The 50,541-nt window shown below is 71.5% G+C and carries 52 protein-coding genes and 1 pseudogene (1 of these 53 cut by a window edge); 33 read left to right on the forward strand and 20 right to left on the reverse strand.

Features of this window, described 5'->3' with window-relative positions; translation table 11 throughout:
- From ACFY2A_RS21210 to ACFY2A_RS21255, 10 genes are all read left to right on the forward strand, one after another.
- A protein-coding gene (locus tag ACFY2A_RS21210) for a flavin reductase family protein (RefSeq protein WP_387173882.1) crosses the window boundary here: on the forward strand, positions 1-429 show its 3' portion. Its footprint begins 102 nt before the window's first position; 429 of the gene's 531 nt are visible here — the last part of the coding sequence; the start codon falls outside the window, past its left edge; it ends in the stop codon at positions 427-429.
- A gap of 40 nt (positions 430-469) precedes the next feature.
- The gene (locus tag ACFY2A_RS21215) at positions 470-1,444 is read left to right on the forward strand and encodes an NAD-dependent epimerase/dehydratase family protein (RefSeq protein ID WP_387173884.1); all 975 of its coding nucleotides are present in this window, start codon (positions 470-472) and stop codon (positions 1,442-1,444) included.
- A gap of 64 nt (positions 1,445-1,508) precedes the next feature.
- Positions 1,509-2,738, forward strand: coding sequence for an LCP family protein (locus tag ACFY2A_RS21220; RefSeq protein WP_387173885.1), 1,230 nt, complete (start codon positions 1,509-1,511; stop codon positions 2,736-2,738).
- Positions 2,739-2,909: 171 nt separating this feature from the next.
- A complete protein-coding gene (locus ACFY2A_RS21225; RefSeq protein ID WP_387173887.1) occupies positions 2,910-4,097 on the forward strand; it encodes an LCP family protein in 1,188 nt (395 codons plus the stop codon).
- Positions 4,098-4,296: 199 nt separating this feature from the next.
- On the forward strand, positions 4,297-5,235 hold the full coding sequence (locus ACFY2A_RS21230; RefSeq protein ID WP_387173889.1) for an LCP family protein: 939 nt from the start codon (positions 4,297-4,299) through the stop codon (positions 5,233-5,235).
- Between the two features lie 69 nt (positions 5,236-5,304).
- The gene (locus ACFY2A_RS21235; protein WP_387173891.1) at positions 5,305-5,640 is read left to right on the forward strand and encodes a rhodanese-like domain-containing protein; all 336 of its coding nucleotides are present in this window, start codon (positions 5,305-5,307) and stop codon (positions 5,638-5,640) included.
- 10 nt (positions 5,641-5,650) lie between these two features.
- Positions 5,651-6,442 (forward strand): glycerophosphodiester phosphodiesterase family protein, encoded by a 792-nt coding sequence (locus ACFY2A_RS21240; RefSeq protein WP_363924791.1) that lies wholly within the window; start codon positions 5,651-5,653, stop codon positions 6,440-6,442.
- Positions 6,443-6,501: 59 nt separating this feature from the next.
- Positions 6,502-7,959, forward strand: a complete 1,458-nt coding sequence (locus ACFY2A_RS21245; RefSeq protein ID WP_387173893.1) for an ATP-binding protein — start codon at positions 6,502-6,504, stop codon at positions 7,957-7,959.
- Between the two features lie 66 nt (positions 7,960-8,025).
- Positions 8,026-8,439 (forward strand): ATP-binding protein, encoded by a 414-nt coding sequence (locus ACFY2A_RS21250; protein ID WP_387173960.1) that lies wholly within the window; start codon positions 8,026-8,028, stop codon positions 8,437-8,439.
- A gap of 87 nt (positions 8,440-8,526) precedes the next feature.
- A complete protein-coding gene (locus ACFY2A_RS21255; RefSeq protein ID WP_363924788.1) occupies positions 8,527-9,408 on the forward strand; it encodes a DUF5926 family protein in 882 nt (293 codons plus the stop codon).
- A 51-nt stretch (positions 9,409-9,459) separates the two neighbouring features.
- Here the strand turns inward: ACFY2A_RS21255 and ACFY2A_RS21260 are convergent, their stop codons facing one another.
- A complete protein-coding gene (locus ACFY2A_RS21260) occupies positions 9,460-10,677 on the reverse strand; it encodes an arginine deiminase (RefSeq protein ID WP_363924787.1) in 1,218 nt (405 codons plus the stop codon).
- A 163-nt stretch (positions 10,678-10,840) separates the two neighbouring features.
- On the opposite strand from ACFY2A_RS21260, the gene ACFY2A_RS21265 reads away from it, so the two are divergent.
- From ACFY2A_RS21265 to pheA, 4 genes and pseudogenes are all read left to right on the forward strand, one after another.
- A complete protein-coding gene (locus tag ACFY2A_RS21265) occupies positions 10,841-11,581 on the forward strand; it encodes a hypothetical protein (RefSeq protein ID WP_387173896.1) in 741 nt (246 codons plus the stop codon).
- Between the two features lie 167 nt (positions 11,582-11,748).
- Positions 11,749-12,207 (forward strand): PAS domain-containing protein, encoded by a 459-nt coding sequence (locus tag ACFY2A_RS21270; RefSeq protein WP_387173898.1) that lies wholly within the window; start codon positions 11,749-11,751, stop codon positions 12,205-12,207.
- 164 nt (positions 12,208-12,371) lie between these two features.
- Positions 12,372-12,857, forward strand: a pseudogene (locus ACFY2A_RS21275) (hypothetical protein); the annotation flags it as partial.
- Positions 12,858-12,962: 105 nt separating this feature from the next.
- Positions 12,963-13,919: a prephenate dehydratase gene (gene pheA / locus ACFY2A_RS21280; RefSeq protein WP_363924783.1), complete on the forward strand. Its 957-nt coding sequence runs from the start codon at positions 12,963-12,965 to the stop codon at positions 13,917-13,919.
- Positions 13,920-13,984: 65 nt separating this feature from the next.
- Here pheA and ACFY2A_RS21285 read toward each other — a convergent pair whose 3' ends face one another.
- The 3 genes from ACFY2A_RS21285 to ACFY2A_RS21295 all read right to left on the reverse strand — a co-directional run bounded on the left by ACFY2A_RS21285 (position 13,985) and on the right by ACFY2A_RS21295 (position 15,665).
- Positions 13,985-14,701, reverse strand: coding sequence for an AIM24 family protein (locus ACFY2A_RS21285; protein WP_363924782.1), 717 nt, complete (start codon positions 14,699-14,701; stop codon positions 13,985-13,987).
- 67 nt (positions 14,702-14,768) lie between these two features.
- A complete protein-coding gene (locus ACFY2A_RS21290; RefSeq protein ID WP_281566818.1) occupies positions 14,769-15,113 on the reverse strand; it encodes a metallopeptidase family protein in 345 nt (114 codons plus the stop codon).
- A 120-nt stretch (positions 15,114-15,233) separates the two neighbouring features.
- A complete protein-coding gene (locus ACFY2A_RS21295) occupies positions 15,234-15,665 on the reverse strand; it encodes an OsmC family protein (RefSeq protein ID WP_363920934.1) in 432 nt (143 codons plus the stop codon).
- Between the two features lie 169 nt (positions 15,666-15,834).
- Here ACFY2A_RS21295 and ACFY2A_RS21300 point away from each other — a divergent pair, with 169 nt between their 5' ends.
- The 3 genes from ACFY2A_RS21300 (at position 15,835) to ACFY2A_RS21310 (ending at position 18,357) form a co-directional block, all read left to right on the forward strand.
- Complete coding sequence (locus ACFY2A_RS21300) at positions 15,835-16,548, forward strand: hypothetical protein (protein WP_387173901.1); 714 nt, start codon at positions 15,835-15,837, stop codon at positions 16,546-16,548.
- Between the two features lie 175 nt (positions 16,549-16,723).
- Positions 16,724-17,545, forward strand: coding sequence for an HAD family hydrolase (locus ACFY2A_RS21305; RefSeq protein WP_387173903.1), 822 nt, complete (start codon positions 16,724-16,726; stop codon positions 17,543-17,545).
- Complete coding sequence (locus ACFY2A_RS21310; protein ID WP_387173905.1) at positions 17,545-18,357, forward strand: HAD family hydrolase; 813 nt, start codon at positions 17,545-17,547, stop codon at positions 18,355-18,357. The genes ACFY2A_RS21305 and ACFY2A_RS21310 overlap by 1 nt, the downstream gene beginning before the upstream one ends.
- 50 nt (positions 18,358-18,407) lie before the next feature.
- On the opposite strand, the gene ACFY2A_RS21315 is transcribed toward ACFY2A_RS21310, so the two are convergent.
- The gene (locus ACFY2A_RS21315) at positions 18,408-19,010 is read right to left on the reverse strand and encodes a bacterial proteasome activator family protein (protein WP_387173907.1); all 603 of its coding nucleotides are present in this window, start codon (positions 19,008-19,010) and stop codon (positions 18,408-18,410) included.
- 100 nt (positions 19,011-19,110) lie between these two features.
- Between ACFY2A_RS21315 and ACFY2A_RS21320 the strand changes: the two genes are divergently transcribed.
- Both ACFY2A_RS21320 and ACFY2A_RS21325 read left to right on the forward strand, forming a co-directional pair.
- Positions 19,111-19,908: a prolyl oligopeptidase family serine peptidase gene (locus tag ACFY2A_RS21320; protein ID WP_363920944.1), complete on the forward strand. Its 798-nt coding sequence runs from the start codon at positions 19,111-19,113 to the stop codon at positions 19,906-19,908.
- Positions 19,909-19,985: 77 nt separating this feature from the next.
- Entirely contained in the window at positions 19,986-21,185 is a 1,200-nt protein-coding gene (locus tag ACFY2A_RS21325; RefSeq protein ID WP_363920946.1) for an ABC transporter substrate-binding protein, read from the forward strand.
- Between the two features lie 64 nt (positions 21,186-21,249).
- Here ACFY2A_RS21325 and ddaH read toward each other — a convergent pair whose 3' ends face one another.
- Positions 21,250-22,083: a dimethylargininase gene (gene ddaH, locus ACFY2A_RS21330; protein WP_387173909.1), complete on the reverse strand. Its 834-nt coding sequence runs from the start codon at positions 22,081-22,083 to the stop codon at positions 21,250-21,252.
- 59 nt (positions 22,084-22,142) lie between these two features.
- Here ddaH and ACFY2A_RS21335 point away from each other — a divergent pair, with 59 nt between their 5' ends.
- From ACFY2A_RS21335 to ACFY2A_RS21345, 3 genes are all read left to right on the forward strand, one after another.
- Positions 22,143-22,601 (forward strand): Lrp/AsnC family transcriptional regulator, encoded by a 459-nt coding sequence (locus ACFY2A_RS21335; protein WP_164448819.1) that lies wholly within the window; start codon positions 22,143-22,145, stop codon positions 22,599-22,601.
- Positions 22,602-22,659: 58 nt separating this feature from the next.
- Entirely contained in the window at positions 22,660-24,576 is a 1,917-nt protein-coding gene (locus tag ACFY2A_RS21340) for a beta-propeller domain-containing protein (RefSeq protein WP_387173911.1), read from the forward strand.
- Between the two features lie 115 nt (positions 24,577-24,691).
- Positions 24,692-25,648 carry a zinc-binding dehydrogenase gene (locus ACFY2A_RS21345; RefSeq protein ID WP_387173913.1) on the forward strand — a complete coding sequence of 319 codons (957 nt, stop codon included), beginning with the start codon at positions 24,692-24,694 and terminating at the stop codon, positions 25,646-25,648.
- Between the two features lie 6 nt (positions 25,649-25,654).
- On the opposite strand, the gene ACFY2A_RS21350 is transcribed toward ACFY2A_RS21345, so the two are convergent.
- The 3 genes from ACFY2A_RS21350 to ACFY2A_RS21360 all read right to left on the reverse strand — a co-directional run bounded on the left by ACFY2A_RS21350 (position 25,655) and on the right by ACFY2A_RS21360 (position 27,806).
- Positions 25,655-26,734 carry a hypothetical protein gene (locus ACFY2A_RS21350; RefSeq protein WP_387173915.1) on the reverse strand — a complete coding sequence of 360 codons (1,080 nt, stop codon included), beginning with the start codon at positions 26,732-26,734 and terminating at the stop codon, positions 25,655-25,657.
- Positions 26,735-26,820: 86 nt separating this feature from the next.
- The gene (locus ACFY2A_RS21355; protein WP_363920957.1) at positions 26,821-27,105 is read right to left on the reverse strand and encodes a DUF6457 domain-containing protein; all 285 of its coding nucleotides are present in this window, start codon (positions 27,103-27,105) and stop codon (positions 26,821-26,823) included.
- The gene (locus ACFY2A_RS21360; RefSeq protein WP_387173917.1) at positions 27,102-27,806 is read right to left on the reverse strand and encodes an NTP transferase domain-containing protein; all 705 of its coding nucleotides are present in this window, start codon (positions 27,804-27,806) and stop codon (positions 27,102-27,104) included. The genes ACFY2A_RS21355 and ACFY2A_RS21360 overlap by 4 nt, the downstream gene beginning before the upstream one ends.
- 184 nt (positions 27,807-27,990) lie before the next feature.
- Here ACFY2A_RS21360 and fdhD point away from each other — a divergent pair, with 184 nt between their 5' ends.
- Entirely contained in the window at positions 27,991-28,845 is an 855-nt protein-coding gene (gene fdhD / locus ACFY2A_RS21365; protein ID WP_387173919.1) for a formate dehydrogenase accessory sulfurtransferase FdhD, read from the forward strand.
- A 17-nt stretch (positions 28,846-28,862) separates the two neighbouring features.
- Here the strand turns inward: fdhD and ACFY2A_RS21370 are convergent, their stop codons facing one another.
- Complete coding sequence (locus tag ACFY2A_RS21370) at positions 28,863-29,573, reverse strand: GAP family protein (protein ID WP_387173921.1); 711 nt, start codon at positions 29,571-29,573, stop codon at positions 28,863-28,865.
- A gap of 77 nt (positions 29,574-29,650) precedes the next feature.
- Positions 29,651-30,688, reverse strand: coding sequence for a DUF4192 domain-containing protein (locus ACFY2A_RS21375; protein ID WP_387173922.1), 1,038 nt, complete (start codon positions 30,686-30,688; stop codon positions 29,651-29,653).
- A 194-nt stretch (positions 30,689-30,882) separates the two neighbouring features.
- On the opposite strand from ACFY2A_RS21375, the gene ACFY2A_RS21380 reads away from it, so the two are divergent.
- From ACFY2A_RS21380 to ACFY2A_RS21410, 7 genes are all read left to right on the forward strand, one after another.
- A complete protein-coding gene (locus ACFY2A_RS21380; RefSeq protein ID WP_387173924.1) occupies positions 30,883-31,797 on the forward strand; it encodes a fructosamine kinase family protein in 915 nt (304 codons plus the stop codon).
- Positions 31,794-32,801, forward strand: coding sequence for a GTP 3',8-cyclase MoaA (gene moaA, locus ACFY2A_RS21385; RefSeq protein WP_363920969.1), 1,008 nt, complete (start codon positions 31,794-31,796; stop codon positions 32,799-32,801). The genes ACFY2A_RS21380 and moaA overlap by 4 nt, the downstream gene beginning before the upstream one ends.
- Positions 32,798-33,052 carry a MoaD/ThiS family protein gene (locus tag ACFY2A_RS21390; RefSeq protein ID WP_363921519.1) on the forward strand — a complete coding sequence of 85 codons (255 nt, stop codon included), beginning with the start codon at positions 32,798-32,800 and terminating at the stop codon, positions 33,050-33,052. Before moaA ends, ACFY2A_RS21390 begins: the two co-directional genes overlap by 4 nt.
- Before the next feature lie 13 nt (positions 33,053-33,065).
- Positions 33,066-34,367: a metallophosphoesterase gene (locus tag ACFY2A_RS21395; RefSeq protein ID WP_387173927.1), complete on the forward strand. Its 1,302-nt coding sequence runs from the start codon at positions 33,066-33,068 to the stop codon at positions 34,365-34,367.
- Positions 34,368-34,429: 62 nt separating this feature from the next.
- Positions 34,430-37,630: a UvrD-helicase domain-containing protein gene (locus ACFY2A_RS21400; protein ID WP_387173929.1), complete on the forward strand. Its 3,201-nt coding sequence runs from the start codon at positions 34,430-34,432 to the stop codon at positions 37,628-37,630.
- 600 nt (positions 37,631-38,230) lie between these two features.
- Positions 38,231-38,710, forward strand: a complete 480-nt coding sequence (locus ACFY2A_RS21405; protein WP_387173963.1) for a hypothetical protein — start codon at positions 38,231-38,233, stop codon at positions 38,708-38,710.
- Positions 38,711-38,844: 134 nt separating this feature from the next.
- Entirely contained in the window at positions 38,845-40,086 is a 1,242-nt protein-coding gene (locus ACFY2A_RS21410; protein ID WP_387173931.1) for an AAA family ATPase, read from the forward strand.
- Positions 40,087-40,388: 302 nt separating this feature from the next.
- On the opposite strand, the gene ACFY2A_RS21415 is transcribed toward ACFY2A_RS21410, so the two are convergent.
- Complete coding sequence (locus tag ACFY2A_RS21415; RefSeq protein WP_363921523.1) at positions 40,389-40,583, reverse strand: DUF397 domain-containing protein; 195 nt, start codon at positions 40,581-40,583, stop codon at positions 40,389-40,391.
- A complete protein-coding gene (locus tag ACFY2A_RS21420) occupies positions 40,580-41,347 on the reverse strand; it encodes a Scr1 family TA system antitoxin-like transcriptional regulator (protein ID WP_387173933.1) in 768 nt (255 codons plus the stop codon). Before ACFY2A_RS21420 ends, ACFY2A_RS21415 begins: the two co-directional genes overlap by 4 nt.
- Positions 41,348-41,592: 245 nt before the next feature.
- On the opposite strand from ACFY2A_RS21420, the gene ACFY2A_RS21425 reads away from it, so the two are divergent.
- Complete coding sequence (locus ACFY2A_RS21425) at positions 41,593-41,883, forward strand: hypothetical protein (RefSeq protein WP_387173935.1); 291 nt, start codon at positions 41,593-41,595, stop codon at positions 41,881-41,883.
- A gap of 57 nt (positions 41,884-41,940) precedes the next feature.
- Here the strand turns inward: ACFY2A_RS21425 and ACFY2A_RS21430 are convergent, their stop codons facing one another.
- The 3 genes from ACFY2A_RS21430 to ACFY2A_RS21440 form a co-directional block, all read right to left on the reverse strand.
- Entirely contained in the window at positions 41,941-43,395 is a 1,455-nt protein-coding gene (locus ACFY2A_RS21430; protein ID WP_387173937.1) for a polysaccharide pyruvyl transferase family protein, read from the reverse strand.
- Between the two features lie 151 nt (positions 43,396-43,546).
- Positions 43,547-45,001, reverse strand: a complete 1,455-nt coding sequence (locus ACFY2A_RS21435) for a polysaccharide pyruvyl transferase family protein (protein WP_387173939.1) — start codon at positions 44,999-45,001, stop codon at positions 43,547-43,549.
- Between the two features lie 108 nt (positions 45,002-45,109).
- Positions 45,110-45,655 (reverse strand): N-acetyltransferase, encoded by a 546-nt coding sequence (locus tag ACFY2A_RS21440; protein ID WP_363920985.1) that lies wholly within the window; start codon positions 45,653-45,655, stop codon positions 45,110-45,112.
- A gap of 137 nt (positions 45,656-45,792) precedes the next feature.
- Here ACFY2A_RS21440 and ACFY2A_RS21445 point away from each other — a divergent pair, with 137 nt between their 5' ends.
- Together ACFY2A_RS21445 and ACFY2A_RS21450 are read left to right on the forward strand one after the other, a co-directional pair.
- On the forward strand, positions 45,793-46,338 hold the full coding sequence (locus ACFY2A_RS21445) for a DoxX family protein (RefSeq protein ID WP_363920986.1): 546 nt from the start codon (positions 45,793-45,795) through the stop codon (positions 46,336-46,338).
- A gap of 233 nt (positions 46,339-46,571) precedes the next feature.
- Entirely contained in the window at positions 46,572-48,014 is a 1,443-nt protein-coding gene (locus ACFY2A_RS21450; protein WP_387173942.1) for a glycosyltransferase 87 family protein, read from the forward strand.
- Positions 48,015-48,022: 8 nt separating this feature from the next.
- On the opposite strand, the gene ACFY2A_RS21455 is transcribed toward ACFY2A_RS21450, so the two are convergent.
- The 4 genes from ACFY2A_RS21455 to ACFY2A_RS21470 all read right to left on the reverse strand — a co-directional run.
- On the reverse strand, positions 48,023-48,442 hold the full coding sequence (locus ACFY2A_RS21455) for a molybdenum cofactor biosynthesis protein MoaE (RefSeq protein ID WP_363920990.1): 420 nt from the start codon (positions 48,440-48,442) through the stop codon (positions 48,023-48,025).
- Positions 48,436-49,692 (reverse strand): molybdopterin molybdotransferase MoeA, encoded by a 1,257-nt coding sequence (locus ACFY2A_RS21460; protein WP_387173945.1) that lies wholly within the window; start codon positions 49,690-49,692, stop codon positions 48,436-48,438. The genes ACFY2A_RS21455 and ACFY2A_RS21460 overlap by 7 nt, the downstream gene beginning before the upstream one ends.
- A gap of 9 nt (positions 49,693-49,701) precedes the next feature.
- On the reverse strand, positions 49,702-50,184 hold the full coding sequence (locus ACFY2A_RS21465) for a molybdenum cofactor biosynthesis protein B (RefSeq protein WP_387173947.1): 483 nt from the start codon (positions 50,182-50,184) through the stop codon (positions 49,702-49,704).
- The coding region (locus ACFY2A_RS21470) for a cyclic pyranopterin monophosphate synthase MoaC (RefSeq protein WP_387173949.1) at positions 50,181-50,541 on the reverse strand (361 nt) is incomplete at its 5' end. The genes ACFY2A_RS21465 and ACFY2A_RS21470, both read right to left, overlap by 4 nt.

A 50,541-nucleotide genomic window follows, 5' to 3' on the forward strand; every position in this document is an offset into this window, starting at 1 on the left:
CTCGCCGCGCCGGTGACCCTCTGGACGGCGCCCGGGCCGGCCGGGCTGACGGTGTCGTCGACCCTGGTCGCCGAGGGCGAGCCGGGCCGACTGCTCGGACTGGTGGACGCCGAGTCGGAGCTGTGGGCGGCGGTCGAGGAGACGGGCCGCTTCGCCGTGACGCCGCTCGGTCCACCACACCGGCAGCTCGCCGACCGGTTCGCCGGTCTGTTCCCGTCGCCGGGCGGCCTCTTCGCCACCGGCGCCTGGGTCGACACGCCGTACGGGCCGGTGCCGGGCGACGCGGGTGGCTGGGCCGGTTGCCGCCTCGACGGTGCCCGGGAGTACGGCTGGGGCCTACTGGTGGAGGCGACCATCGAGCGCGTGGAGTTGGCCGACGACGCCGAACCGCTGCTGCACCACCGGGGCCGCTACCGGGAACTGGCCTGACCGTTACTACGGACCGACCGCTCCTTTAGGCTGACCAGTCATGAAGGTTGAGCAGCGCTTCGGTCCCGGTCACCGGGTCCTGGTCACCGGCGGCGCCGGTTTCGTCCCGTCGCACCTGGTGGATTCCCTGATCGAACGCGGCTGCACAGTCGTCGTCCTCGACAACTTCGTCACCGGGTCCAAGGAGAACGTCGCGCACCTGCTCGACACGCCGAACTTCACCCTGGTGGAGGCCGACATCTCCGACGGCCTGCCCAGGCACCCGGCGTTGACGGCCCGGTTCGACGCGATCCTGCACATGGCCTCACCGGCCAGCCCGACCGACTTCGAGAAGCTGCCGGTGGAGATCCTGCGGGTCGGCTCGGTGGCCACCCTGCACCTGCTGGAGCGGGCCGCCGCCGACGGCGCCCGGTTCCTGATGGCCTCCACCTCGGAGGCGTACGGCGACCCGAAGGAGCACCCGCAGCGGGAGACGTACTGGGGCAACGTCAACCCGATCGGCATTCGCAGCGTCTACGACGAGGCGAAGCGCTTCTCGGAGGCCGCGACGATGGCGTACCGCCGCAGTCGGGGCGTGGATACCGCGATCGTGCGCATCTTCAACACGTATGGGCCGCGGATGCGGCCGGACGACGGGCGGGCCATCCCGACCTTCATCTCCCAGGCGCTGCGCAACGAGCCGATCACCGTGCACGGCACCGGCAACCAGACCCGTTCCATCTGCTACGTCGCCGACCTGGTCCGGGGCATCCTGCTGCTGCTGGACTCGACCGAGAGCGGGCCGGTGAACTGCGGCACCGAGCACGAGATGAGCATGCGGGAGTTGGCCGAGACGATCGTCTCGCTCTGTGGCAGCCGGTCCGAGGTGACCTACGTCACGCGCAGTGCCGACGACCCGGAGATGCGCCGTCCGGATCTCACCCTCGCCCGCGACGCGCTCGGCTACGAGCCCACCGTCGCTCCCGAGGAGGGACTGCGGCGCACCATCGAACACTTCCGCCAGCGCCTGGGATAGTCGACACCGACGGCGCACGGTTCGGTAGGGGCGAGACTGGCTCGCGCTGCGTACATTGAGTTACATGTCAGCGACCATTTCCGCCGCGCTACCGGCCCTCCACCTGCACCGCAGCGCCGGCCGGGCGGCGGTGCCGGGCCCGGGGCGCGGGGGCCGGGCCAGCGGGCCGACCGACGACACCCGGTGGCACCCGGCGTACGACGATGAGCCGATCCCGTCCGGCGGCGCGGGAGGACCACGCGGTCCGCTGGGTCCGGGTGGGCCCGGCGGCGGCCCGTCGCCGCGTCGGCGGCGGCCGCACTGGCGCCGCATCGCGCTGGTGGCCGGTGTCGCCGTGCTGGTGCTGGCCCTGATCGGCGGGGCGGGTGCCTGGTTCTACGCCCGTAGCCTCGACAACAACATGGCCCGGACCGACCCGTTCTCGGAGATCACCGGTGACCGGCCACCCAAGGCGGTCAACGGCGCGCTGAACATTCTGATGGTGGGGACCGACTCGCGGGATCCGGACGCGCCGATGGACCGGGCCGGCGAGTGGCGGGCCGACACGATCATCGTCATGCACATCCCCGCCGACCACAAGCAGGCGTACCTCGTCTCCATCCCACGGGACCTGTACGTGCCGATCCCGGAGAGCGCCGGTGCCGGATGCGAGACGGGGCAACGTCGCAAGATCAACGCTGCGTTCGCGTTCGGTGGCCTGCCCCTGGCGGTACGCACGGTCGAGTGCTTCACCGACGTGCACATCGATCACGTGATGGCCATCGACTTCGCCGGGTTCAAGCAGGTCACCGACGCCCTCGGCGGGGTGGACCTGGAGGTGGAGCGGACCATCACCTCGATCCACAAGCCGTACCGGAAGTTCACCAAGGGCACCAACCACATGAACGGCACCGAAGCCCTGGACTGGATCCGCCAGCGCAAGCAGTTCCCGGACGGTGACTTCGCCCGGATGCGCCACCAGCAGGATTTCCTGCGGGCGCTGATGGACAAGGCGGCCAGCACGGGCACGCTTACCAACCCGAAGAAGCTCAACGCCTTCCTCCAGTCGGTCACCGAAGCGGTCACCGTCGACCAGGGCTTCTCGCTCACCGACATGGCGGTGCAGTTCCGCAATCTGCGGGGCGAGAACCTGACCTTCGTCACCAGCCCGCACCTGGGCAGCCAGACCATCAACGGCGAGTCGGTGGTCGTCTCCGACCGGGAGAAGGCGCTGACCATGTACCGGGCCATGGCCGGGGACACGATGGCCGACTGGATGCAGGCCAACAAGAAGCCGGCCACCGGCAACGGCTGAGCACGAGCGACGACAGGAACGGCCGATCGTCCACAACTAAGTGGACGATCGGCCATTTCAGCAGGATGACGCGGTGGAGAACGTGAATTGGACACCACGCGAACTCGCCAGCACCGGAATGCGAACGTAAAGTGTTCCCGCCCCCTTCTGCGTACACGAGCTGGAGCACGCATGCCGGTTCACAGCCCCGCCCTGCTTGAGCCGCCGCGCGCGTCCGCCGCCCCGCCCACCCTCACGGGCGAAGGCTCCGGCAAGTCCGGCAAGAAGCGCCCCCGGCGCAAGGATCCGCTCTGGGCCCGGCTCACCGTGATTTTCGGCGCCGCGCTGATGATGACAAGCGGTGTGGCGATCGTCGGCAGCAAGGCGGTGATCAGTCAGGCCACCGGCAGCATCTCCCAGCGCAACCTGCTCGGCGACGCCGGCAAGACCTCCACGGAGGGTGGGGCCGATCTCAAGGGCCCGATCGACATGCTGCTGCTGGGGGTCGACGCCCGGGAGCGGTGGGCGGCAGACGACGTACGCGCGGACAGCATCATCGTGCTGCACATCCCGGCCACCCACGACCAGGCGTACCTGATCTCGATCCCGCGGGACACCGAGGCGCGGATCCCGGCGTTCGAGAAGACCGGTTACCCGGGCGGCGTCGGCAAAATCAACGGCGCATTCCAGGCCGGCGCCCAGAACGGCGGCGGTTGGGAGGGTGGCGCCCAGTTGATGGCGCAGACCATCAAGGGCATGACCGGGGTCAGCTTCGACGGGGCCGCGATCATCAACTTCGGCGGCTTCAAGAACGTCATCGACTCGCTGGGCTCGGTGCGCATCTGCCCGAAGCAGGAGGTCACCTCGATCCACATGTCGTACGTCGACGGCAAGCCGATGTGGAACGCGGACGCCAAGAAGACCGGCAAGCCGCGTACCCCGGTAGTGCACAAGAAGGGGTGCCAGGAGATGGAGGGCTGGGCGGCCCTGGACTTCTCCCGCCAGCGGTACGGCCTCAAGAACAGCGACTACGACCGTCAGCAGAACCAGCAGCAGCTGATCAAGGCGATGGCCAAGAAGGCCACCCAGAACGGGAGCCTGACCAACCCGGTGAAGCTGAACGGGTTGATCAAGGCGGCCGGTAAGGCGTTCATCCTGGACACCGGCGGTGTGCCGGTGGAGGATTTCGTCTTCACCATGCGCGGGGTGACCGGAAACGAACTGATCATGCTGAAGACCAACGGCGGCACGTACAACGCCAAGGGCAACGGCACCGAGGCGCTCAGCGAGCAGACCCTGGACATGTTCCAGGCGGTTCGGAAGGACAAGCTCGCCGAGTTCGTCTTCTACAACCCTGAGGTGATCTCCTCCCGGAAGTGACCGGCAGGGCATCGCGATAGCCGAAACCGTCGTCACTCTTCGTGACAGTTCCGTAGCCTGATGTGAGTCAGATTCACGTTGGGTTCGCGGGAGGGACGTCACGGCCAGGCGGCGGCGTACGAGCGGAGAGCGGGCACCGGGCGGGCGCACCCGGGGACCGCGGTGGCCTCGCGTACTGCTCGGCATCGGGTTGACGGCGGTGCTGCTGGCCACGCTCGCCGTGGTCGGGCTCCGGATGCTCACCGACCGGTACGAGCGCACGATGACCCGGGCGGAGTTGCTCGACCCGAGCGCCCGCGCCGACCGCACCGACCTGGACGGCCCCCTCAACTACCTGCTCGTCGGCTCGGACCGGCGACCCGGTGACGCCGGCTCCGAGCAGCGCACGGACACCATCCTGATCGTGCACGTGCCACCCGGGCTACGCGAGGGCTACCTGGTCTCCGTGCCGCGCGACCTGCTGGTGGCCATCCCGCCGGGCGGTGGCTACCCCGGCGGCGAAGACAAGATCAATACGGCGTACGAGTACGGTGGCGGCGGTCGGCCCGGTGCGCACCTGCTCTCGGCCACCCTGGCCCGGCTCACCGGCATCCGGTTCGACGGTGCCGCACTTGTCGACTTCGCCGGTCTCCGAAACGTGATCGACCTGCTCGGCGGGGTCGACATGTGCGTACGCAACGAGGTGAAGTCGATCCACACCGACCGGGTCTTCCGTCCCGGCTGCCAGCGGATGGACGGCGAACAGGCGCTGGACTACGTGCGCCAGCGCTACGACCTGCCGGGCGGCGACTACGACCGGCAGACCCACCAGCAGCAGTTGCTGGGGGCGATGCTGGAGCAGGCCGGTGAGACCCGACTACGCACCGACCCGGTACGGCTGCACCGGCTGATCGGGGCCGTGGGCGGCTCGCTGACGCTGGACACCAACGGCGTGCCGGTGGAGGAGCTGTTGCTCGCGCTGCACGGACTGGCCACCGACGGGCTACGCGGCGTGCAGGTGCCGTCCTACCCCCAGATGATCGACCACGTGTCCTACGTCCGACTCGACCACGAAGGTGACGGGCTGTTCGCGGCGGTGCGCGGCAGCCGGATGCCGGAGTGGGCCGGCGCCCATCCGCGCTGGGTGACCCGGCTCTGAGAGATGTCGGTAGCCATCCCGCCGGGAGGTCGCGGGCGGCCGCGCGACGAGGTTCTAGGCTTGGTACCCGTGTTCGGACCTCAGATACCCACCGTGACCGTTTCCGAGATCAACGATCAGACGTACCTGCTCGACGTCCGGGAGGACGACGAGTGGAGCGCCGGCCACGCCCCGGGCGCCCACCACCTGCCGATGATGGAACTGCCGGCCCGGCTGGCCGAGGTGCCGACCGACCGGGACGTGGCCGTCATCTGCCGCTCCGGCGGTCGCTCCGCTCAGGTCGTCGCGTATCTGCTGCGTAACGGTTGGGAGCAGGTGAGCAATGTCGCCGGCGGGATGGGCGACTGGGCGGCTGCCGGTCGACCGGTGGTCGGCTCGGACGGGCAGCCGGGCCGGGTCCTGTAGGACGCGAGCCGTGGACGGCCCCCTCGTCTTCGCGCACCGTGGCGCCTCGTACGACCTGCCCGAGCACACCCTCGCCGCCTATCTGCGCGCCCTCGACGAGGGTGCCGACGGGCTGGAGTGCGACGTCCGGTTGACCCGCGACGGGCACCTCGTCTGCGTACACGACCGGCGGCTGGACCGGACCAGCAACGGCCGAGGTCTGGTCAGCGCGCGTACGCTCGCCGAGTTGGAGCAGTTGGACTTCGGTTCCTGGCATCCCGGGGGTGTTCCGGCCAACGGCGACGAGGTGCTCGACGACTCGCACACCCGGCTGCTCACCCTCGAACGACTGCTGGAGGCGGTGCTGGCCGCCGGACGGCCGGTCCGGCTGCTGGTGGAGACCAAACATCCGTCCCGCTACGGCGGCAACGTGGAGCGGCGGCTGGTCGCCCTGCTACGTCGGTACGATCTGGCCGAGCCGCGCCCGGACACCCCCGTACGGGTCACCGTGATGTCCTTCTCCCCGCTGGCGGTACGCCGGATCCGGGCACTGGCTCCCGCGCTGCCCACCGTGCTCCTGCTGGAGGTGCTGCCCCGCTGGCTGCCGATGGGTCGGCTGCCGTTCGGTGCCGGCATCGCCGGACCGGGGATCGCGCTGGTGCGCGCCCGTCCCGCCCTGGTGCCGGCGCTGCGGGCGGCCGGCAGTCAGGTCTACGTCTGGACCGTGAACGAGCCGGCCGACCTCGACCTCGTGCTGGCGGCGCGGGTGGACGGCGTGATCACCGACCGCCCGGCGCAGACACTCGCCCGGCTGCATCGGTGATCGCGGCCTAAGCCGCTCGGGGGTGCCCGGGAACGCGGACGGCAGGCACACTCGGGGTCATGCCGGACCGCACCGACTACTCGGCTCTCATCGCCGGGCACACCGCCGTCATCGAGATGATCAACTCCGGTGACGCGGGTCTGCCGGTCCTGAACCAGTTGCTCCGGGTGGCCCAGCCGGCACTCGGGGCCGCCGGGATGGCGTTCGTGGAGTTCGCGCCCAGCGGTGGCCGGGTGATAGCCGCCACCGGCGCCGCCGAGTGGACCGTCGGTCGGCCGCTGCCCGCCAACGATCCGGTCACCATCTGCCTGCTCGCCGGCCCCCGGGTGCAGTGCGTACGTACCGACCAGTTCACCAACCCGCTCACCAGCGAGCTGGCCCAGCGCGGCCTGCGGCGGATGGTCGTCTCCCGGGCCTCGATCGGCGGCCACACCGTCGGCAGCCTGCACGCCCTCTACCTCGCCGACGACGAGGAACCCACCGCCGAGCAACGCGGCGTGGTCGGTTACCTCGGCTCCTGCATCGCCCACATGTACGGCGACCAGAGCGGCCTGCCGGTGCACGGCGACGGTCCGGTGGTCGCGGCGCTCGCCGACGGGCTGGCCGTGGTCGACCGGGACGCCAAGGTCCGGCTCTGGAATCCGGCCGCCGCGCAGGTGACCGGTCGGTCCACCGCGGAGGCGATCAACCAGCCGCTGCCCTTCCCGCTGCCGCCGTCCGGGCAGGTCCTCGATCATCGCCTGCCGAGCGGACGCTGGCTGCGGATCACCTCGGGTGAGCTGCCGGGCCCCGGCGCCCTGCGGGTGGTCACCTTCCGGGACACCACCGACCAGCAGCGGCACGACCACGAACGGGATCTCTTCGTCGCGGTCACCAGCCACGAGCTGCGTACCCCGGTCACCGTCATCAAGGGCTACGCGGACACCCTCACCGACCACTGGGAATCGCTTAGCGAGACCGACCGGCGGCAGGCGGCCCGGGTCATCGGCCAGCGGGCCAACGAACTGGCCCGGCTGCTCGACCGGCTGCTCGCCTCCGCGGCCGAGGCGTGGCCGGGCGATGGGCCGCCGGCACCCTTCGACCTCACCGAGACGCTCCGGGTCGCGATCGCCGACCTGCCCACGGACCTGCGTCGGCGGACCACCCTTGAGGTGCCGGCCGAGTTGCCCAGGGCGATCGGCCATCGGCAGAGCCTGGCCACCGTGCTCACCGAACTCGTCACCAACGCCGGCAAGTACTCCCCACCTGACTCCCCGATCGACGTCGCCGCAGGTGCCGACGGCCAGACCGTCTGCTTCTGGGTCAGTGACCGGGGCATCGGCGTACGCCCGGAGCACGTGGAACGGGCCTTCGACCGGTTCTGGCAGGGCGACTCCGGCGACCGGCGTCGTTATCCCGGCACCGGTCTCGGCCTCTATTTGGTTCGCCGGATCGTTGAACAACAGAATGGGTGGGTATTCCTTCGACCGAGAAGTGGTGGGGGTACGGTCGCAGAGGTGCGGCTGCCCCGCAGGTGACAGTGGGGGTCACGGGGCGAAAGAGGGGCAGAGGTGGCGACGACAGCGGTCGAACGGGCGTGGTGCGTGGTGGTGCCGCACCATGCCAGTGGGGCGCGGATCGCCCGGCACCGGCTCGCCGCCGAGCTGGCGGGCCGCGTGTCCCCGGCGATGCTGGCGGATCTCGTGGCGGTCCTGGCCGAGCTGGTGGGTAACGCGGTCCGGCATGCCGACCCGCTGCCGGGCGGCGTGGTCCGGGTCGCCTGGCGGCTGCGCCACACGCCCGAGGGTCCGCAGCTCCGACTGCGCGTCACCGATGGCGGTGCCGCGGGTGCCCCCTGGATCCGCCCGCCGGACCCGGACGCCGCCGACGGCCGTGGCCTGCACATCGTTTCGGGTCTGGCGACCAGTTGGGGTGTGGAGCGCGACGGTCTCGGGCAGAGCGTCTGGGCCGACTTCGACCCGGTCGGTGACCGGCCGGCGCTGGTGACCTCCGGCTGAGCCGGTCGGTCGACCCGCTGCCGGGTCCGGCCCCTACCGTCCACCGGAGGGCTCCGGCGCGGGTGTCACGCGCTAGGCTGTGTCGCCGTGAGCAAGCGTCGAAAGAACCAGCGGGCCGCCGCGTCCGGCAAGCGGGAACGGATCCGGGACGTCTTCGTTCCCCGGCCCTTCGAGGGGCTGGCCGACGAGCCCGAGTGGATCGCCCTGCGGGAGCTGGTGCCAGCCGCCTCCGCACCGCTGCGGCTCACCCCGGCGCTCGTCGACGAGCATGGCGACCGACCGGTCACGCTGGCCACCGTGCTGCCGATGGCCGCCCCCGCGATGAGCCGGGACGACGGCCACATCTTCATCGGGCTCCAACGTCATCTTCAGTCCGGTGACGTCTCTCGCGACCTGGCCGAGTCGCTGCTCTGCGCACTGCGTACCGCCCCCGGCGCCCAGGTCGCGGTGCCGCCGCTGCCCGGTCCCGGTCCCCGGTTGCAGGACATCCTGGTCGATGGGCCGTTGGAGATCAGCCTGCACGAGGGCTTCGAGTTCTGGCTGGCCCCGGAAGCCGCCGAGGACCCGACCGTGCGGGCCTCCCTGGAGCGGGCCAACGCGGCGATCTATCCGACGGTGCGGCTGACCGCCGCGCGTGCCGCGTACTGGTGCCGGGTGTCGGAGAAGGCTCACGTCCGCTGGGTGCTGCCCGAGGCCGAGGAGGCCGCCCTGGATGCGCTGGCTCGGCTCGGCGCGGCCGGCTCGCTGACCCTCGGCGACCAGACCCGGTTCGCCGGTATGTTCCGGGCCCACGGGCGGCTGGTGCCGGTCTGGGACCTGCCCGAGGCAACCCCGGCCGGTGACTGGGAGCAGCCGGTCGCCGACTTCGCCAAGCGGTACGCCGACGCACTGGCCGAGACCGGCCCGCTCGACCCCGACGCCCGCAGGTCCCGGCAGGGGCTGCTCGGCCGCCAGCTCACCCTGCGCTGACCGCAGCCCGGCAGCTGACTGGTCCCACCGGGCACCTGCTCCGCCCAGCCGTCAGGAAGCTGCCCTGCCCTGCTCCCGGAGCAGCGGGCAGGACATGCAGCGGGGGCCGCCGCGTCCCGAGCCCAGCTCCGAGCCGGCGATCGGGATGAGTTCGATGCCGGCCCGCTCCAACTGGGCGTTTGTCTCGACGTTGCGCTCGTAGCCGACGCAGAGTCGCGGCGCGAGCGCCAGGGTGTTGTTGCCGTCGTCCCACTGCTCCCGCTCGGCGGTCACCGGGTCGAGCCCGGTGTCGATCACCCGCAGCCGGTCCAGGTCCATCGCGTCCGCGGCGGCCCGGAGGAACGGCGCCGGCCCGTCGACCCGCGGGTCCTCGCCGTCGGCACCGGCGATGACGGTGTACGCCGACAGGGTGCTGGCCACGTTCGGGTACATCAGCACGGCGTCGACGTCGACCATCGTGCAGATCGTGTCCAGGTGCATGGTGGCCCGTTCCTGGGCGATCGGTACGACGAGGATGGTGTGCGCCAGGCCGGCCGCGAAGACCCGACGCGCGAGGCGTTCGGCACCGGCGGGTGTCGTCCGTTCGCCGACCCCGACGGCCAGCACGCCGGGTGCCAGCAGCAGCACGTCGCCACCCTCCAGAGGCTCCAGCCCAGGCCGGTAGACGAATTCGGTGCCGGCGAACCGGGGATGGTGACGGTAGATCGCGTCGGTAAGCGTGGTCTCCCGCCGCCGGGCGGGCATCGCCAGACTCGTCACACCGACCCGATCACCGATCCACAGTGACGAGTCGCGGGTGAACAGCAGGTTGGGCAGCGGGTCGATGATGAAGTCGTGTCGGTCCATCAGGGTGTAGACGAGGCCACCCCGGCGGTCCCGGCCGAGCCGCAGCTCCTCGTGGGCCAGACCGGCCACGAGGACGCTGGCCAACGCGGCCGGGTCGAGGTACGCCAGATGCGCGGCGACCCGGGCGCGCAGGCTGTCGCCGAGCCTGGGCGAGTTGAGCACCTCGTCGGTCAGTTCCGTCCGGGCCTCCGACACGGCCAGCGTCTCGGTGAGCAGCTCGGTCAGGTAGAGCACCTCGACGCCGCGTTCCCGCAGGGCTCCCGCGAAGGCGTCGTGCTCCTCCTGCGCCCGGCCCACCCACGGGATCGCGTCGAAGAGCAGCGAGTCGTTGTTGCGTGGGGTCAGCCGGGCGAGTTCCGGCCCCGGCCGGTGCAACAGGACGGTGCCGAGCCGGCCGACCTCACTGTCCACGTGGTGGCTCACCCCCGCAGCGTAGGGCAGGGTTTGGCGGTATCCGGTAAAACAACCGTGGGTGAATATGGCATTCATCCACAGTCATTCCGGCGCTCCGGCTTGCCGAGCACCGGGACTGGCAACGTAGGGTAGTGAGAACGTAACTTCGAGGGACCTTTTGCCGGAGGTCGCGATGACTGTCTTCCCCGCACGTCGAGCCGTACCGTCCGCCAGGGCGCTGCCGCCAGTGGCGGTACCGCACCCCCGGGCCGAGTCTCCCGGGGTGGTCGCGACTCCTCGCCCGTCTCCGTTGGAGTGGGCCCGCCGCCGTCGGGCGGAGCGGGGCGCGCGACGGCTGGAGGCGGCCGGTGCCCGCGCTCTCGGTCAGCTCGACCATCTCGGGCCGGCCTGGCACGTGATCGACTGGCCCCGCACCGACGCGGCCGATGTCCTCCTCGACGACCCCGCGGACAACCGGGCCGGGTTCCTGGCCATCGGCCCGAGCGGGCTCTTCGCCGTCACCATCGCCGACCACGGCCGGGCCCGCGTCCTGGTCGCCGGTGACGTGGTGCAGATCAACGGCAAGCGTCCGCCGTACGTGGCCGAGGCCCGTCGCGACGCCCGACGGGCGAGCAAGGCGCTGACCGCGGCCGTCGGCCACCCGATCCCGGTGACCCCGGTGCTCACCTTCGTGGGCTCCGGGGTCATCAGCGTCTACGGTCTGCCGAAGGATTGCCTCATGGCGACCCATCGGGAGCTCGACCGGCTCCTCGTGGCCGGCGGCAACCGGATCAGCCCGGCCACCGCCGAGAAGCTGTCCCGGGTCGCGCAGCACCCCGGGACCTGGGGAAACGGCGGTTACCCGCCGGCGGCCGACTACCGGTGGTACGAGGACGGCCGAATGGCCGCTGACAAGCCGGCCGGCCGCCGGTAACGTCAGCGGCGACGCCACGCGGCCGGGCACGGCTCAGCTCCCGCCGGCCCGCGCCGTCGCCGACCGGGCACTGATCAACACCGACGGCACCGTACGCCCAACGCGGTCGGCGGTCGCTGCCGCGACCGGCTAGCGTGGACGTACCGTCGGTGTGCATAGGAGGCTCGGTGGCCCACGTCGAACTCTCGCTCTCGGAAGTGTTCGCACCCTCCGGGGGGACACCGACAGAGCCTGGGTGCGACAACATCGGCCGCTGGTCGGCCACGGTCTCCAGTGCCGACGAACCCTGCCTGCTGATCGACGCCGAGACCCGGGTGCTTGCCGTCTCCACCGCCGGTTGCGAGCTGCTTCAACTTGGTGCGCCGGAGGACGTGATCGGCCTGCCGCTGCTCGACGGCGGGCTGCGACTGCTCGACTTCACCGCCTACCGCGGCGAGTTGACCGAGCCCGAGATCGACAAGATCCCGCCGCTGCTGGCGCTCACCTCCGGCCGCCTGGCCCGTGGCCTGCTACGGATCGAGTCGGCAATGGAGGACGCAGCCGACGCGACCGTCGACGCGATCTCCACCCCCGTGGTCGCCGACGGCGAGGTGGCCGCCTCCCTCACCTTCTTCTCCGAGGTCTGACTTCCTCCTACCATGGGCTCGGCCACCTGCCATCCAGAGTTTCCCGCCCTGAGGACCACCCCGTGCCGCCCAGCTCGCCGTTCCCCGTCGACCCCGATCGGCCCACCGCCGGCTCCCGGTCCCCTGCCGAGGTCTCCCGCCGGCCGCGCCGTCAGCATGGTCGGCTGATCGGTGTTGCCGTGCTGACCGTGTTGGCCGGCGGATGTGGCGCGCCCCCGGAGGTACGCGACAGCGGCGGTCTGCCGACCCTGGCGCCCACCCGGGCGCCGAGCAGCCCGACCAGCTCCGCCACGCCGTCGTTCGGCGCGCTTCCCGGTGCCGGTCCGACCACTCCGTCGTCCGACCCGGGACTGGTCGCGCTGGCCTGCCCCGGCGAGCCGTCCGCGAAGCGGATCATCGAACTGGTGCGTGGCCGTCGCGGGCTGCTGCCCGGCAGCGCTCGGGTCAGCGTCCGCAACGGTCCGTTGTGTGCCGCCGACTGGCACCTGACCACCCTCGACGTCGCCGGTTACGAACCGCTCCAGGTGGTCACCCGCGACCGGGCCGGGACCTTGCGCCTGGTGACCGCCGGCACCGACGTGTGCACGGCCGAGGTGCGGGTCGCCAGTCCGCCCGGCATCCAGACCCTGGCCTGTGGCAGCGACGGCGGCGGTTTTCCGGTGCCGGTCCCCGCGCCGACGCCATCGCCAACTCCGTCGACCCCCTCACCCACGCCGTCGGGCTCGTCGCCGACTCCGGGTGCGTAGGCTGAGCGCATGCCGGGAACGCCGCCGACCCGTTTCGTCTACCTCGGCCCCGAGGGCACCTTCGCCGAGCAGGCACTACGCACCGTGCCCGCCGCCGAGCGGGGCAGCCGCACGCCGGCCCGCAGCGTCGGCGAGGCACTGGAGGCCGTCCGCGCCGCCGAGGCCGATGCGGCTCTGGTGCCGCTGGAGAACTCGATCGGGGGCGCGGTAGGGGTCACCCTCGACGAGCTGGCCGAGGGGGAACCGCTTGTCATCACCCGGGAAGTGATCCTGCCGGTGGAGTTCGTGCTCGGGGCACGGGCGGGAACCCTGCTGCCGTCGGTACGCAGCATCGCCGCCCACCCGCAGGCGTCCACCCAGTGCCGGGGTTGGCTGCGGACGCACCTGCCCGACGCGGTCGTGGTGGACGTGCTGTCCAACGGCGCGGCGGCGGCCGGCGCGGCCGACGGTGAGTACGACGCGGCCATCTGCGCACCCATCGGCGCGACCCGGCACCGGCTCGCCGTCCTGGCCGACAAGATCGCCGATCACCCCGACGCGGTGACCCGCTTCGCGCTGTTGTCGCGGCCCGGTCCGCCTCCGCCGCCCACCGGCGACGACGTGACGTCGCTCGCCGTCTACATCGCGCACGACCGGGTGGGCGCGCTGCTGTCCGTGCTGATGGAACTGGCGGTCCGGGGCGTCAACCTGACCCGGATCGAGTCCCGACCGACGGGCGAGGCCCTCGGCCGCTACGTCTTCTTCCTCGACTGCACCGGCCACGTCGCCGACGCCCGGCTGGGCGAGGCGTTGCAGGGGCTGCGCCGGGTCTGCGCCGACGTACGTTTCCTCGGCTCGTATCCCCGGCACCGCTGGGACGGATCGGCCAGGGAACGGCCGGTGACCGCCCCGGCGGGCCTCTCCGACGCCGACTACACCGACGCCGCCGCCTGGCTCGCCCGGCTGCGCGCGGGCGAGCTGACCTGAGCGACCCGGTGGAGCCCGCCGACGCAGCCGGGCCCGGCTGCGCGCGAGCCTCATGAGACCACGACCTACCGGAACAGGCCGCCGAGCACACCGCCCTGGTCCTGCTGACCGCTGCCCATGATCGGCGGTTCCTCGGAGGGCTGGACGACGACGAAGCCGTGGCCGGCGAAGCTCATCGTGTACGCCTCACCGGTGCTGCGTCCCAGCAGCGTGCCGAGCCCGATCTGGTCGGCCCGGTGGTAGCCGGTCTGCAGGCTCGCCGACCAGCAGACGGCGGCCTGTGGGTCGACGTAGGTGGGCGCGTCGACGTTGAGCACGACCGGGGTTCCCCGGGTGGTGACGGCGATCCTCCCGTGCCCGGTGAAGACGCAGTTGAACAGGCCGGACGAGGCCATGCCGGCCCCGCCGACCATCTTGATGTCGTAGCGCAGGGTGGCGTCGAACGCCAGCACGCTGGAGCCGTTGATGGACAGGGCGTCGCCTGGCTCCAGGTCGATGACGTGCACGTCCTTGGCGAAGTCGGCCAGGAACACGTCGCCGCGCCCGCTGAGTTTCATCAGCGGCACGCCCTCGCCGGTGAGCTTCTGCTTGAGGAAGTTGCCCAGGCCGCCGGAGCCGAGTGCCTGGAACTGCACCTGACCCTGGTACGCGACCATCGAACCGACCCGGGCCATCGCCTCACCGTCGAGTTCGATCTTCAACATCTTGGAGTTCTGCAACCGCATGCCGGGTTGCGCCGACTCCTGCTCCAGATTCGCCGCCGAGAACAGCTCGCTGCGCATGGTTCCTCCCGTACTCGCCGTACCTGGCCGAGACGGTAGAGCCAGCCCGCAACCCTGGACGGGACCGTCAACCCCAGCCCAGCTCGTGCAGGCGCGCGTCGTCGATGCCGAAGTGGTGGGCGATCTCGTGCACCACGGTCACGGCCACCTCGTCGACGACGTCCTCGTCGCTGTGGCAGATGCGCAGGATGGGGTTGCGGTAGATGAGGATGCGGTCGGGCAGTACGCCCGCGTAGTCCCAGCCGCGTTCGGTAAGCGCGTGTCCCTCGTACAGCCCGAGCAGGTCCTCCCCGGGCGGCGGGTCGTCCTCGACCAGGATCACCACGTTGCTCATCAGCGCCAGCAGTTCCTCCGGAACCTCATCAAGCGCCTCCCCCACCAGTTCCTCGAACCGCTCCCGCCCCATCTCCACCGCCACACCCTCATTCTTCCCCACCCCACCCGCGATCTTGCACTTCCGGTCGTCGCGAACCAGCACAGAAGCCGCGTAACGGAGACCAAAAGTGCAAGATCGGCGGGAAATGGGGGTGGGTCAGGAGGTTAGGCGGGCGGTGAGGGTGATCTCGGCGCCGGGCGAGAGCAGGCGGGAGATCGGGCAGTTCTGCTTGGCGGTCTCGGCCAGCTTGGCGAACTGCGCCTCGTCGATGCCGGGCACCGAACCGACAGTGTCCAGCTCGATCCGGGTCACGGTCATTCCGGCGTCGGTCTTGTCGAGGTGCACCTTCGCGGTGGTCTCCACGGAGGTGGGCGTCGTGCCGGCGTCGGCGAGCGCCTTGGAGAAGGCCATCGAGAAGCAGCCGGCGTGCGCGGCACCGATCAGTTCCTCGGGGTTGGTGCCCTCACCCTCTTCGAAACGGGACTTGAAGGAGTAGTTCCCCTCCAGCCCGCCCTTGCCGGTGCGGATCGTGCCGGACCCCTCGGTGAGGTTGCCCTGCCAGCGTGCGGAAGCGGTACGGATAGGCATGCACCTGACGCTAGTCCACCGAGGTCGGCAGGCGACCGACCGCCCCCGGCCGCGCGGTTGTTCCTCGGCGTCGCGACCCGGCTGTGTCATGATGCGACCCGGACCCCGCGACCCGGACCTCGCGGCGCGGCGGACGCGCGGCGTCCCGGCCACCAGGAGAGGGTGAGTGATGACCCACGACCTCCCCATTCCCCGTCAGGACGACCGCTCCGACGGTGCCAGCGTCATCGAGTGGGGTGCGGAGGACGAGTCGCCTGCGGCCGGCCGGTTCCGGCGGGCCTTCGGCGGCCTCGGCCGGGACCAGCGGGTGCCGGTGCTGCTGGCCGGGCTCGGCGCGGTGGCGGCCCTGGCGTCGCTGCTGGGTGAGTGGTCGACGATCACCATTCCCAACGGCGGACCGGACCCGGACACTCCGCTCCAGGTGATCAGCGGCGTCGCCGACATCGGGCTGGGATCGGCGTACCTGGTCGGGCTGCTCGCACTCGGTGCCGCGGTGGCGCTCGCGGTGCGCGGCACGGACTCCGTCCGGGCGAATGCCCGGGTGGCCGGGTTGGCCCTCGCCGCGGGTGTGCTCGCGCTGCTGGCGACGACCGTGGTGTCCCTCGACGACACCCTGCGACGGAGCATGTTCTACAACACGGAGCTGACCTTCGACGTCGAGTACGGCCGCGGGTTGATCGTCGCCTTCGTCGCCGTCGGGTTGTTCGCCGCCGCGCTCGTCCGGACCTCGCCCGGACCGGCCGGAACCCGGCCAGGGTCGGACGGGCCGCGCCGGCGCGGCCGACGACCGTCGGAGGACGCGGAGCCGGAGGGGGAACGCCCACCCGCGGACATAACCGTCACACCGACGGTGCCCTTCGCCCGGGAGGCACCGCCCGACTGATCAACGACCCAGGTCAAGAGGTCACCTCCGGTGTGTCGCCCGTTGGCACCCGATTCGCCTGGAAGCCATGGTTGCGACCGGTTCTGCGAGGTACGGTTGCTGCCCGCCGTCACGCCGGGTCGCCGCTCGACGAGGTGAACGGCTGGTCGCGACGGCGGCGGGCGAAGGAGGAACGATGACCCGCCCGGGCCTGCCCAAGCTGATCGCCACCGACCTCGACGGGACGCTCGTCCGCAGCGACGACACCGTGTCGGCCTTCACCCACGAGGTGCTCGACCGGGTACGCGCCGCCGGCATCCCGGTGGTCGGCGCCACCGGTCGCGGCCCTCGCCTGACCGAACTGACCCGCAACGACATCCGCGCCGCCGACTTCCTCGTCCTGGCCGGTGGCGGTCGGGTGGTCGACCAGAGCGACCCGGAGGGGCCGGTGGTGCTGCGTGACGAGCGCCTCTCCAGCGAGGTGCTGGCCGTCCTGCTTACCGAACTGGAGGCCGCGGTCGGCCCGCTGACGGTCATGGTGGAAGCGTCGGACGAGCACGACGCGCCGCTCTGGGGCGACTACCACCCCGCGTGGCCCTATCAGGACGCGTTCGAGGTGCGCAGCCGCGCCGAGTGCCTCGCCGGTGACGTGATCAAGGCGTTCGCGCGTACCGCCGATCACCACGTGGACGAGTTGCTGGCCGCCGCCCGGGAGATCGTCCCGCCACACCTCGCCACCCTCACCCAGGCGGGCCTGGGCTTCATCGAGATCTGCCCACCCGGGGTGGACAAGGCCTCCGGGCTCAGCGTCATCGCGCAGACCCTCGGCGTGGACCCGGCCGACGTGCTGGTCTTCGGTGACATGCCGAACGACCTGCCGATGTTCGCGTGGGCCGGCTGGGGCCGGGTGGCCGTGGCCAACGCCCACCCGAGTCTGCGCGCGGTCGCCGACGAGGTCACCTTGCGCAACGACGACGACGGGGTGGCGGTCTATCTCGACCGGCTACTGTCCCGGTGATGGATTCCACGCCGCACCTGGTCGCCAGCGACATCGACGGGACACTGCTGCGCGACGACCGCACCCTCAGCGCCCGCACCGCCGCCGTACTGGCCCGGATCTCTGCCCAGGGCACGCCGGTCGTCCTCGTCACCGGCCGGCCGATCCGCTGGCTCCGGCTGGTGTACGACCAGCTGGCCGAGCCGCTGCCGGCGGTCTGCGCCAACGGTGCGGTGGTCTACGACCCGACCACCGACGAGGTGCTGCGGGCCGACCCGCTGGCACCGGAGCTGCTCGCCGAGGTGGTCCGACGCCTGCGTGCCGAGGTGCCCGGGGTGAGCCTGGCCGTGGAGATCGTCGACGGTCGGCAGATGCGTCACGAGGCGCACTACCCGTTGCGGTGGGACGCCGACGACGAGGCGATCCGAGCCGTGCAGACCGCCGAGGAACTGCTGTCAGCACCGGCGGTGAAGCTGCTGGCGCGGGCCGGTGAGCAGGACCCCGACCGGTTCACCCGGCTGGTCGCCGCCGCCCTCACCGGGCTCGCCGAGGCCACCCACTCCTCACACTCCGGGTTGGTGGAGATCTCGGCGGCCGGGGTGACGAAGGCCGCCGGTCTGGCCTGGTACTGCCACCGCATCGGCGTCGCCGCGCCGGACGTGCTGGCCTTCGGTGACATGCCCAACGACCTGCCGATGCTCACCTGGGCGGGGCGGGCAGTGGCGGTCGCCAACGCCCATCCGGAGGTGCTGGCGATCGCCGACGAGGTGGCCCCGGCGAACTCGTCCGACGGCGTGGCCGCGTACCTGGAGAAGGTCTTCGGGGCGGACTGAGCCGCCCCGGATGCGGCGCGACGAGCGCGCCGCACCCGGATGGGCGGGAGTCAGAGGTACTGGCCGGTGCTGTGCCCTTCACCGCCCGGCTGACCCATGCCGGGCATCCCCGGCAGCATCGCTCCAGCCGGTCCGCTGGGCAGCGCCTGCCGGCCGGAACGCATCTGCTCCAGCTGTACCCGGGCGGCCATCTGTTGCGCGACCAGCGCCGCCTGGATGCCGTGGAACAGCCCTTCCAGCCAGCCGACCAGCTGGGCGTGGGCGATGCGCAGCTCGCCCTCGCTCGGTGCCTGGTCCTCGGAGAACGGCAGCGAGATCCGTTCCAGTTCCTCCCGCAGCTCGGGGGCGAGCCCTTCCTTCAGCTCGACGATCGACCGTTGGTGGATCTCTCGCATCCGGTGCCGGCTGGCGTCGTCCAGAGGAGCGGCCTTGACCTCCTCCAGCAGCTGTTTGATCATGCTGCCGATCCGCATCACCTTGGCCGGCTGTTCGACCAGGCGCGACGGATCCTCGCCGGATGCGTCGTCGGTCTGCACGGTGCCGACGGGCCGGCCGTCCGGTCCGACCACCACCACGGTTCCGGAGTGCCCGGCACCGTCCCGGTCGGGCTCGTCGTTCTGTCCAGCGGAGAGCGCTTCGGTCATGCCCTCCATCTTTACCCAGCGGTACCCGTCAGCGCCCGCCGGCCCGCTGCTCCGGTACCCGCGCGGCACCCACCTCCCGGGTGCCGGTGAACCGCGCTACCGTCGCCCGATGCCCTCCGATCCCCGCGCGGTGCTCACCCGCCCCGCACCCGAACCGGACGCGACCGTCGCCTACGGCGAACACCCGGACCAGATCGCCGACCTGCGTCGCCCGGCCGGCTCCGGGCCGCCCCGGCCGCTGGTGGTGGTGGTACACGGTGGTTTCTGGCGGGCGGAGTACGACCGGCGGCACACCGGGCCACTGGCGAGCGCCCTGGCCGCGCTCGGGTACCCGGTCGCCCAGTTGGAGTACCGGCGGACCGGTCAACCCGGCGGCGGCTGGCCCGGCACCCTGACCGATGTGCTGGCGGGAGTCTCCGCGCTGCCCGGGTTGGCCGAGGCCGCGCTGCCGGGGCGGGTCACCTCGACGCCACCGGTGCTGGTCGGTCACTCGGCCGGCGGGCACCTCGCGTTGTACGCGGCGGCCCACGCACCCGGTGCCGTCGCCGGGGTGCTGGCCCTCGCACCGGTCGCCGACCTGACCGAGGCGTACCGGCTGGATCTGGACGCGGGTGCCGTGGCCGCGCTGCTCGGCGGCGGACCGGCCGACGTGCCGGAGCGGTACGCGACCACGGATCCACGGTCGCTGGTCCCCCTGCGACCACGCACGGTAGTGATACACGGCACGCTGGATCAGCAGGTGCCCATCGACCTGTCTCGAAATTATGTGGCTGCCGCCCGCGCCGCGGGCGCCGATATTCGCCTGATTGAGCTGCCAGATTGCGAGCATTTCGGTCTTATCGCCCCTGACTCGTCGGCATGGCCGGAGGTTACCGGCGCGTTGCGGTCTCTGCACGAAGATCATTAGCCATTGACGCAGCGTCGCCGAGCAGGTAGAACGCCGAAGGGGCGGATGCGCCCGGCAACACATTCGAAGGGAACCCGGTGTCGCAGATGAACCGCAGGCGGGCACTCCAGCTGCTGGCCGCGCTCGGTACGGGCGGACTCGTCGCCGCGTGCGGCTCCGACGCCGAGCCGGAGGTCACCAGCACAGAGAGCCCGATCAAGATCGGGCTCATCGCGCCACAGTCGGGTGCGAGCAAGGCGGTCGGCGACGAACTCAGCAACGGCTTCCAGCTGTACCTGGACCTCAACGACGGGCGACTCGGCGGCCACCCGGTCGACGTGATCACGGCCGACGAGGGTGACAACGTCAAGTCCGGGCAGGCCGCCGTCGAGGGACTGCTCAAGCAGGGTGTGCTCGCCCTGACCGGAGTCGCCAGTTCGTCGGTCATGTTCGGCATCAAGGACATCGTGGAACAGGCCCGGGTGCCGTTGATCGGCTCCAACGCCTCGCCTGCGAACCTGCAGAGCGTCGTCTACATCTGGCGTACGTCGTACGTGCTCGACGAGGCGGGCCGGGCGCTCGGCCGCTACCTGAAGGACGAGCTCGCGGCCTCCGACCGGATCGCGACGATCCTGCCGGAAGGGGTCGTCGGGGTCGAGGATGTGCTTCGTGGCTTCCGTGAGGAGTTCGGCGCGTCCGACCCGCGGCTCGCCTCCGAGGTGGTCTGGACCTCCGGCAGCAGCAGCCCCAGCCGGACCGCCTACGTCTCGGACATCAACCGCGCGCTGGCGGGCAACCCGTCGGTCGTCTTCTGCTTCTACTCCGGCACGGCGGCCGTGGAGTTCATCATGCAACTGCGCGACGCCGGTTTCCGGGGTCGGATCTACGCCCCCGGTTTCCTCACCGAGGGTTCGGTACTGGAGGACATTCGGCCGGCGCGCGACGCGCTCGGCATCCGCACCGCCCTGAACTACTCCGCCGACCTGAACAACGCGGCCAACCGCCGGTTCGCCTCGGCGTACCGCAAGAAGCACAACTCCTCCCCGACCACGTACGCGATGGCCTCGTACGACGCGGCCAAGGTGCTCGACCAGGCGATCCGTCTCGCCGGCGCGGCGCCCACCCCGCAGCAGGTAAACCTCGCGCTCGGCCGGATCGGGCAGATCGACAGCCCGCGCGGTGCCTGGCAGTTCAACCAGCCGCGTACGCCGCAGCAAAAGTGGTACCTGCGCGAGGTGCAGCGCGACGGCCAGGTGGTGTCGAACGTGCTGGTCAACGAGTTGGCCACGCTCGGCTGACCAGGTCGAAGACAGCGCCGGGCCGTCCCCGGCCAGGGGGGCGGCCCTGCTGCTTGACCTGCGCTCAGTACCGCAGTTCGGCAATGCAGCACTTCACGCTGCCGCCGCCTTTCTTCAGCTCGGCCAGCTCCACCGGCACCGGGGTGTAGCCGGCCACCTTCAGCCGACCGGCGAGCCGGGTGGCCTCGCTGTTGAGCAACACGTTGGCGCCGTCGCCGACCAGGTTCAGCCCGAAGGCGAGGGCATCCTCGTCGTCCGCCAGCACCGCGTCCGGGAAAAGCTGGCTGAGCACCCGTTGACTGGCTGCGGAGAAGGCACCGGGGTAGTAGGCGATGTTGCTGTCGTCGATCGAGGCGAGCGCCACGTCCAGGTGGTAGAAGCGCGGGTCGACCAGCCGCAGTGAGATGACCGGCCGGCCGAGCGCCTCCTGCGCCTCGGCGTGCGCCGGCAACTCGGTACGGAAGCCGTGCCCGGCCAGGATCAGCCCGCCGTGCGCCTCCGGCAGGTACGCGAAGTCGCCCTCGCCCTCGTTGGTCTCGTTAGGCGCGATGAACCGCCAGCCCTGCGACTCGTAGAAGGCCCGGTGCGTGGCCGCCTCGGCGGCCCGCTGCTGGTGCTTGAACTGCGCCCCGTAGACCGTGCCGTCGACCATGAACGCGCCGTTGGCCGCGTAGACCATGTCGGGCAGACCGGGCTCGGGTTCCAGCAGGTGCACCTCGTGGCCGAGGCCGACCAGGGTCTCCCGCAGGCGGTCCCACTGCTTGACCGCCAGCTCCGCGTCGACCGGGGCGGTCACGTCCATCCACGGATTGATCGCGTACTCGACCGCGAAGTGCTCAGGGGAGCACATGAGATATGTCCGCTTTCGCGGCACTCGCTGCTGGTTCACGGTGACCAAGGGTAGGTACGGTAGAACTTTGGTAACAGCCGCAAACATTGCTTCCCAGAGGCGGAACATTGCAGATCGACGCCGTTGACCAGCGAATCATTGCGCTGCTTGTTGCCGACGCCCGTGCTTCGTACGCCGACATCGGCACCCGCGTGTCGCTCTCCGCTCCGGCGGTCAAGCGGCGGGTCGATCGACTGCGGTCCGCCGGGGTGATCCGGGGATTCACGGCCATCGTGGACCCGGCCTCGGTCGGCTGGACCACCGAGGCCTTCGTGGAGCTGTTCTGCGCCGGCCGGACCACCCCGGCCCAGATCGGCGCCGCCGTGCGTCGCCATCCCGAGGTGGTGGGTGCGTACACGGTCTCCGGTGAGGCCGACGCTCTGGTGCACCTGCGCGCCGCCGACATCGCGCACCTGGAGGAGGCGCTGGAGCGGCTGCGGGCCGAGACGTTCGTGACCTCAAGCCGCAGCACCATCGTGCTCTCCCGGCTGGTCGAGTCCCCGGGCGTCGGCCCCTCCACCGGCTGAAGCCGTAACAGTCGGCTCCGGCTGGAACCGAACGCGGAGTCACCACGTCGAACCGGCCATGAAACGGGGCACCAAGGTCGCCACGACCGGCGGTTCGCTTGTCGTACTCGCTCTGCTCGCCGGCAGCATGGCCGTGTCACAACCCCCGCCGACCGCGCCCGGTCCCACCGGAGCACCGATGGTGCCGGTCGGGCTGGTCTCCTTCGACTCCTGCGCCGACGCCCTCACGGAGTTGCGGGCGGCGGCCACCGCATCGGTCGGCCCGTACGGTCTCGCCGGCGACGAGGTGCTGACGGCGGCCCTCGGCGGCGCGGAGTCGATGGCCCGTACCTTCGCCGGGGCGCCGGCCGACGCCGCCGGCCGGGACGCCGGGGCAAATTACTCGACGACCAACAACCACGAGGCCGACGCGGACGAGCCCGACCTGGTGAAGACCGACGGCCGACGGATCGTCACGGTCACCGGCGGCGTGCTGCGGGTGGTCGATCCGGTGAGCCGCCGTGTCACCGGGCGGCTCGACCTGGCTGGCGGCCGGGAGGAGTTGCGCTGGCAGGAGCACCGGCTGCTGCTGCTCGGCGACCGCGCGCTGGTACTCGCCGAGGACCCGCCGCGTCCGGCCGACGCCCTCCGCTCGATCAGGCGTCCCGGCGGGACCCGCCTACTGCTGATCGACCTGACCGGCCGTCCCCTGGTGCTCGGCACGTACCGCATCCAGGGCAGCACGGTCGACGCCCGGTTGACCGGTGACTGGGCCCGGGTGGCGGTCCGGGCGCCGGCCCGACTGGAGTTTCCACTGGCGTCCGAGGGCACCGACCAGGTCCGCACCGAACGCAACCGCAAGGTGATCGCAGAGGCCGGTGTCGAGGCATGGCTGCCGGAGTACGAGTGGACCGCCGGACCGGAGCGGCACACCGGTCGGATCGGCTGCGACCGGCTCAGCCGGCCCGACCGGATGACCGGCGCGGCCACCCTCACCGTGCTCAGCTTCGATCTCACCAGCGACCGGCTGGGCGACGGGGACCCGGTCTCGGTGGCCGCCGACGCCGACACCGTCTACGGCACGGCGACCAGCCTGTACCTGGCGGGTCAGCGTCCGGCACCGATCACCGGCCTGCCCCGCTGGCGGCCGTCGCCGGCCGAGCCGATCACCGACATCTACCAGTTCGACACCGCCGCGCCGGGGCGTCCCCGCTTCCTGGCCGCCGGCTCGGTGCCCGGCCGGTTGATCAACCAGTACGCGCTCTCCGACTGGGCCGGGCACCTGCGGGTGGCCACCACCACCGGCGAATTCCGGGATGATGGCACCGCCTCCGAGTCGGCGGTTCGGGTGCTGCGTCGCGACGACGGGGCGCTGGTACCGGTCGGCGTGGTCGGCGGCCTCGGGCGAGGTGAACGCATCTACTCGGTGCGCTACCTCGGACCGGTCGCGTACGTCGTGACCTTCCGGCAGACCGACCCGCTCTACGCGCTGGACCTCGCCGATCCGACCGCGCCCAGGGTCACCGGCGAACTGAAGATCACCGGCTACTCCGCGTACTTGCATCCGCTGCCCGAGGAACGCCTGCTCGGTGTCGGTCAGGAGGCCGACCGCCAGGGACGGACCAAGGGCGTACAGGTGTCGCTCTTCGACGTCCGTGACCCCGGCCGGCCGGACCGGCTCGACCAGTGGCACCTGCCCGGCGGGTGGTCCCACGCCGAGCACGACCCGCACGCCTTCCTGTACCGCCCGGACACCGGCCTGGTCGCGTTGCCCGTCGACGCCGGTGTCCGGCTGTTACGCGTCAGCGACGACACCATCAGCGAGATCGGCGAGGTGACCCACCCGGTCGGGAGCGACCACGGACGACGGCAGTGGGGACCACCGGTACGGCGGTCGCTGATGGTCGGCGACGTGCTCTGGACGGTCTCCGAGGCGGGCCTGCGCGCCACCGACCCGGCCTCGGCCCGGAGCCTGGCCTGGATCGCCGCAACCTGAACCTTCCTCCCCGCGGGTGGGGCCCGGTTTCTCGGGGTTTCCGGGCCCCACCCGCCTTGACCTCAACCACGCTTCAAGTGATCGACTCGGCGGGAAGCGGCGGTGAGGGGGAGACATGCGCGCGGTGTGGATCCACGAGTTCGGCGGGCCGGAGAAGCTGGTGCCCGGTACCGCACCCGATCCCGTACCCGGGCCGGGACAGGTGCTGATCGACGTGGTGCACGCGAACATCACCTTTGTGGAGACCCAGTTCCGGGCGACCGGCTTCGGTCCGTCCGGCGCAACCCTGCCGGTGATCCCGGGCAACGGCGTCGGCGGTCTGATCAGCGGCGTCGGGCCGGGCGTCGACCCGGTACTGGTCGGCAAACGGGTGGTCAGCGGCACCGGCGGCTCCGGTGCGTACGCCGAGCGGGTCGTCGTCGACGCGACGCTGCCGGTGGCGGTACCGGACGGGATGCCGCTCGACCGGGCGGTGGCCCTGCTCGCCGATGGACGTACCGCGTTGATGCTGGCGGAGGCGGCCGATCTCCGGCCCGGCGACCGGGTGTTGGTCGAGGCCGCCGCCGGTGGGGTCGGCAGCCTGCTCGTCCAGCTCGCGGCCGATGCCGGAGCGCGGGTGGTCGGGCTCGCCGGCGGTACGGGCAAGGTCGCCCTGCTACCTCGGATGGGCACCGAGATCGCCGTGGACTACCGGGAGCCGGACTGGGTCGGGCGGGTACGGTCGGCGATCGGTGCCGTCGACGTGGTCTTCGACGGGGTCGGTGGCACGATCGGGCGGGACGCGTTCGAACTGCTCGACCGCGGTGGTCGGATGCTCAGCTTCGGGCTGGCCAGCGGCGAGTGGGCGGGCATCGGCGCAGAGTCCGCCGCCGAGCGGGGCGTGACCCTGATCCAGCCGACGCCGACACCCGCCCAACTGCGGGCGTACACCGAGCGGGCGTTGGCGGAGGGTGCGGCCGGGCGGTTGCGCGCCGTGATCGGCCAGCGCTTCCCGTTGGCACGGGCGGGCGAGGCGCATGCGGCGATCGAGGCCCGCTCGACGGTCGGTAAGACCCTGCTCGACGTGCGCTGACCACCCTCAGAGGTACATGCCGGTGCGATGCTCGCCGCGTCCCGACTTGTCGCCCTCGCCGAAGAACCGCTTGCCGCCGAACTCCCCGTGCAGGCGGTCGTCCAGCTCGTCCGCGAGCCCGGTCATCACCTGCACCGCCAGCATCAGGTGGGTCGGCTGGAAGTTGCGACCGAAGACCGGGATCGACGCCCACACGGTGTCGTCGGCACAGTAGAGCCGGCCGATCGGCATCCGGTTGGTCAGCTCGGAGAGCTTGACGTACAGCCGCTCGGTCGGCTCGACCTCGGTCAGCACCGGAGAGAAGACGTCGACAAGCGGCGGATTGTCCCGCACCCGGACGAAGACCATCGCCGAGCCGGCCCGGATGTTGATGTCACCGTCGGAGTCGACCTGAAGCCGGTCGGAGTCCGACTTGAGCATGGTCGACACGACCGTGCGGACCCGCTCGGCCAGATCCAGCACCTCGGTGTCGGCATCGGTCTCGTCGGTTGCGGCCAGCGCCTTCTCCAGCTCGGTGCCGATCTCCCGGGCCAGGTTCGCCTCGCTGCGGGCGGTCCCCAGTGCCGCTCCGGGGATCGGTTCACCCTCGCCGTCCTCGATCGCGTAGACCAGGAAAGCCGGATGTGGGGCGCCGTAGATGTCGCGCAGGGTGCGGGAGAGCAGCGCGGCCAGCCGGGTGGCCTCGTCCGCCGCGGAATCCAACCCGAACTGGTCTCCCGAACCGTCCACCACGCCCGGCGGTGACCAGCCCAACGCCACCATGTCGGCGACCGCCGCACGGTCCAGCCGGTAGCCCGGTGGCAGAGTGGCGTTGCCCACCGCCCGGGCGGCGAACCGCCCGTCGCTTCGCACCTCGACATAGACGGAGTAGACGGCGTCATCGGTGCCGGAGGCGGTCGGGTCGAGGGTCAACGCCACCTCCGCGCCCGGCGGCAGCGTGGACAGCCGCTCCGCCAGCGCCCGGGCGAACTCCCGCCACGCCTGGGTCACCTTCGCCCGCAGGTCGGCCGTGCTCGGCTCGTCGAGCAGGATCGACTCGTGGTGCACCGGCGTGCCGGGCGGTGCCGAGGGGTGGTCAGCCGTCATGATCGCCTCCGTCCGTTCCGGTCACCCTACCCAGCAGGCTGCCGGCACGGATCAGCGCGGACCGTGATCGGACAGCGCTCCGGGCGTCAGCCGTGGTCGGGTCCGGCCGGGTCGGCCCGGGGGTGCGGATCGCCGCCCAGTTCCACCGGCCAGGTGGCGGCCAACCCGGCGAGCCGGGCCCCGGCCACGGCCGGATCCGCGCCACGTCCGACAGCCAGACCGAGCAGGTACGCGGTGACCGGCGCACCGGGCCGCAGCACCTGGTGAGCCACGTCCCGGGCCAGATCCAGCACGGTCGGCACCGGCACCTGTGTCGGGTCGAGACCCAGCTCCGCACAGGCGGCCGTGACCCAGTCGTCCAACACCGTCATCGCGTCCACTCCTCCGCCCGGCGTAGGTCATGCTCAGTGTCGCAGTCGAACCAGGGCTCCGGGCCGTCACCGTGCCACGTCACCTCGCACACCATCAGGTCGGCGAGCAACTCCCGCAGCGGCGCTCCGGCCACGTCACCGCCGCGCCGAACGGTGAGTCGATCCAGAGCGGCCCGCAGGGCGCCCGGCCGCCACACCCCACACAGCGTCTGCCGCCGCCCCGACCGGTCCACGTAGCAGGCCCCGTCGAAAACCGCCGTCCCGGTACCCGGCGTCCCGGTGCGCGGCGTCCCGATGCTCAGCGTCTCCATGCTCAGCGTTCCGGTACTCGGCGTGCCGGCGTCGTCTGGGCGGTCGACGTCGATGCGGTGCAGACGGTTCAGCAGGTCGCCGACGGCGGGCCGGGTCAGCAGGGGCAGGTCGGCGGCGAGCAGGGCGACGGCGGGTACCTCGGTGTCGAGCAGGGCCAGCCCGGCCGCGACGGCGGCCACCGGCCCGCCGCCCGCCGGCACCTCCCGGGTCAGCCGCACTCCGGCGATCGCCGGCCCGGGGCCGACCAGGATTCGGGGCGACGCATCGGCCACCGCGGTCAGCACCCGCTCACGCATCGGCACCCCGCCGACCGCCAACACCGGCTTGTCCCGCCCACCCATCCGGCGTCCGGCACCACCCGCGAGCACCACCGCCGCGTACGCCGTCATGGCGCCACGGTAGCCGCCCGCACCACCTTGAGAACCACAGCGCCGGGCAGTCATTGGTGGCCGGCCCCCGTGCGGCGCAGGGCGGATCCCTGGCGGCAGCAGGAGGGGTGGGCGGAGGCACCCGTCCGGGGTCGCGCTCGGGGCGGCGGCAGGACGTCCGGCGCTGCGGGGCAGGATGGACGACGTGGGACGGGCTTCGGATCGGCGTGGTGTGGTGCGAGTGGATCTGGACGCGGCTGAGACCGGCCGGCGCCGGGTCCGGCGGCCGGACACGCTCGCCGCCGAGGAACCGTTGGAGATGCGGGTCGGCCGGGCGGGGCCGGGGCGGCGTCCTCCGCTGGCCGTCACCATGCGTACCCCGGGAGCCGACCTCGACCTGGCCATCGGCTTCCTGTTCAACGAGGGGCTGATCCGCTCCGCGGACGACGTGTCCACCGCGCAGTTGTGTGCCGGCACCGACACCCCGAACACCTACAACGTGGTCGACGTGACCCTGGCTCCCGGCGTGCCGGACCCGGTCACCGACCCGACCCGGCACTTCCACACCACAAGCGCCTGCGGGGTGTGCGGCAAGGCGAGCATCGACGCGATTCGTACCCGGTCACTCTTCGACGTCAGCGACGACCCGCTCAGCGTGCCGGCGGAGTTGTTGGCGGAGTTGCCGCAGCGGCTGCGGGCCGGGCAGCGGGGCTTCGACCGCACCGGCGGACTGCACGCGGCGGGCCTGTTCGCCGCGGACGGTGAACTGGTGGTGCTGCGCGAGGACGTGGGTCGGCACAACGCGGTCGACAAGGTGGTGGGCTGGGCGGTACGCGAACGCCGGCTGCCGCTGAGCGGTCACGTGCTGCTCGTGTCGGGTCGGGCCAGTTTCGAGTTGACCCAGAAGGCATGGATGGCGGGTGTGCCGCTGCTCGCCGCGGTTTCGGCGCCGAGCACCCTCGCGGTCGACTTGGCCACCGAGGCGGGAATGACCCTGGTCGGGTTCCTACGGGAACGGACGATGAACGTCTACACCGGCGGTCATCGGGTCGTCGCCTGACCGGCCTCGGCTGACCGTCAGCGGCGGGACAGCATCTCGAACAGCTCCAGCCGGGCCGCGGCGTCGCGGGCGATCAGGAAGCCGGCGATGCCCAGCACCCAGCCGAGCATGCTGCCGGAGGTGCGGACGATCCAGGCGTTGAGCCGGGCGAGCACCGGCTCCACCCAACTCGGCCAGGCCACCCGCGCACCCAGCAACAGTATCGCCGGCAACACCATGACCAGGCAGTAGCCGACGAGCAGCGCCACGCTGGTGGACACGGCCAGGCCGGAGGTGGTGAGCAGACCCAGAGCGCCGAGGTACGGCAGCATCGTCGCCACCTCGGCCAGCGCGGCGAACAGCGCCAGCCCCACCAGCCAACGCGACGACGAGTCACCGGCGGTCACCCGGTCCCGCCAGCGCAACACCCGACCCGTACCGGCGCCACGCTTGCCGTCGTAACGGAAGCTCAGCACGAACAGACCGACCCCGAGCACCAACTGACCCCAGAGCACCGGCCGGTTGTCCAGCGCACCGCCCAGCAGCTCGGCCAGCCCGCTGCCACCGAAGTACAGCAGCAGGCCGACCAGGAAGTAGAAGCCGGCGATGGTGCCGAGGTAGATCATCACCCGCCGGACGCTCACCGGCCCTGGAGCGAGCAGCAGCCACACCGGGATGAACAGGGTGCCGATGCTGGTGCTGTCCACCAGCGCCAGGCCGATGAGGGACAGCAGCAGGGCAACGCTCATGCCGTACCAGCGGCAAGCTCGGGCATGCGGCGATTATCCGGCACCGCCGCCCGGGCGGTGACCCCGGTGCAGAGCGGTCATCGTGGGCGCCGTCGTGGGCGCCGCCTCGCCCGGCGGCGCGCTCTCGGCAGCCCGGTCGCCGGCCAGCCGTCCAGCCGGGACGGAGGCACGCCTCGGCGGAGCAGATCGTCGAGCAGCACGGCGAGCGAGTAGTCGGGGTGCTCGGCCAGCACGCGTTCCAGTGCCACCGCCGCCAACGCGCCCTGCCCGTCGCGCCAGGCGGCGAACGCGAGCAGGGAACCCGGGGCGGCGATCAGCTCCGGCTCGGCCCGGCGCAGCGCCTCCGCCCAGAAGGCGACGTCCTCGTCCCGGCCGTCGGTGCGCTCCCAGGCATGGTCGCGTACCGGCAGGTGGGTGAGGAGCAGGCAGAGCCAGGCCACCTCGTCGTCGGTCAGTCGCTCGCCAGCACGGTGCCGGCGCAGCGTGGCCCGCAGCGCCGCCGTGCCGGCCGCCCGCAGTGCCCGAGCGCCGAGCAGGTCGGTGGCGGGTGCGGCGGCCAGCAGGTCGGTGAGCCGTTGCTCCGCCCGCACGACCGCCGACCGCATCGTCTCCCCGCCGGCCGGGGCCACCTGCGCGGCGAGTGCCGCCCGGTCCGGCAGGGCCACCTGTCCGGCGAAGACCGCCGCTGCGGGCACCGCGCTGGCCTGCGGGTCGTACGGGGTGCCCTCCGGCGGGCAGCACTCCGGCTCCTCGCAGAGGTAGGACCACCACCGCCCGTCGGTGACCCGCAGCGCGTCGAGCACGGTCAGCCCCGCCTCGGCCAGCGCGGCCCGGACCGCGTCCACCGCCGGGGTCACCCGGGCGGCCGGACCGTACCCGACAACTGTGGCCGAGTCGGCGCCCTGCCGGGCGGTCACCGCCGCGATGTGCTGACCGGGCTCGTAGGGGTCGGTGTCGCCGGGCAGGTCGCCGCGCGCGGCGAAGACGATCCGCTTACCGGACAGCGCCACCACCACGATGCTGTCGGCGGGATGGAAGCCGAGCAGGTACGGCACGGCGGCGATGAGGTCGGCGGGAGAGCGTACGGACAGTCGGGGCAGCTCGGTCGAGTTCATGCAGGCAGCCTGCGAGCCAGGGATCGGGTGGCGCTGCCCCTGTGGACGACACGCCGGTCATCCACAGCTACGGAGCGTAGTTTCCCAGCTCACCCCCGATCGACTACCGCCCACCCCAAGCACCGCCGAGCCCGGGACGGTACGAGGGATGCGCGATCGACGTGATTGCCCTCGCTTAGCGATACCTTGCGGGGATGGATCTGGCGTACCTGCGGGCGCATCCCGAGCAGTTGCCCACCTTCCTGACCCATCAGCGGATCCGGGAGACGCCGGTGTCCGGCGGCGACATCTGCGCGGCTTCCCGGCTGACCCTGGACGACGGTCACTCGGTGTTCGCCAAGACCTGGCCGGAGAATGCGGGGCGGCCGGTGCCGGAAGGTTTCTTCGCCGCCGAGGCGGCCGGGCTGCGCTGGCTCCGCGAGGCCGGTGCCGTCGCCGTACCGGAGGTGCTTGTCGCGTTGCCGGAGCTGTTGGCCCTGGAGTGGATCGGGCCGGGCGAGCCGGGTCGGGAGGCAGCCGACCGATTCGGCCGGGAGCTGGCCGAGCTGCACCGGGCGGGTGCGCCGGCGTTCGGCGCGCGTTGGCCGGGGTTCATCGGCGCGCTGCCGGCGGACAACACGCCCGACGACGGTCCGTGGACGGAGTGGTTCGCCCGGGCCAGGCTGCTGCCCTACCTGCGCCGATCGGTCGACGGTGGAGCCCTCACCAGCGCCGACGCCACCCTGGTCGAGCAGGTCATCGCCCGGATCGGCGAGTTCGGGGGTGACGAGCCACCTGCCCGCGTCCACGGTGACCTCTGGCCGGGCAACCTGCTCTGGAGCGATGACGACCGGGTCTGGCTGGTCGACCCGGCGGCGCACGGTGGGCACCGGGAGACCGACCTGGCCCAGTTGGCGCTCTTCGGCGGCCCCCCGCACCACGACCGGATCATGGCGGCGTACCAGGAGAGCTGGCCGCTGGCCGACGGGTGGCGGGACCGGGTGCCGCTGCACCAGCTGCATCTGCTGCTCGTGCACACCGCGCTCTTCGGTGCGGCATACCGCGATTCGGTAACCAGGAGCGCTCGGGACGCCCTGAACGGGACAGGTCGCGCTACCGTCGAGCGGTGAGCCTGCCCCCGCCCACCGCCCTCGTCGACAGGTACGGCCGCGTCGCACGGGACCTGCGGGTGTCCCTGACCGACAAGTGCAACCTGCGCTGCACCTACTGCATGCCGGCCGAGGGCCTGCCCTGGCTGGCCGGGCCGCAACTGCTCACCGACGACGAGGTGGTCCGGCTGATTCGGGTCGCGGTGTGCCGGCTCGGGGTCGACGAGGTGCGGTTCACCGGTGGTGAACCGCTCATCCGTCCCGGTCTGGTGGGCATCGTCGAATCCGTCGCGGCGCTCGACCCGCGCCCCCGGATCTCGCTGACCACGAACGGCATCGGCCTGGACCGGCTCGCCCCCGCGCTACGCACCGCCGGCCTGGACCGGGTGAACGTCTCACTCGACACGCTGGACCGGGAACGCTTCACCCGGCTCACCCGCCGGGACCGGTTGGCCGGTGTGCTGGCCGGCCTGGCCGGCGCGGCCGCCGCCGGGCTCACTCCGGTGAAGGTCAACGCTGTGCTGATGCGCGGCATCAACGACGACGAGGCACCGGCGCTGCTGCGCTTCGCCCTCGACCACGGTTACGAGCTGCGGTTCATCGAGCAGATGCCGCTGGACGCACAGCACGGCTGGGACCGCGCCGCCATGGTGACCGCCGACGAGATCCTGGCCGCGCTGCGTGCCGCGTACGACCTCAGCCCGGACCCGACCGAACGCGGCGCCGCCCCCGCCGAGACCTGGTTGGTCGACGGCGGTCCGGCCCGGGTCGGCGTGATCGGCACGGTGACCCGGCCCTTCTGCGGCGACTGCGACCGGACCCGGCTCACCGCCGACGGGCAGATCCGCAACTGCCTGTTCGCCACCGAGGAGTCGGATCTGCGCGGCGCGTTGCGGGCCGGAGCCGACGACGAGGAGCTTGCCCGCCGCTGGCGGGCCGCGACGTTGCGCAAGCGGGCCGGGCACGGCATCGACGACCCGTCCTTCCTGCAACCGACCCGGCCGATGTCGGCCATCGGAGGCTGACCGTGGCGAGCGTCACCGTCCGATACTTCGCCGGGGCTCGGGCCGCGGCCGGCCGCGCCGAGGAAACCACCGCAGCGGGCCGGTCGCTTGACGAGTTGGTGGCTGAACTGGCCGAGCGGCACGGCGGGCGGTTGGTACCGGTACTGGCGGTGTCGAGTTTTCTGATCGACGGCGTCACCTGTCATGATCGGCAGAAGCCGCTGCCGGCTGGGGCGACGATCGACGTCCTGCCTCCCTTCGCGGGCGGTTGAGGGGGATCCACACGTGTTCGCGGTACTCGGCTTCGTGACCACCCTTGCCGTGATCACCGGGTTGATCCATCTCTACCTGTGGAAACGCCTGGTCAAGGACACCACCACCGCCGGACGCTTGCGGCGGGTCGGCACGGTCACCGCCGTGGTGCTGGCCCTGCTGGTGCCGGCGACCATGATCGGCACGCGCGCCGGAATGTACTGGCTCGCCTGGCCGGGCTACCTGTGGCTCGCGCTGATGTTCTACCTGCTGGTGCTGCTCGTCGTGCTGGAAGTCCCGATGCTGGTGACGCGGCTGGTGCTGCGCCGCCGGTCGGGTGTGGCCCGGCCGGAGCCTGTTCTGACCGGCGTGGCCAGCGGGCCCCTCCCCGGGCTGTCGACCGACGGGCCGGGCGGCACCGACCAGCCGACCGCGCCGCCCCCACCGGATGATCCGGCGGATCCACCGGTCGCCGGCGCGGTCGGTCCCGACCACGACCCGGGCCGCCGCCTGCTGCTCGCTCGTGGGGCCGCGATCTTCGCCGGGCTCACCGCCACCGGCCTGGTCGGCTACGGCGTACGCACCGCGATGGGTCCGCCCCGGCTGGACCGGGTGCAGATCCCGCTGGCCAAGCTGCCCCGCAGCATGGACGGTCTGCGCATCGCCACCGTGTCGGACATTCACATCGGGCCGCTGACCGGCCGGGCGCACACGGAGCGGATCGTGGCCGCGATCAACCGGCTGGACGCCGACATCGTCGCCGTGGTCGGCGACCTGGTCGACGGCACGGTCGCCGAGTTGGGCGACGACGCGGCACCGCTGCGCGGCCTGCGCTCGCGGTACGGCAGCTACTTCGTCACCGGCAACCACGAGTACTACTCGGGCGTGGAGGAGTGGGTGGCCGAGGTCGACCGACTCGGGCTGCGGGTGCTCCAGAATCGGCGGCTGGAGATCGCCACTCCTGGTGGAGTGATCGACCTGGCCGGCGTCAACGACGTCTCCGCCGTCGGCAGCGGCGTCTCCGCGCCGCCGGACTACGACGCCGCGCTGGGCGACCGCGACCCGTCCCGACCGGTGGTGCTGCTGGCCCACCAGCCGGTGGCCGCGCTGGAGGCGGCGAGGTACGGGGTCGACCTGCAACTGTCCGGCCACACCCATGGCGGCCAGATCGTCCCCTTCAACCTGCTGGTCCAGCTCGAACAGCCCGTCGTCTCCGGGCTCGGTGAGGTGGACGGAACGAAGGTCTACGTGACCAACGGCGCCGGCTTCTGGGGGCCGCCGGTACGGGTCGGCGCGGAGCCTCAGGTCACCCTCGTCGAGCTTCGTTCGGCATAGCGCAGCTCACCTTCCGTGCGTGGCGCCGCGCGGGAGCGCGGCCGGTCGTGGCAGGATGCGGCGTGCCCCCGTTCAGCGCCGTACCCCCCGGTGGCCTTCCGCCCTTCGTCGCGGACCTGCACATCCACTCGAAATACTCGCGGGCCTGTAGCCGCGACCTGACCCTGCCGAACCTCGGCTGGTGGGCGCGACGCAAGGGCATCGCGGTGCTCGGCACCGGTGACTTCACCCACCCCGCCTGGTACGACCATCTGCGGGAGACCTTGCACCCGGCTGAGCCGGGCCTGTACCGGCTGTCACCGGACGCGGAGCGGGACATCGCCCGTCGACTGCCACCCCGGCTGGCCAGCGAGGCGGAGAGCGATCCGGTCCGGTTCATGCTCAGCGTGGAGATCTCCACGATCTACAAGCGGGACGAGCGGACGCGCAAGGTCCACCACCTGATCTACCTGCCGGACCTGGACGCGGTGGGTCGGTTCAACGCCGCGCTCGGCCGGATCGGCAACCTCGGCTCGGACGGCCGGCCCATCCTCGGTCTGGATTCGCGCGATCTTCTGGAGATCACGCTGGAGGCGAGCGGCGACGGGTACCTCGTGCCGGCGCACATCTGGACCCCGTGGTTCTCGGCCCTGGGCTCGAAGTCCGGCTTCGACGCGATCGCCGACTGCTACGCCGACCTGGCCGATCACATCTTCGCGGTGGAGACCGGGCTCTCCTCGGACCCGGAGATGAACTGGCGGGTGGGCAGCCTGGACCGCTACCGGCTGGTCTCCAACTCCGACGCGCACTCGCCACCCGCGCTCGCCCGCGAGGCCACGGTCTTCGCCTCGGCCCGGGACTACTTCGGCATCCGGGAGGCGCTGCGTACCGGTGACGGGCTGGCCGGGACGATCGAGTTCTTCCCGGAGGAGGGCAAGTACCACGCCGACGGCCACCGGCTGTGCGGGGTGAACTGGGCACCGGAGCGGACCCGGGCGGCCGGCGGACGCTGCCCGGAGTGCGGCAAGCCGTTGACGGTGGGCGTACTGAGCCGGGTTGAGGATCTGGCCGACCGGCCCGAGGGTTACCGGCCGCAGCACGCCCCCGAGGTGACCCACCTGATCCAGCTCGCCGAGATCCTCGGCGAGATCAACAAGGTCGGTCCGCGCTCCAAGCGGGTCGAGGGGAAGCTGATCGAGCTGGTCGCCGCGCTCGGCCCCGAGCTGGAGATCCTGACCCGGGTCCCGCTTGACGAGATCGGCCGGGTCGGCGGCGAGTTGCTCGCCGAGGGCATCGGCCGGCTCCGTCGCGGTGAGGTCCGCCGGGTGCCGGGGTACGACGGCGAGTACGGCGTGATCACCCTGTTCGACCCGACCGAGCTGGGCGGCGCAGCCGGGGTGTCCGCCGGGCAGGAGACGCTGTTCGACGTACCGGTGCCCACGCAGCGGCGCGCTCCGGAGGCCGCGGCGAAGACGACGGCCGGTGTCAAGCGCCCGTCGGCGAAGCCCGAGCCGAGGCGCAAGCCGTCGGCTCCGGCACCGCCGATCGCGCCGGCACCCTCCCCGCACGAACCGTTCGAACCGATGCTCGCCGGCATGGAGGAGGTCGGCACCGGCCTGCTCGACCGGCTCGACGCGATGCAGCGGGTGGCCGCCTCGGCGCCCGGTGGCCCGCTGCTGATCGTCGCCGGTCCGGGCACCGGCAAGACGCGGACGCTGACCCACCGCATCGCCTATCTCTGTGCCGAGTTGAACGTCTTCCCCGAGCGATGCCTGGCCATCACGTTCACCCGGCGGGCCGCGGAGGAACTGCGCCACCGCCTCGACGGTCTGCTCGGCCCGGTTGCCGAGGACGTCACCGTCGGCACCTTCCACTCGCTCGGGCTGACCATCCTGCGCGAGAACGCCGAGGCCGCCGGTCTGCCCGACAGCTTCCGGATCGCCGACGACGCGGACCGGGCCGCCGCGCGGACCGATGCCGGGGACGATCCGGCCCGGTACACCGCGCTGCTGCGTAAGCAGGGCCTGGTGGACCTGGACGAGTTGCTCACGCTGCCGGTGGCGTTGCTGCGCGAGGACCGGAGGCTTGTCGATCGGTACCGGCAGCGGTGGCAGTGGATTTTCGTGGACGAGTACCAGGACGTCGACGCGGTGCAGTACGAGCTGCTCCGCCTACTCAGTCCGGCCGACGGGAACCTCTGCGCGATCGGTGACCCGGACCAGGCGATCTACTCGTTCCGGGGTGCCGACGTCGGGTACTTCCTGCGTTTCTCGCAGGACTTCACCGACGCCCGGCTGGTCCGGCTCAACCGCAACTACCGGTCCTCCGCGCCGATCCTGGCCGCTGCGGTGCAGGCCATCGCGCCGTCATCGCTGGTACGGGGTCGCCGGCTGGATCCGGCCCGGCTCGACCCGGAGGCGCCACTGGTCGGCCGGTACGCTGCGGCCTCCGTCGCCGACGAGGCCGACTTCGTGGTACGCACCGTGGACGAACTGGTCGGCGGCTTGTCCCACCGGTCGCTGGACTCCGGCCGGATCGACGGACGGTCGACCACGCTGTCCTTCTCGGACATCGCGGTGCTGTACCGCACCGACTCGCAGGCCGCGCCGATCGTGGACGCCCTGGCCCGGGCCAACATCCCGGTGCAGAAGCGCTCGCACGACCGGCTGCGGGACCGGCCCGGGGTGGCCGCCATCGCTCGCGAGCTACGGCACGCGCCCGGCGTCGAGGGTGCCCTGCCCGCGCGGGTACGCCTCGTCGGCCAGGTGCTCGCGGACCGGTTCGCCGCCCCGACCCTGGACGGGTCCGGCGGGGTACGTCCGGAGGATGTGCGGACCGCCGTCGACCTGCTGACGCCGCTGGCCCGTCGCTGCGGTGACGACCTGGAGATGTTCCTGTCGCAGCTCGCCACCGGTGCCGAGGTGGACGCGCTCGATCCGCGTGCCGAGGCGGTCACCCTGTTGACCCTGCACGCCGCGAAGGGTCTGGAGTTTCCGGTGGTCTTCCTGGTCGGTACGGAGGACGGACTGCTGCCGCTGCGCTGGCCCGGTACCACGCCCGACGAGGCCGCGGTGGCCGAGGAGCGGCGACTCTTCTTCGTCGGGTTGACCCGTGCCCAGGATCGGCTCTACGTCAGCCACGCCGCCCGCCGATTCCGGCACGGCTCGGAGCGGGACTGCCGCCCGTCGCCATTCATCGACGTGGTGGATCCGGGCCTGTTCGAACGCCTCGGCGACAGCGAGGGCCCTCGGCGACCCAAGGACCGCCAGCTACGCCTGATCTGACGAGGATCGGTCGGGTTGCCGACCGGCCGGGCGGTGTCGCACCGGTGACCTGCCGTACGCACTACGGTGACGTCGCACCGGTGACCTGCCGTACGCACTACGGTGACGTTGGCGGTGCCGGTGGTCGAGCGACCGCCCACCGGCTTCACCCAACGGCTCAGGAGGGCGTGCATGGCGAACTACGGACCACCGGGCCCGCAGCCGTGGCACGAGCCGCAACCCGGCGAGCAGCCGTGGCGCGAGGCGCAACCCGACCAGTGGTACGGCCACGGTCGGTCGGCCGACGCGCAGCCGCCCCACGACCCGAGCCAGACCCACGAGTTCGGTCACCCCTACGGCGACCGGTCCCACGGACACCCTCCCGGACGGACCTACGAATCCGGTCAGGACTACGGCAGTGGTCGGGACAGCGGGTACGGCCAGGACTACGGCAGTGGCCAGGACTACGGCAGTGGCCAGCGCTACGGCAGTGGCCAGCGCTACGGGTCCGGCGAGTCCTACGACCCCGGTGGGCACGGCGGCGGCCGGTACGGCCCGTCCGGGCCGGGACATGTCCCGCCGGGATCGGACGCCTGGGCGCAGTCCGCCTACCAGCACGATGTGGAGACCGGGTACGCCGGCACACCCGCGCCACCGCCGGAGCGTCGGCGCGGACGGATGCTCGTCGTACTGGCGGCGGTGCTGGTGCTGGTACTGGGCGGTGCGACGGCGTTCTATCTGACCGGGCGGGACGACGAGACACCGACCCCGGTGGCCGCACCGACCGAGGAGGTGGCGTCCACCCCGGACGCGCAGGATGAGGAGACCGCGCCCGACGATCCCGCCGCCGCCGACCCCCGCTTCGTGCAGGTCGGGCAGTGCGTACGCAACGACGCGGCGGCCGGCGGCAAGCCCCGGCTGCTGCTGAGTGAGTGCGCGCCGAGGTCGTACGAGGTGCTGCGGCGTTTCGACGGTAAGACCAGCGGCGAGCGTGACGCCGAGGAGAAGTGCGCTTCGGTCGACGGCTACACCAACTGGTACTTCTACGACAGCGAGTTGGACTCGCTCGACTTCGTGCTCTGCCTCAAGCAGCGCGACTGACGACCGATTACCAAAACTAGTGCTGTCTAGCTTCCAAGCTAGACAGCACTAGTTTTTGGTCGAGGGCAACACGCCGGTACCGCCGTCTATCCATGTCTAGCCTCTCCTCTAGACGGCCCGATACTCTGCGATGCGTGGATCCGGTCCGCAACCCGTACGCGCCGGGCGCCGGCCAGCGTCCGCCCGAACTCGCCGGGCGGGGGCGGGAACTGGACGTCTTCGACATCGTGCTGGAACGCATCGCGCGGGGCCGACCGGAACGCAGCCTGATGCTCACCGGGCTACGCGGTGTCGGCAAGACCGTCCTGTTGAACACGTTGCGCTCCCAGGCGATCAACCGGCTCTGGGGCAGCGGCAAGATCGAGGCACGACCGGATCAGTCGCTGCGCCGACCGATCGCCGCCGCGCTGCACATGGCCGTCCGCGAGTTGGCGCCGAGGCACCGGGCACCGGAGCGGATCGACGCCTTCCTCGGGGTGCTCAAGGCCTTCGCCCAACGGGGCGCTCCGACCGGTCGGGCCGGGGCCGCTCCCAAACTGCGCGACCGATGGCAGCCCGGCATCGACGTACCGGCGGCCAGCGGCCGGGCCGACTCCGGCGACATCGAGATCGACCTGGTGGAGCTGCTCACCGACGCCGCCTCGGTCGCCAGCGACGTCGGCACCGGCGTCGCCATCTTCATCGACGAGATGCAGGACCTCGGCCCGGAGGACGTCTCCGCGCTCTGCGCCGCCTGCCACGAGCTTTCGCAGCTCGGCGCGCCCCTGATCGTGGTCGGCGCCGGCCTGCCACACCTGCCGGCGGTGCTGAGCGCGGCGAAGTCGTACTCCGAGCGGTTGTTCCGCTACCAACGCATCGACCGTCTCGACCGGATCGCCGCCGACCACGCGCTCTGCGCGCCGGCCGAGCGGGAGGACGTCGAGTACGAGGCGAAGGCCCTCGACCTGCTCTACGAGAAGTCCGGTGGGTATCCGTACTTCGTGCAGGCGTACGGGAAGGCCACCTGGGACCATGCGCCCCGGTCGCCGATCACCCCGGCCGACGTACGCGTCGCCGCACCGGAGGCCGAGGCGGAGCTGGCCGTGGGCTTCTTCGGCTCCCGCTTCGAGCGGGCCACCCCCGCCGAGCGGGAGTACATGCGGGCGATGGCGATGCTGTCGCTTGTCGAAGGGGAGACCGACGGCGGTGGCCGGGACGACATGGACGCGGCGGTGCCGACCTCGGAGATCGCCCGAGCCCTCGGCCGCAAACCCGCAAGCCTCTCGCCAGCTCGGGATGCGTTGATCAAGAAGGGCCTGATCTACTCCGGGGAGCGTGGCACGGTCGCCTTCACCGTCCCGCATTTCGGCCGCTACCTGCGCACCCAGCCCGCCTGACTCAGCCCGTCGGCCGCCCGCCCGGATGACCGCCCGTCCGGGCGTCCCCACCCGCGGTCTGATCGTCGGCCAGTCGAGCATCCGCCACCAGCGAGGGAGACGGCCTCCGGACGACTGGCCGCCGGATCTGTGGCAGCGCAGCAACTCCGGCCACGGCGTGTCGGGCACCTGCACTGCCACAGATCCGACTGGCGGCACGGGATGACTGGCGGCGGGGATGGATTCAGGTCGAGATGGGCGGCGAGTCGGCGCAGACAGCGGGAAGCCCTCGGCCGGTGGCCGAGGGCTTCTTGTGAGGTGCGTCAGGCGGTCGGGCGGGCGGCCTTCGCCAGCTCGACGAAGCCGCGCCACGCCGCCGGCTGGAAGCTGAGCGTGCCGCCGGCACGGTCCTTCGTGTCCCGGACGAGGACGACGCCGGGAAGGTTGTCGGCGACCTCGACGCAGTTGCCGCCGTTGTTGCCGCTCTTGCTGCTCTTGCGCCACTGCGCGCCGGTCATCTCCATGCTGCTGCCGCTTCCCTGAGGAGGTCAAGGGACTGCGCCCGTGACAGCGCCTCGCCACGGATGCGTTCCCACCTGCGGCCCAGGGTAGCAACTTCCGCAGCCTGATCGATGATCTGTGATTCGGCCTGGCTGTCGGCGTGACCGAGCACGCTGCCGTCGTCCAGCTCGGCGAGGGTGAAGGGCCCGCCCAGCCCGGGATACATCCCCACCGACGCGGGCACGACATGGATCGAGGTGGTGGGCAGCTCGCCGCACGCCACCAGGTGCTCACACTGCTCACGCATCAGCGCGCGGTCGCCGTAGGCGGACCGGCGCAACACCAGCTCGTCCAGCACCACGACCAGCATCGGCGGGCTGTCGCGGCGCAGGATGGCCTGCCGCTGGAGGCGAGCCTCCACCAACCGCCCGACGTCGTCGGTGGTCAACTTCTCCCCGGCCAGGGTCGCCCGCGCGTACGCCTCGGTCTGGAGCAGGCCCGGCACCCAGGTCAGCTCGAACCAGCGCAGCGCCACCGCCTCGCGCTCGATGTCCACCCACCGCCGGAACCACGCCGGCTCGCGCCGCTTGAGGACGTCCGGCCACAGCTCGGTCACCTCGCGTCCGAGCACCTCAGCGACCCGCCGCCGGGTCTGCGGACGCGGGATGCGTCCATGGCTGGCCCATCGCGCGGCGGTCTTCGGGTCGACACCGACCCGCTCCGCGAGGGTGTCGGCGGTTTCGCCCGCCTCGGTCATGGCGGCGACGACGGCACGATTCATTCCGCATTCCTTCCTGAACGTCCGGGGACACTCAGCATCCACTCCGATACGCGGTGTATGCGGCAGCCACGCGCCGGAAAGGTGGAAACCAGGACGGCACGAGCCAGTGGAGACTCCCCCGAACTCGCTGGACGTGCTTGTCGGGGCCGCCCCGCCGGGCGAGCACCTACCGGGGCGGCCCCTCCCAGATCTCCTGGCGACGAGGAGGCACGCGTGCCCGCACGACAGCCCCACCGCGATGGCCGGTGACCGGCCGGCGGGAGGACGGCACTCCGACCGTCAAGCCCGGCGTATATCTGTTGAGCCGGGCGGCGTCCCCGCAGTTCCACGCGCCGATCCTGGTCCGCGTGATCCGCGAGTTGACCGACCGGCACCCGCCGCACGGCTGGACGTGGATCGACTGCTACCAGCTCGACCGGCACGGGGACGCGATCGAGAAGCGCCAGTTGTTCGTGATGCCGGCGGGGATGCGCCAGGTCGACGTGCCACCGGTCCCGTACGCCGCCCGACGCCCTCCGGCGAGATCAACCCGGTGAGCCGCCCGTCCCGAGTTCCCTGGCACCCGTCACGGTCTCGTCGGCGTACGCGATTCCTCAGACCCGGCGGCGAAGTCGATCGGCGAGCGCACGGCTCCGATGTAGCGCGGACCGCACCGGGACCGGCAGATGCCGCGCGGCGGCGCGACCAGGCACCCGTTCACCCGGTGCCAGGCCCTTGCGCAGCGCTTTGGTGTGCGGGAAGGGAATGTGCGGCTGGTGCGCCTCACGCAACGCCCGGACACCGGCGAGCGAGTACAGCTCCGCCACCCGGGCGATGATCCGCTCTCTGGCCTCCGGATCGGTAGTCATCAGCGTGGTCACCGGCGGCGGCAGGTCCGCAGCAGCCAGCCGAGCCTCGTATCCGGGGTCGGCCTTGCCGGGCTGGAAGATGTGTTCGACGCCGTTGCGCTCCAGGAAACCGGCAAAGCGGTCCCAGCGCTGCGCCTGCCCGGCGTTGAAGGCGGTGTAGTCGGCCTGAGCGTAGAGATCGGCGGCGTCGACCTCCGGCGTCAGGCTGGGGAGCAGGCTGTGCGGGATGTCGTGGTACCGGGCCAGTTCCAGGGTTCGGCTGTCGTGCGCCAGGACGTAAGCGGGCGTGCCGGCGGACAGCGCCACGATGTTGCCGTGGATCCGGGTGCCGAAGGAGAAGTCGCGCTCGGCGAGGTACCGCATCCAGGTCGCGGTGTCGACGAAGAACCGGATGCGGTCCTCCCGGTGAAGCTGGTGACCGGGGTGGTGCGGCAGCCCTCGACGCACGTTGGCCGGGTGGGTACCCCACAGGAGCAGTTCGAGCACCTCGTCGCCCTGTGGCACGTAGACCATGTTCGGGTAGCGCTTGGCATGCCGGGTACCGATCCGGTCCATCAGCTTCACGTAGGGCGAGATGTTGATCGTGAAACGGCTCTCCGGGGTGATCTCGGGCAGCCGCTTGCTGACCCGGAGATTCGGACCGTCGCGGAACAGCGACGGACAGCCCACGACGTCCACCACGTCGTCACCGAAGCCCAGCTCGGCGAGGTAGGCGCGGGTGAACTCACCGCGTACGCCAATCGTCGCCGACTTGTCGAGCACCGCGCTGACAAACCGGCGCACCGCCACGCGCAGCTCGTCGGTCGGCGGCGGAAACGGGTCGTCGAGGCTGCCCGCGCCGCCCGCGACGCCGACGCCGATCACCACGACCGGAATCCGCAGCCGCTCGATCACCCAGGTGAGGCGCTTGAGATTCTCCAGAAAGCTCAGCCGGAAGGCATTGGCCAGCGGCACCACGAACAGGTCGAACTGCTCGTTGACCCGGTCCACGTACGCGTGGTCCACGCCGGGACGTTCGCTGAGGAAGGAGTTGGACACCACCTCGGTCCCCGGCACGCTGATCAGCTTGTGCACCGCGTCGGCAAAGACGAGGTTGCCGACGTTGCGCCCGAAGATGCCCTGCTTGTAAAGCGCGAGGGAGAGTTCCGGGCTAACCGGAGTGAAGGGATCCTTGGCAGAACGCAGCAGAACACGAGGCATCTGGTCATCTCCACGCCGGGGGGTGTGGGGTCGGCCGAGGCATTCGATGCTAACAACGCCCCGGCGACCCTGCCCGTTGAGCGAGAGGGATCAGACCATCCCGAGTTCCCTGGCACCCGTCACGGTCGCGGGCTCAGCGCAGGCGATGTCTTCAGGACTGGCGGCGTAGCCGACCGGCGAGCGCGCGACTGCGGCGCAGCGCGGACCGCACAGGTGCCGGCAGGTGCCGCACTGCGGCCGGTACGGGCCGCCGCTCGCCGGTCGCCACCGTCTCCTTCGGCGCAGCGGTGTGCGGGAACGGAATGTGCGGCTTGTGTGCCCTGCGCAGCGCGCGGAGGCCACCCAGCGCGTAGAGTTCCGCCACCCGGGCGGTGATCCGTTCCCTGGCTTCGGGATCGGTGGTCATCAGTGTGGTCACCGGCGGCGCCAGCCCCACGGCGTCCAGCCGCTTGTCGTAATCCGGGTTGGCCTTTCCGGGCTGGAAGATGTGCTCGATGCCGTTGCGCTCCAGGAAGCCGGCAAAGCGGTCCCAGCGCTGCGTGTGCCCGGCGTTGAACGCGGTGTAGTCGGACTGAGCGTAGAGGTCTGCGGCGTCGACCTCCGGGCTCAGGCCGGGGACCATGGTGTGCGGAATGTCGTGGTAGCGGGCCAGCTCCAGGGTCCGGCTGTCGTGCACCAGGACGTGGGCCGGCGTCCCGGCGGCCAGCGCCACGATGTTGCCGTGGATCCGGGTGCCGAAGGAGAACTTTCGCTCCGCCAGATAGCACATCCAGGTCGAGGCATCGACGAAGAACCGGATGCGGTCCTCCCGGTAGAGCTGGTGGTCGGTGTGGTGCGGCATTCCTGGCCGGACGTTGTCCGGCTGGACCCCCCACAGCAACAGCTTGAGGTCGGTGTCGTCCTGCGGTACGTAGACCATGTTCGGGTAATGCTTGGCGTGTCGGGTCGCCACCTCGTCCATCAGCAGCACGTACGGCGAGATGTTGATCGTGAAGTGGCTCTCCGGCGTCAGCTCGGCCACCCGCTTGATGATCTTCAGGTTAGGGCCGTCTCGGAACAGCGACGGACAGCCGACGACCTCGACCACGTCGTCACCGAAACCCAGCTGGGCGAGGTAGGCAGCGGTGATCTCGCCACGTACGCCGATCGTCGCCGACCTGGCGAGCACCGCACGCACAAACCGGCGCACTGCCCCGCTCATCTCGTCGGTCGCCGGCGGGAACGGGTTGTCGAGGCTCCCTCCGGCGCCCGCGACGCCGACGCCGACGACCACGACCGGAATCCGCAGGTTCTCGATCACCCAGGTAAGGCGCTTGAGGTTTTCCAGGAAGGTCGGCCGGAAGGCATTTGCCAGGGGCACCACGAACATGTCGAACTGCTCGTTGATCCGGTCCACGTACGCCTGGTCCACGCCGGGCCGTTCGCTCAGGAACGAGTTGGACACGACCTCGGTCCCCGGCACGCTGATCAGCTTGTGTACCGCCTCGGTGAAGACGAGGTTGCCCACGTTCCGCCCGAAAATGCCCTGCTTGTACAGCGCGAGGGAGTGCTCCGGGCTGACCGGGGTGAAGGGGTCCTTGGCAGAGCGCAGCAGGACACGGGTCATCGGTCGGAGCCTCCGGATGCGGGGTGCGAGGGGGGGTAGCCGAAAGTTGCTCGATGCTAGCCAACCGCGTCGTCGCCCGCCACCTGCTGCCAGTCGACCGGAAAGGGGTCAGACCTTCGACCACGGCGGCGGGAAAATGACCTCACCCCGTGGAGGCGGCGGCTCGCCGCTTGTCGTCGGTGGTAATACCAGCGCCTGCCAGGGCTCACCAAGGCCGGACCAGGGACTGGTCAAGCCCAACTGGTCGGCCCGGCTGAAACCGAAGCGCCGGTAGTAGGCCGGATCGCCGAGGACCACCACCAGCCGCTCGCCGAGTTCCGTCGCCGCTTCCAGGGCGGCCTGCACCACCGAAGTGCCGAGCCCGATCCGCTGCCGGTGCGGTGCCACCGCAACCGGCCCCAACGCCAGCGCTGGCGTGCTGGCCGTGCCCGAGTTGACAAGCACCCGGGTGAGCAGGGCACACCCGACGATCTCCCCGCCGTACTCGGCGACCATCGCCAGCTCCGGCAGCCAGGCGTCGCTGCCGCGCAGCTCGTCGACGAGGCGTACCTCCGGCGGCACGGCCACGTCGGGTCGGGCGAAGGCTGCGGCCAGCACCCGGCGGATCGCGCCGGTGTCGGCCGGGTCCTCGGGTCTCAGCCGCAGGGTCGTCACGCGGCGTAGGGTACCCCGGAAGGCACGTCCATCCACGACGGTCCTCGAACCCGGGCGCGGCGGCACCGACCCACTCGATCGATCGACATACCCCGTTGCGGGGCGTAGTAGGGGCCCGGACAGGGTATGACTGTTCCATGACGCCCGTACGATCCCTCGCCCGCGCCATGTTGAGCGGCATCTTCGTGGTCAGCGGCGCCCGCAACTTTGCCAACCCCGGCCGCCTGGTGCCCACCGCGAAACCGATCACCGATCGGGTGACGCCGCTGCTGGAGCGGGCGGATCCGCGCATCCCCAGGGATACTGAAACCCTGATCCGCGCCAACTCGGCCGTGCAGTTCGGTGCCGGGCTGATGCTGGCCACCGGGCGGTTCACCCGGCCGGCGGCCCTGGTGCTGGCCGGCACGCTGATCCCGGTGACCCTCGCCGGGCACCCCTTCTGGCGCAACGACGACCCGGTCGCGAAGAACAACAACCAGATCCACTTCCTGAAGAACCTCGGTCTCTTCGGTGGGTTGTTGCTCGCCGCAGCGGACACGGAGGGTAAGCCCGGGCTGCGCTGGCGGGCCGGTCACCGGATCGGCCACTCACGACGGTCGGTACGCCGCGCCGTCCGGACCGCCCGTCGGGAGGCCCGGATCGCCATGCGGTCCGCCGCCACCGCTCGGCGACTCCCCGGCTGACCGGTACGGCCCCACCCCACCCCTGCTGAGCTGCGATCTAACCATCCTCACCCCCACCAAGGCCGCGAATCACCTGAACCACCCGGTAGGCGTTAACGCGGTGGAAATGTCAAAAGAATGTGTGGGATCGGACACGGTCGCATAACGCGGGAGGCACTGACGTGAGGCGCCGTTCTAGGCTCCGTACTGGACCTGGACGGGTAGGACGACCTTGGTACGGGGGTGGCCACGCCATGCCGACGATCGTCGGTAGAGGGCTGGACCGCCTCGCCACAGTCCGTCGCGTAACGCGTGGGATCGATCGTAGGACAGTCGTACGGGCCGGCATCGTCGCGGCCGTCGCCTACGCCGCATGGCTTGCCATCGGCGCGTTCGGGCGTCCGTACAACTTCTTCGACATGAAGATCTACCACGGCGCGGTGGTCTGGTGGGCGAGCGGTCACGAGCTGTACGAGTTCGTCGCGCCCGACACAACCCTGGGTTTCACCTACCCACCCTTCGCCGGGCTGGCCATGCTGCCGATGGCGCACCTGCCGGTCGCCCTGGCCGGTCTGGTCAACGCCGCGGTGAGCATCGCCGCACTATCCGTTGTGCTGGCCGCGCTGCTGCGCCCGATCGTCGACCGGCTGGGCTGGCCACTGTGGTACACGGTGGCCATCGCGACGCCACTGGCCGCCGCCATCGAACCCACCCGGGAAACCCTCGGCTACGGGCAGGTCAACCTGCTGTTGTTCGCCTTGATCCTGGCCGACCTGATCGCCCTGCGCTGGCGTTCGCGCCGGGGCACGCACCAGGCCGAGGGCGACGGCCCGCTGCTGCGGTTCGTCTACGGCGGTGCGTGGGCCGGCGTGGGCATCGGCCTCGCCACCGCCGTCAAGCTGACCCCGGCCCTGTTCATCTTCTATCTGATGATCACTCGACAGTGGCGGGTGGCCTGGACGGCCATCGGCACCGCCGTCGGGGTGACCATCGGCAGTTTCGGCATCGTCGGCGCCGAGTCCCGGGATTACTTCGGCAGCGTGCTGTGGCAGACCGAGCGGGTCGGTGCCGCCGACATGACGCCCAACCAGTCGCTCGCCGGCCTGCTGGCCCGGCTCTACGACTCGATCGAGACCCCCGGTCTGCTCTGGCTCGCCTTCTCCGTGCTGGTGCTGGCGCTCGGCCTGTCCCGGGCGTCCAATGCCCACTCTGACGGCGACGAACTGACCGCCTTCACGCTTGTGGGCCTGACCGCCAACGTGATCAGCCCGATCTCCTGGACGCACCACCTCGTCTGGGTGATCCCGGCGATCATCGTCCTGGCCGACGCCGCGATCCGTCGGCATGACGCCAGCCGGGGACCGGTGGTGCGATCCGCGTCAGGGTCGTACGGCGGGCCACCCGGCGTCTCCACACTGCGCTCACCGATCTGGTACCCGACGTTGACCGGGTTCCGCCACGGCTTCGCCGCCATCGGGCTCTACCTGCTCTTCCTGATCTCCCCGATCTGGCCGTACGAACACCAACTGCCGGAGGTCTCCCACTACCAGGACGGCCTGTTCGGTGCGTTGATGGAGAACTCTCTGGCGCTGGCGCTGATCCTGCTGGTCGCCGCACTGCCCTGGCGGCCCGGCGCGGAGCCGGCGTTCCACACCGATCGGGCGGCGCGTGCGTCGATGCTGTACGGACGGCGATAGCCCACCGGTCAGGGGCAGTTGACCCATTCCTCGGTGCCGTCGGTGAAGACCTGCCGCTTCCAGATCGGCAGCCGGGCCTTCGCCTCGTCCACCAGCCGTGCGCAGGCAGCGAACGCGGCGGCCCGGTGGGCGGTGCTGACCGCCGCCGCCAGGGCCACGTCGCCGATGGCAAGTGGGCCGACCCGGTGCGAGACCGCCACGGCGTACACGTCGGGGTCGGCGGCGATCTCGTCGGCGACCTCCTGGAGCACCTTCTCGGCGTTCGGGTGGCCTTCGTACTCCAGGTTGGCCACCGACCGTCCATGGTCATGGTCGCGCACCACCCCGGCGAAGGACACCACCGCGCCGGCTCGACGGTCGGCGACCGCCGCCTCGTGGGCGGCGAGATCCAGTGGCTGGTCGGTGACGGTGCTGACAACGGTCACCATGCCCGCTCCCCGGGTAGCAGTGGCAACGGCACGATCGGAACTTGGTCTCCCACCGAGCCGGTGGTCCCGGGGCTGATCACCGCGAACCCGTCGGCGGTGGCGAGCCCACGCAGCATGGCCGAACCGACGTGCCGGACCGGATGGGCCGTCCCGGCGGCCCGGTCGAGTCGGACCAGCGCCAGATGGGTGTGGTCGCCACGACCGGCAACGGGCTCGGCGAGGACGGCGTGCGGAAGTGTCGGCAACGACCGACCGGCGAGCCCGGCCAGTAGCGGGGCGACAAGCGACACCAACGCGATGACGGCGGACTGCGGATTGCCGGGCAGCCCGGCCACGAACCGGACCTGCCCGTCGGCACCGACCAACCGGGCCAGCAGCATCGGGAAGCCGGGACGCACCGCCACCGTGTTGATCACATAGTCAGCGCCCAACGTCGCCAGCGCCGGGTGCAGGTGATCGACGGGGCCGTGCATGGTGCCACCGGTGGTGCAGACCAGATCGGCGGTGTCCAGGGCGGCGCGCAGCGCGGCCACATGGGCGGGCAGCGTGTCGGCGACGGGCCCGACCACGCCGTTCGGATCCATCCGGCAGCCGTATCGGCGCAGCCAACCCGGCACCGCCGGGCCCAACGCGTCGCGGACCCGGCCGCCGCCCGGCGGACCTGCCGTGAGCAGTTCGTCGCCGAAGACCAGCAACGCGGCCCGGGGCTGCCGGCGTACCCGCAGGGTGTCGTGGCCGCAGGAGGCGGCCAGGCCGATCACCGCCGGGTCGACCGGCGTCCCGGCCGGCAGCAGTTCCTCACCGGCGGTGGCCTCCTCCCCGGGCTCTCGCCATTCCGGCGCGGCGCGTGGCACGCCGTCGACCAACCCCTCCGGCGTACGCCTCGACTCCTCCACCCGGAGCACCGCCGAGGCACCCGTCGGCACCATCGCCCCGGTGGCGATCTCGACCGTCGTTCCGTCCTCGGTCAACGGGGCGGGCGCACCACCCGCGAGGACCCGCCCGACGACTCGCCAGGGGCCGGCACCGCGCACCGCCCAGCCGTCCACACTCGACGTCGGAAACGCCGGCAGGTCGGTCCGGGGGGTGAGTGGTTCGGCGAGGGTGTGCCCGTCGGTCTCGGCGAGTGGACGCTCGACGGCGGGCAGCGCGGCGGCCAGGCCGGCCGCGTGCACCCGGGACCGGGCCTGCGCCCAGTCGACCGGAGGTGACGCGGAGACCTCGTCGGTGGAGGCGGTTTCCGTTCTCACTGGCCGAGCCTAACCGGCCGCCGGGTGGTCGCCACCACGCAACTGGTCGATGGTGTGGGCCAGAATCGGCCCCAGTACGGCGAGACCGTCCCGTGCTCCGCCGGTCGAGCCGGGCAGGTTGACCACAAGCGTGCGGCCGGCCACGCCGGCCACCCCACGGGACAGCGCGGCGGTGGGCACCTTGTCGCGGCTGTGTGCGCGGATCGCCTCGGCGATGCCGGGAATCTCGTAGTCGAGCAGGGCCCGCGTCACGTCGGGAGTGCGATCGGTGGGGTTGATCCCGGTGCCACCACTGGTCAGCACCACGTCGACGCCGTCGGCCACGGCCGCCCGGACCGCCTGGCCGACCGGCTCGCCGTCCGGCACGACCACCGGTTCGCCCACCGTGCAGCCCAACTCCCGCAGACCGGCGACGAGGAGCGGGCCACTGGTGTCGGCGTAGACACCGGCGGCGGCCCGGTTGGAGGCCACCACCACCCGGGCGCAGATCATGACCGATCCTCCGGGCGCTCCCACAGGCCGGTCTTTCCACCCTCCTTGCGGAGCACCCGGACCGCGTCGACGCTGGCCGCCGGATCAACGGCCTTGACCATGTCGACAAGAGCCAACCCGGCGACCGCGACCGCGGTCAGCGCCTCCATCTCCACCCCGGTGCGGTCGGCGGTGCGGGCGGTGGCGGTGATCTCGACCGTGTCGGCGGTCAGCGCCAGGTCGACGGTGACGCCGTGCAGAGCGATCGGGTGGCACAGCGGGATCAGGTCGGGAGTGCGCTTCGCCCCCATGATCCCGGCCAGCCGCCCGACCGCCAGGGCATCGCCCTTGGGCAGACCGTCCCCACGGAGCAGGTCG

Source organism: Micromonospora sp. NPDC000442 (assembly GCF_042898635.1).
In the GTDB taxonomy this organism is placed as follows: domain Bacteria; phylum Actinomycetota; class Actinomycetes; order Mycobacteriales; family Micromonosporaceae; genus Micromonospora.

Coding starts and splice junctions, on each gene's coding strand:
- ACFY2A_RS21215 (WP_387173884.1), top strand. CDS start 470: ATGAAGGTTGAGCAGCGCTTCGGTCCCGGTCACCGGGTCCTGGTCACC.
- ACFY2A_RS21220 (WP_387173885.1), top strand. CDS start 1,509: ATGTCAGCGACCATTTCCGCCGCGCTACCGGCCCTCCACCTGCACCGC.
- ACFY2A_RS21225 (WP_387173887.1), top strand. CDS start 2,910: ATGCCGGTTCACAGCCCCGCCCTGCTTGAGCCGCCGCGCGCGTCCGCC.
- ACFY2A_RS21245 (WP_387173893.1), top strand. CDS start 6,502: ATGCCGGACCGCACCGACTACTCGGCTCTCATCGCCGGGCACACCGCC.
- ACFY2A_RS21265 (WP_387173896.1), top strand. CDS start 10,841: ATGACTGTCTTCCCCGCACGTCGAGCCGTACCGTCCGCCAGGGCGCTG.
- pheA (WP_363924783.1), top strand. CDS start 12,963: ATGCCGGGAACGCCGCCGACCCGTTTCGTCTACCTCGGCCCCGAGGGC.
- ACFY2A_RS21285 (WP_363924782.1), bottom strand. CDS start 14,701: ATGCGCAGCGAGCTGTTCTCGGCGGCGAATCTGGAGCAGGAGTCGGCG.
- ACFY2A_RS21295 (WP_363920934.1), bottom strand. CDS start 15,665: ATGCCTATCCGTACCGCTTCCGCACGCTGGCAGGGCAACCTCACCGAG.
- ACFY2A_RS21300 (WP_387173901.1), top strand. CDS start 15,835: ATGACCCACGACCTCCCCATTCCCCGTCAGGACGACCGCTCCGACGGT.
- ACFY2A_RS21305 (WP_387173903.1), top strand. CDS start 16,724: ATGACCCGCCCGGGCCTGCCCAAGCTGATCGCCACCGACCTCGACGGG.
- ACFY2A_RS21310 (WP_387173905.1), top strand. CDS start 17,545: ATGGATTCCACGCCGCACCTGGTCGCCAGCGACATCGACGGGACACTG.
- ACFY2A_RS21315 (WP_387173907.1), bottom strand. CDS start 19,010: ATGGAGGGCATGACCGAAGCGCTCTCCGCTGGACAGAACGACGAGCCC.
- ACFY2A_RS21320 (WP_363920944.1), top strand. CDS start 19,111: ATGCCCTCCGATCCCCGCGCGGTGCTCACCCGCCCCGCACCCGAACCG.
- ACFY2A_RS21340 (WP_387173911.1), top strand. CDS start 22,660: ATGAAACGGGGCACCAAGGTCGCCACGACCGGCGGTTCGCTTGTCGTA.
- ACFY2A_RS21345 (WP_387173913.1), top strand. CDS start 24,692: ATGCGCGCGGTGTGGATCCACGAGTTCGGCGGGCCGGAGAAGCTGGTG.
- ACFY2A_RS21350 (WP_387173915.1), bottom strand. CDS start 26,734: ATGACGGCTGACCACCCCTCGGCACCGCCCGGCACGCCGGTGCACCAC.
- ACFY2A_RS21355 (WP_363920957.1), bottom strand. CDS start 27,105: ATGACGGTGTTGGACGACTGGGTCACGGCCGCCTGTGCGGAGCTGGGT.
- ACFY2A_RS21360 (WP_387173917.1), bottom strand. CDS start 27,806: ATGACGGCGTACGCGGCGGTGGTGCTCGCGGGTGGTGCCGGACGCCGG.
- ACFY2A_RS21370 (WP_387173921.1), bottom strand. CDS start 29,573: ATGAGCGTTGCCCTGCTGCTGTCCCTCATCGGCCTGGCGCTGGTGGAC.
- ACFY2A_RS21375 (WP_387173922.1), bottom strand. CDS start 30,688: ATGAACTCGACCGAGCTGCCCCGACTGTCCGTACGCTCTCCCGCCGAC.
- ACFY2A_RS21380 (WP_387173924.1), top strand. CDS start 30,883: ATGGATCTGGCGTACCTGCGGGCGCATCCCGAGCAGTTGCCCACCTTC.
- ACFY2A_RS21415 (WP_363921523.1), bottom strand. CDS start 40,583: ATGACCGGCGCGCAGTGGCGCAAGAGCAGCAAGAGCGGCAACAACGGC.
- ACFY2A_RS21420 (WP_387173933.1), bottom strand. CDS start 41,347: ATGAATCGTGCCGTCGTCGCCGCCATGACCGAGGCGGGCGAAACCGCC.
- ACFY2A_RS21430 (WP_387173937.1), bottom strand. CDS start 43,395: ATGCCTCGTGTTCTGCTGCGTTCTGCCAAGGATCCCTTCACTCCGGTT.
- ACFY2A_RS21435 (WP_387173939.1), bottom strand. CDS start 45,001: ATGACCCGTGTCCTGCTGCGCTCTGCCAAGGACCCCTTCACCCCGGTC.
- ACFY2A_RS21445 (WP_363920986.1), top strand. CDS start 45,793: ATGACGCCCGTACGATCCCTCGCCCGCGCCATGTTGAGCGGCATCTTC.
- ACFY2A_RS21450 (WP_387173942.1), top strand. CDS start 46,572: ATGCCGACGATCGTCGGTAGAGGGCTGGACCGCCTCGCCACAGTCCGT.
- ACFY2A_RS21455 (WP_363920990.1), bottom strand. CDS start 48,442: ATGGTGACCGTTGTCAGCACCGTCACCGACCAGCCACTGGATCTCGCC.
- ACFY2A_RS21465 (WP_387173947.1), bottom strand. CDS start 50,184: ATGATCTGCGCCCGGGTGGTGGTGGCCTCCAACCGGGCCGCCGCCGGT.